The organism is Actinoallomurus sp. NPDC050550 (genome assembly GCF_040655075.1).
In the GTDB taxonomy this organism is placed as follows: domain Bacteria; phylum Actinomycetota; class Actinomycetes; order Streptosporangiales; family Streptosporangiaceae; genus Actinoallomurus.
The window spans coordinates 56,964-97,370 of record NZ_JBFAJC010000042.1; the positions used below are offsets into that span (position 1 = coordinate 56,964).

The following is a 40,407-nucleotide window of genomic DNA, read 5'->3' on the forward strand; positions in this document are numbered from 1 at the left end:
TCCTCCAGGCGGGCCTCGGCGCGGTGGCCGGATCGGCGGCCCTCGGCCGGCTCGGAGGCACGGCCGGCGCCGCCGAGCGCGCGGCAGCCGAAGCCCCGGCCGCGTCCACGGCCGGCCGGCCGACCGGCCTGCCCTGGGTCGCGGACCTCGGGGACGGCCGGTACCAGAATCCGGTGCTGGGCGCCGACTGGTCCGATCCCGACGCGGTCCGCGTCGGGCCGTACTTCTACCTCACCGCCTCGACGTTCAACCGCATCCCGGGACTGCCGATCCTCCGGTCGCGCGACCTGGTGAACTGGACGATCATCGGCCACGCGCTGACCGAGCTCGAGCCCCGCGACGTGTTCAGCGTGCCGCAGCACGGGAACGGCGTGTGGGCGCCGGCCATCCGCCACCACGCCGGCAGGTTCTGGATCTTCTACCCGGACCCGGACTACGGCATCTTCGTCACCACCGCCGTCGACCCGTCCGGCCCGTGGACCAAGCCGCACGTGCTGAAGCCCGGCAAGGGCTTCATCGACCCGTGCCCGCTGTGGGACGACGACGGCCGGGCGTACCTCATCCACGCGTACGCCAAGAGCCGGGCCGGGATCAACAACCGGCTGAACCTGCACGAGATCAGCCCGGACGGCAGGGAGCTCCTCGACGACGGCCGGATCGTCGTGAACGGCGACGAGATCCCCGGCTACACCACCCTCGAGGGACCGAAACTCTACAAGCGCGACGGATGGTATTGGATCTTCGCGCCGGTCGGCGGCGTGACCGGCGGCTGGCAGTCGGCGTTCCGGTCGCGCAGCATCCTCGGCCCGTATGAGAACCGCATCGTCCTGGCCCAGGGCGACACTCCGATCAACGGCCCGCACCAGGGCGCGTGGGTCGCCACCGAGCGGGGCGAAGACTGGTTCCTGCACTTCCAGGACCGCGGCGTCTACGGCCGCGTCGTGCACCTGCAGCCGATGCGGTGGCGGGACGACGGCTGGCCCGTGATGGGCGAGGACGACGGCCGCGGACGCGGACGCGGTAAGCCGGTCCTCGTGTACCGCAAGCCCGCGGTGGGGCGGCCGTCGAAGATCACCGCCCCCGCGAGCGGGGACGAGTTCACCGGCCACCGGCCGGGCGAGCAGTGGACGTGGCAGGCGAACTCCGACCCGTCGTGGGCGTCGCTGCGCGGCGGACGGCTCCGGCTGGCGTGTCCGCCCAGCGCCGACACCGCCGACCTGCGCCTCCTGCCGAACGTCCTGGGCCAGCGCTTCCCCGCCGAGTCGTTCGTCGCGACGACCTCGCTCACGCTGCACGGCCGTAGCACGGGAGCGCGGTCCGGGCTCGTCGTGCTCGGATACGGCTACGCCTGGATCGGGCTGCAGCGGCTCGACTCCGGGCTCGCGCTGGTGCACCGCACGGCCGCTCAGGACAAGGCCGAGATCGACGCCGCCACGCCGATCCCGATGCCGTCCGGCCGGTCCTCGGTACGGCTGCGGGTCCAGGTCGGGCCCAGCGGCGTGTGCCGGTTCGCCGCCGACGTGGACGGACGCGGGTTCCAGCCGGTGGGCGGGCCGTTCACCGCGTCACAGGGCAAGTGGATCGGCGCCACGCTGGGCCTGTTCGGCACCGCCCCGGTCGGCGCGCACGGCGACGCGGCCGAGGTCGACTGGTTCCGGGTCGGGCCCGCCGAAGGATAGACGTGCCGTTACGCCAGGAAGCGCCGTACCCGCTCGATGGTGCCGTCGGGGTCCTCCCAGATGCCCCTGGCCGGGCAGCCACTCCAGCCGTGCGCCGGGGATGCGCCCGGCCAGCAGGGGCGCGTTACGGGGATCGACGACGCGGTCGGCGGTGCCGTACAGGACCAGGGTCGGCGCCGTGACGCCGGCCAGCCGCCCGAACGCGTCATGACCGAGTGAGGCCGCCGACTGCGCCTGCCAGGCCGCGGGGTCCTGCGGGTCGGCCAGTCTGCGGAAGAGGAGATCCTCCAGGGGGTGACTCGTTGGCGGTGAGGCGGCGCGTCGCCTCCTCCGGCGGCAGGCCGGCCGCCTCGCGGATGAGGGTCAGGGTCGCCTCGGGCAGCGGGTACGCCTCGGCGCCCCCCGGCGTCGTACACGCCAGGATCAGCCGGTCGACCCGGTGCCCGTGGTCCAGGGCCACCATCTGCGCGATGGCGCTGATGGGCGTCGGCGAGATGATCGGCATGCGCTGGATCCTCTGGCGGGACGACGCCGAGGCGGGCGAGGTGCCGGAGCACGTCTTCGAGGAGATGTACGCCTTCGTCCGGCGCGGGCTCGGCGCCTCGTGAACCTCGGGCGCTGGATCCGCGACCGGGCGCGTACGACGCCGCACCGGACCGCGATCGTGTTCGGCGACGAGGAGATCACCTACGCCGAGCTGGACGACCGGTCGGAGCGCCTGGTGGCCGGGCTCGCCGCGCGTGGCCTCCGGCCGGGGGACCGGGTCGCGACGCTGACCGACAACAGACCGGAGCACGCCGAGCTGTTCTTCGCCTGCGCCAAGGCCGGCCTGATCCTCGTCCCGCTGAACGTCCGGCTGACCGTGCCGGAGCTGGCCTACCAGGTCGGCGACGCCGAACCGTCGATCCTGTTCGCCGCCCCCGGCCGCGCGGTCCCGCCCTTCGACGGGCCGGTCCTGGAGCCGACCCGGGAGGGCCTCGACGCGGTGGCGGACGGCGTCCTCGGTGAAAGGGAGGTCGGCCCGGAGGCCGGGCTGCTGATCGTTTACACCTCCGGCACCACCGGCCGTCCCAAGGGCGCGCTGCTCAGCCACGCGAACTGCTTCTGGACGAACCTGTCACTCGACCGGGGCTGCGAGTTGCGCGAGGACGACGTCGTCCTGCAGGTGCTCCCGCAGTTCCACGTCGGAGGCTGGAACGTCCAGCCGCTGCTCGCGTGGCGTGCGGATCACCCAGGGGTACGGACTCACCTAGGCGGCCCCGAACGTCCTGTGCCTGCCCCCGGAGGAGGTCGCCCGCCGGGTCGGCTGGGCGGGCAAGCCGTACCCGCACGTCGACGTCGCACTCCTCGGCCCGGACGGGCCCCTGGACGGGCCGGGTCGGGGCGAGCTCGTCGTCCGCGGGCCGAACGTCTTCCCCGGCTACTGGCGGAACCCCGCCGCGACCCGGGACGCCGTCCCGGACGGCTGGCTGCGCACCGGCGACGTCGCCGAACGCGACGCGGAGGGCTTCTACCGCATCTGCGACCGGCTGAAGGACATGTACGTTTCCGGCGGCGAGAACGTCTACCCGGCCGAGGTCGAGTCGGTGCTCGCCGCGTTCCCCGGCGTCGCCGAGGTCGCGGTCGTCGGGGTGCCCGACGAACGCTGGGGCGAGGCCGGATGCGCCTTCGTCGTCGGGAACGTTCCGGTCGACGGGCTGCTCGCGCACTGCCGGGAGCGCCTCGCGGCGTTCAAGGTGCCCAAGCACGTGCGGCTCGTGCCCGCGCTGCCCCGATCGGCCGTCGGCAAGACGCTCAAGGACGAGCTGCGCGCGGAGTTCGCCGGATGATCGGCCTGGCCGCCATGGCGTCGTACCTGCCGTCCCGATGGATGCCGGCCGCGGAGATCGCGCGGCGCAGCGGCATCCCCGAAGACGTGCTCGTGGAGCGGTTCGGCCTGCGTGGCAAGCACATCGCCGCGCCGGACGAGCACGTCAGCGACATGGCGGCGACGGCCGCCCGCCGCCTGCTGACCGAGCGTGACCTCGCCCCGGACGACGTCGACGCCCTGGTCTACTTCGGTTCGACCTGGACGGACTACGCCGTCTGGCACGCCGCGCCGCGTATCGCCCACCTGCTGGGCCTGCGCCGGGCGGCGGTGTTCGAGATGGCGTACGTGTCCTGCGGATCGCCGGTCGCCGTCCGCGTCTGCCGGAATCTCCTGCGCGCGGAGGAGGAGCTCACCACCGTGCTCGCGGTCGGTGCCTCCCGCGAGTCGTACCTGATCGACTACACCAACCCGCGCGCCCGCTTCCTGTACGACTTCGGCGACGGCGCGGTCGCCGCGCTGTTCACCCGGGACCAGGGCGCGGAGGTCCTCGGCTGCCACATGCTCACCGACGGGTCCTTCTCCGGCGACGTCATGGTCCCGGCGGGCGGCAGCGTCGCGCCCGCCGACGCCGAGACCGTCCGCCGGCGACGGCACTTCCTCGACGTGCCCGATCCCCGGTCGACGAAGGAGCGCCTCGACCCGGTCAGCCTGCCGAACTTCGTCGCGGCGGCGACCGGCGCGCTGACGCGCTCGGGCGTGGATCACGCCGACTTCCTGTGCGCGCTGCACGTCAAGCGCTCCCTGCACGACGCCCTGCTCAAGGAGCTCGACCTGCCGCCGGACCGCACCGAGTACCTCGACGACACCGGCCACATGAGCGGCGTGGACCCGCTCCTCGCACTCGACCGCGCCGCCCGGGCGGGCCGTCTCACGCCCGGCGACCACATCCTCCTCTTGGCCGCGGGCACCGGCTACACGTGGGCCGCCGCTGTGATCAGGTGGACCGGCCGGCCGCAGGAGGGCGGGCCGTGAGGCGTCACCGCGCCGGGCCCGGAACGCCGTCTCAGCACCCGCGGCCGCGGTGGAGACGCCGTTCACCGCGAACGTCGTGTCGGATTTCCGCCAGTCCGGCGAGGAGGTTCCGCGACAGAGTGGAGGTATGACCTCACAGCACACCGCTCCGGAGGTGAGGCGGCACGTCGACGTCGCAGACTGGGCGGCCCTCGCCACAGAGCTGGACGAGTACGGCTGCGCTCTGACGCCTCGGCTGCTGACCGCAGAGGAGTGCCGCGCCATCGCCGGACTGTACGAGCGGGCGGAGCTGTTCCGCACGACGGTCGACATGGCCCGTCACCGGTTCGGCTCCGGGCAGTACCGGTACTTCACCCACGACCTGCCCGAGCCCGTCGCCGAGCTGCGGCGCGCCTTCTACCCGCACCTGCTGGCCATCGCCCGCGACTGGGCCGCGCGGCTCGGCCGGCCCGCGCCGTGGCCCGACGACCTGGACGAGTGGCTCGCGATGTGCCATGCCGCAGGGCAGGACCGGTCCGCCCAGATCCTGCTGCGTTACGGGCAGGGCGACTGGAACGCGCTGCACCGCGACGTGTTCGGCGACATGGTGTTCCCGCTCCAGGTCGTCATCGGCCTGGACGAGCAGGGCACCGACTACACCGGTGGGGAGTTCCTGCTCGTCGAGCAGCGGCCCCGTGCCCAGTCGCGCGGCACCACCACGGTGCTCCGGCAGGGCCACGGCCTCATCTTCACCACGCGCGACCGGCCCGTCCGCACCAAGCGCGGCTGGTCGGCGGGCGCCGTACGGCACGGCGTCAGCACCGTACGGTCGGGCCGCCGCCGCGCGCTCGGCCTCGTCTTCCACGACGCCACGTGACCGGGTACCGGTCCTCGTCGCCGCGGCTCACAGCGGCGGAGGCGGCGGCGTACGGACAGTCGCCTCCGCCCGGCCCGCACACCGACGCCGAGCTCGCCGCCCTGATCGGCCTCCTGGAGAAGGGCCGGCCGCGGATCGAGTCGGTGGTCGTCGGGCACGGCCGCGACGACGCGTCCACGGCCACCGCCCGGGCGTTCCTCGACGCGTGGCGGGCCCTCGGCAGGGAGATCATCGCGGTGGTGGACTGGCCGGAGCGAGCCGCGTCCTGGCTCCGCCCGGCCCGGCGGATGACCGCGCAGACCCCCGACGCGTGGGTCGTGGCCGCCGCACCGCTCGGCTTCGCCCAGCTCAGCCGCCGGCTGCGACACGATACGGACTGGGATCCCCGGCGCACGTACGCGTTCGCCTCGCTGCACGATCCGCGCGTCCCGGCGCTCGCCGGGCCCGGTGCGGTACGCGGGCTGCGCGGAGCGACCGCGGACGGCGCGATCTGGGAGGCTGCGGACAGCTGGATCACCACACGCCTGCCGGAGCGGAGGTGGAGCCGCGACTCCGCAGCCGACAACGGCATCACGCTCACCCCGAAGGCGTAATACAGGTAGTCGGTGGAGCCGAGACCGGCGTCGAGAACGTCGGCCCGTGGGCTTGGTGGCGGCCCCCTTCTGCCGTAGTCCGGCGGCGTGCGCCTGTGTCAACCCCCCAATGTTCGGAATTCCCGCGGGACCCAGCGCCAGACGATCCTCGATTACGTGTCCGGGCAGCGGCCGCCTGGCAGCCTGCATCGGCTCAGGTCCTTGCCCAGCACGTTCATGCATCGAAGCTGCGCGAAAGGACAAGCGCATTGCGTGGGTACCTGAGAACACTCGCCGGCCTCATCGTGGCCGGCCTGCTCCTGGCCGGTCTTCCCGGCATGGCCGCCCAGGCCGTGCCCGGCCGGCCTCGCCCGGCCGCCGCGCAGGACGTCGGACGGCCCGGCACCGTCGCGACGACCTCGTGGAAGGACGGGCGCTTCGACGTCTACCGGATCTTCCCCGAAGGCAACGCGAGTACGGTGCGGCTCCGCACCTTCGACGGCCGGCGGTGGAGCCCCTGGATACCGCTCGGCGGGACGTTCTACAACACCGCAGGCATCTCCGCGCTGTCCAGCGCCTACGGCCACATCGACATCTTCCTGGTCGGCACCACCACCCCGAACGAGGTCCGGCGCACCCTCTTCCACCGGTACTTCGATGGAAGCTGGCACGGTTGGGAGCAGTTGGGCACCGGCTACGTCGATTACGCGCCGGACGTCGTGTCCCCCGCGCCCGACCGCCTCGACCTGGTCGGCCGGAAACCGGGCGGCGACATCAGCCATCGCTCCTTCGTCCAGGGCCGTGGCTGGGGCCCGTGGGAGGACCTCGGATTCCGCTCCTGGGGTGGCCCCCATGCGGCGAGCCGCATCACCGCCGACGTGGACATCGTGCAGGGCGACTCCGAAATCGGGGTCCAGCACGTGTACGGGACGGACGGGCAGTGGCAGGCCGAGCAGATCGAGCCGCCCAGCTCTTCCCAGCACACCTCCTACGCCGACACGGCCGGATTGGTCGCCTTCCCGTACGGGAACGAGCGGCCGCGGGCGCTGCTGTACAGCTGGCGCCACAACGTCGACCAGCTGTACCTCAACATCTACAACGGCTACTGGCACGGTTCGGATGTGGTCCCGTACAGCGAGGTGCTCAACTGGAACTCTCCGGTGGCCGGCACCTCCTGGGACAAGCGGGCCGACCTGTTCAGCAAGGGCAAGGACGGCTACGTGTACCACAGCGCGATGGACCTGGCCGGGACGGGCGGCGACAGCCACTGGCAGTCACTTGGTGGGCCGCGCGACATCAGCACCGCCCCCGTGGTGACCTCCTGGGCCACCGGCCACATCGAACTCTTCGCGGTCGACGGGTCCGGGGTGCTGCAGCACATTTCCTACAACAACGGGACCTGGGGCGCGTGGGAGACCCTGTGAGACCGGCTGGGCGGCCCGTTTCCTGAGACCCGCCCAGGAGATCCGCCCGGGCGCCGGCCGCCCTCACAGGCCTGCCCGTTCCGCCACCGAAGGCGCCAGGGCTCACACGGGGATCGCGAACACCGCCGCCGCGGTGACGGCCCGCTCCTCCAGATTCGCGGTGCCCCGCACCTCGTACCGGGCGAGAACGGTGAGGCCGCCCGGGAGGTAGGGCCGCAGTGGGTCCCCGATCAGGACGTCCACGCCGCGCCGTCGCTGCCGGCGCAGGAACGCCATCATGGAACCGGCGAGGTCCGCGTCATAGCAGACGTCACCCGCCAGGATCACGTCCACTTCATCGAGGTCGCACCCGAGGACGTCGTCGGTGAGGACGTCGACGCGCACCCTGTTGAGGGTGGCGTTGAGGCCGATGGCGGTCGCGGCGAGCGGGTCGATGTCGCAGGCGGTCACCGATCGCGCGCCGGCCAGCGCCGCGCTGATCGCGACGAGACCGGACCCGCTGGCCAGGTCCAGCACGCGCCGCCCGGCCACGGCCGAAGGGTGGTCGAGGACGTAACGGGCGAGGGCCTGGCCGCCCGCCCACGCGAACGCCCAGAACGGCGGCGGCAGGTCGGGGGCGGCCTGATCGGTGCCCGCCTGGTCGCGCTGGGTCGCCTCCCAGGTCGCGAACGGCTCGTCGGCCAGGCGCAGGGAGACCTCCGGGACCAGTGGAGGCGCCGAGACCCGGGTCAGTGTACGGACCGTACCGGCTCGGCCGCCCGTACCGGCTCGGCCGCCCGTCACAGGCGGATCCGCGACGCGGTGCGGGCGTCTCGAGGCCCTCGAAGTGCCGACCGATGACGCGATCGGGGAGCGGACCGGTCGCGGGGCGATCGGCCCGGCAGGGCGGCGGTCGAACAGGGCCTCACCCGGTTCAGCCTATCGAGCCGGGCCGACGGCCCGGATCTCCGAAACGGTGGGCTGATGAGTTGCCGATCTTCGGTAGCGTGGGACCGTCGTGATCACCGGCCGCGGGCCGGACGACGGCCTTGATCGGAGTTGACCATGGCGGAATCGCCCGCGATAACCACGGCGTTCGCCGAGGGTACGTCGGCTGTTCGGTATGCCGCGATCGCCGAACTGGCGGCGGCCGGGCCCGTGCAGCGGGTCACGTTGTTCACCGGTGTCCCGGTATGGCTGATCACCGGTTACGCCGAGGCGCGAGAGGCGCTCACCCACCCCGACATAATCAAGGGCAAAGGGGGTGACGGCCCGCATCGCGGCGCCGTCCCGGCCGAGCTCGCCGCGGCGATGGACCACCATCTGCTCGGTGCCGACCCGCCCGATCACACCCGGCTGCGTCGGCTGGTGTCCGCCGCGTTCACCCGGCGACGGATCGACGGGCTGGAGCCGGAGATCCGGCTCATCGTCGACGGTCTGCTGGATGACATCTCGGCCGCGGGGGAGCATGGAGCCCCCGTCGACCTGCTGGCGGCCTTCGGCTACCCCCTCCCGCTCACCGTGATCAGCGAGCTGCTCGGCGTGCCGGCGGACCGCCGGGGCGACTTCCAGGAGTGGACGAAGGTGGCCATCAACGGCTCGGTCCATCCCGCCGAGACCTTCGTCGCCGCGGCGACCTCGTTGATCTCCTACATCCGGGAACTGATCGAGCAGAAGCGCGCCGACCCGTCCGACGACCTCGTCTCGGGACTGGTCGCGGTGCGCGCGGACGGCGACAGTCTCTCGGAGGACGAGCTGACCTCGATGGTCTTCCTGTTGCTCGTCGCCGGATACGAGACCACGACCCATCTGATCTGCGGCGGCATGCAGACGTTGCTGACGCATCCCGGCCAGTTCGACCTGGTGCGCGCCGATCCCGACCGGTTGCCCGCGGTCGTCGAGGAACTCCTTCGTTTCAACGGCCCGGCGCAGGTGGCGACTCCCTACCGGACGGCGGCGCCGGTGCGGATCGGTGACGTCACCATCCCCGCGGGTGAGGTGGTGCTGCCCGCGCTGCTGGCCGCCGATCGTGATCCCCGCCAGTTCCCCGACCCGGAACGACTCGATGTCACGAGGCAGCCGGCATCACATCTGGCCTTCGGCCACGGCATCCACCACTGCCTCGGCGCGCCACTGGCCCGGCTGGAGGCCAGGATCGCGCTCGGCGCGCTGATCGATCGATTCCCGAAGCTGCGCCTGGCCGTCCCTCCGGAGGAACTCACCCTGCAGGCCGGCCTGCTGATCAACGGGCTGACCGCCCTGCCGGTCGTCGTGGCCTGACGGATCGTCCATCCGCCTAAGGGCGCCGATCGCCGGCGAGCGAGCCTGCCGCCGCCTGATCGGCGGCCGCTGGGGCCCTGCGCTTCGGGCGGCGAATGTCAGCGGGATCGGGCAGCCTTAATTCGCGCATAAGGCTCTCTTAAGGTCATGGCCTGTGCCGCCGAAGTCGGCATTCCCTGTTCCGGCGAACGTGTTGACAGCGCCTTCGGAGCCTGCTTTCATCCTGATTTGTTAGGAACCTTACCTAACGCATTGGCGATCGCCCTGTCATGACAAGCCGCCATCGTCCGCCGATGGCGCGGTGCCGTTCTGCGCCCCCAGCCGTGAACGGCATGTCAAGAAGGCTGACTGAAACGGTTAGGAACATGGGTCTTCCACTTACCCGAAAGTCCGCTCGACGGAGCGTCCCGCTCGTCCTCGCCCTGGGCGTGGCCTTCGCCTCCGCCGCCGCCGTCGAGGCGGGCACCGGGCATTCCCCCGCCTCGCACGCCGTCCAGGCCGGCTCCGTCACGGCCGCGGCCGTCGACCTCACCGACCCGCACAAGAAGGACATCGCCATGCAGCTGGTGTCCAGCGCGGAGAACTCCTCGCTGGACTGGCGAGCCCAGTACAAGTACATCGAGGACATCGGAGACGGCCGGGGCTACACCGCGGGCATCATCGGGTTCTGCTCCGGCACCGGTGACATGCTCGACCTGGTCCAGCTGTACACCGATCGAGAGCCCGGCAACGTCCTGGCCAAATACCTGCCCGCGCTCCGCAAGGTGAACGGCAGCGACTCGCATAAGGGCCTGGACCCGAATTTCACCAAGGACTGGCGTAAGGCCGCCTCGGACAAGGTGTTCCAGCAGGCCCAGGACGACGAACGCGACCGGGTCTACTTCAACCCGGCGGTCAACCAGGCCAAGAAGGACGGCCTGCGTGCGCTCGGCCAGTTCATCTACTACGACGCCATCGTCATGCACGGGCCCGGCAGCGACGGCGACAGCTTCGGCGGGATCCGGGCGGCGGCCATGAAGAAGGCCAAGACCCCGGCCCAGGGCGGCAGCGAGGTGACCTACCTCAACGCGTTCCTCGACGCCCGCAAGGTCGCAATGAAGCACGAAGAGGCCCACAGCGACACCAGCCGGGTCGACACCGAACAGAGGGTCTTCCTGAAGGCCGGCAACCTCGACCTCGATCCGCCGCTGCACTGGAAGGTGTACGGCGACAGCTACTCGATCGAGAAGTAGGGGACCGGACGGGCTCTCGGGCGGCGGCGTGGTGGTCCGCCGCCCGAGAGCCGACCCGCCGTTCAGCGATAGATGGATCTCCGTCCGCCTGCGCGGCGCTCGCTACGAACAAGATCCACCGGACCCTTAGGGCGCGTTCCGCTCCGTCCACTCCGCGAGGCTGCGGCCTTCGATCGCCGCGGCCATCAGGTCGGGGAACGCGTCGGGCGTGCAGGCGAACGCCGGAATGCCCAGGGCGGCCAGGGCGGCGGCGTTTCCGTGGTCGAAGGCCGGGGCGCCCTGGTCCGAGAGGGCGGTCAGCGCCACGACCTGGGTGCCCGCGCCGGTCAGGGCCGCCGCCCGCCTGAGCATCTCCGCGCGGGCGCCGCCCTCGTACAGGTCGCTGATCAGGATGAGGACGGTCTCCTTCGGACGGGTGATGAGGCGCTCGCAGTACGCGAGGGCCCGGTTGATGTCGGTGCCGCCTCCGAGCCGGCTGCCGAACAGCAGGTCGACCGGGTCGTGCAGCCGGTCCGTGAGGTCCACCACCGACGTGTCGAACACGACGAGCGAGGTGCGCAGCGTCGGCATCGAGGCGAGGACCGCGCCGAACACTCCGGCATAGACCAGGGACGACGCCATCGAGCCGCTCTGGTCGACGCACAGGACGATGTCGCGTTCGACGGCCCGCCGCCGATGGCCGTACCCGATGAGGCGCTCGGGAACCACGGTCCGGTGGGACGGGACGTAGTGGGGGAGGTTCGCGCGAATGGTGCGAGCCCAGTCGATCTCGGAGGCGCGCCGGGGCCGCCGGCGCCGAGCGGACCGGTCGAGGGCGCCGTCGACCGCCGACCTCGTCCGCTGCGCGAGGCGTTCCTGGAGCCGGCGTACGACGGTGCGGACGACCGCCCGCGCGGACTCCCTGGCCCGCTCCGGCAGCACCTGGTTCAAGGACAGCAGGGTGCCGACCAGGTGGACGTCGGGCTCGACCGCCTCGAGCATCTCGGGTTCGAGCAGCAGGCGTGTCAGGTCGAGGCGTTCGACGGCGTCCCTCTGCAAGACCTGCACGACGGTCGAGGGGAAGAGCGTCCGGATGTCGCCCAGCCAGCGTGCGACCTGCGGTGCGGACGCGCCCAGCCCGGCACCGCGGCCGCCCCGGCCGGCACCTCGCGTGCCGTACAGCGACTCGAGCGCGCCGTCCATCTTCGCGTCGTCTCCGGCGAGGGCCGCGCCGGTGGACTCGGCCGCCTCGCCGCCGAGCACCATCCGCCAGCGCCGCATCCGCTCCTCGCTCACCGGCTTCCCCTCTCGTCGTCTTCGGGTCGCCGGGCGGGTGCGGCCCAGCCGAGGATGTCGAGGGCCGTCCGTACGGCCGGGGCGGCGCGTATCGGATCCAGGGGCTCGTCGTCGGCGTCCGGCGCGGAGACCGTGGCGATCCGGGCCACCCGCTCGCCGATCGATCGGCGCTCCGGCGCCTCGAACGTCCCGAACGTGCGGCGCAGCAGCGGGAGCACGTCGGTGAAGGAGTCGGCGGGCAGGCCGGTGATCCAGTCGTCGACCAGACGGAGCAGCCGGTCGTCGTGGACGAGGATCAGGCCGCCGCCGGAGAGGAAGCCCTCGATCCAGGCGGCCGCGCGGGCCGGTGACTCGCCGACCGAGACGGCGCGCGCCATCCGGTCACCGACCCGGCCGGCGGGCCCGCCCTCCTCGGCCGGTGGCCCGGCGTCCAGCAGCAGCCGGGTGAGGCGGCCCTCGATCAGGCCGGGCAGCCCTGGCCGGTCGAGGAGAGAGGCCAGCGTGCCGTGCCAGCGGGCCGTGTGCTCGCCGTCGCCGAGCAGAGCGATCGCGTCGTGGACCTCGTCGACGCGGTCGAGGAGCGTACGGGCCGCATCGTCGTCCAGTCCGGAGACCTCCTTCGGAAGCCCCACGCAGATCCGCACGACGAGGCCGTCGACGACCGTGCGCAGCGGTCCCACCGACGTGCCCCGCACGTCGCCGTACCGCAGCGTGCGGACCAGGGCCGGCAGCGCCGCCATGAGGTGGGTGACGTCGGTGTCGGCCGCCGCCCGGTCGGCGAGCGCGACCATGACGGCCGGCAGCGCGTCGGCGAGGTCGGCCAGCAGACAGCGCTCGGCCAGGACGGTGAGCGCCGGCAGGGCGTCCGCCTCCCCGGCCAGGGCCCCCGCCCGGGCGGATGCCGCACTCCGGACCGTCAGACCCCACGCGCCGGCCTCGACCAGCCGGACGTCGAACTCCGGCCGCCAGGTCAGGGCCCAGCTCTCCCGGAAGGTGCCCTTGCCACGACCGGATCCGGCGGGCTCTCCCCACGGGACCCCGAGCAGGCGGAGACGGTGCAGCAACCGGCTGCGGTCCAGGTCGGTGGGCCGGCGCAGGTCCAGGTCGAGCTCCTTGGCCGTCGCCGCGGGCTTGAGCCGCAGCCGCCGCTGCTCGTCCCGCAGGTCACGCTGCAGCGGCACCATCGGCGCGCCGTCCGGTACGGCGCCCATGCGCTCGCCGACGACCATGCGGCGCTGGATCAGTTCCAGGGGGAGCTCCGCGCCCTCGCACAGGACGGCGAGGGCCGCTTCGGTGACCTCCGCGAGCCCGGCGAGCGGCCGGTCGCGCAGGGCGGCGAGCGCGTTCGCGAGGCGCACGGCCTCGATGACGTGCGCGGAAGACACGGGCAGGTCCTCGTCGCGCAGGACCGCCGCGACCGCGGTGAACCAGCGCTCGACCGGCCGGTCGGGCGCGGTGAACAGATGGTGGTACCACCCCGGCGAAGTGACGCCGGCGCCGTACCCGGAGCGGCTCGCCAGGCGCCCATGCGTCCACGGCACCCAGGTCAGCGCCACCTTCGCGGTGGGCAGTCCGCGCAGCGTACGGTCGTCGCCCGCCGCAGTGGGCGCGCCGGCCGAGCGAGGCGGACGGAGCCCGGCGGCGATCGCGGGCACGTGCCACGCGCCGCAGACCACCGCGATGCGCTCGTACCCCTCCTTGAGCGCCTGGCGCACGGTCCTGCGCATGAACGCCTCGCGCCGCTCCTCTCGCCGCAGGTGATCCTCCGGCAGGGCCGGGGCGTGCTCACGGAGCGCGGTCATCGCCTCGGCGATGGCCGGGAAGGGCGACGGCCCGCCATCGCGGTGCTCGACGACGTCGTCCCACCAGCGTTCGGCGTCGTCGTAGCCGGCGGCCTCGGCCAGCCGGGCCAGGGGATCGAGCCGCACCGCCTCCGCGACCGCGCCCTCTCCCGGCGCCTCCGCATCGGGATCGTCGCCGGTCAGGGGATCGAGGCGGTCCGCCTCTGCGACGGTGTCCGGCTCGCGGTCCTCTTTCGGCGCCTGCACGTCGGGGCCGTCACCGGTCCGGGGATCCGCCGTCGGCCCTCCTGCGCCGCCGTCGGTCCCGGGCAGTGCCGCAGGGGCACCGTCCGTCCCCGGAACCGCCTCGGTCTCGACGGGCTTGTCACCTGGCGGGTCGTCGGCGTCGGTCGCCGGAACCGCCTCGGGCGAGACGGGCTTGCCGCCGGGCGGGTCGTCGGCGAGCTGGTGGGCGGCGGGCAGGTCGCAGAAGCGGACGGGCACCCCCGCCCGCAGGGCGTGGCGGATCGCCTGCCATTCGGGGCTGAACTCCGCGAACGGCCAGAACGCCGCCCGCCGCTCCTCTCCGCCGTCCACGGCGTGGGCGAGCAGCGCCACCGGGGGCACCACGCCGGGGTCCGCGGCGAGCCCGACGAGCGCGTCGGCCTCGGGCGGCCCTTCGATCAGGACGACGTCGGGCCGTAGGTCGTCCAGCGCGCGGACGAGCGCCCGCGCCGATCCGGGGCCGTGATGCCGGATCCCGAAGATCCGTACGCGCTCGTGGGCAGGGGCGGCCACGGTCAGGAGACCTCGCGGCAGGCACGGTAGAAGTCGTGCCACTCGGGACGGTCGCGGACGACCGTCTCGAGGTACTCCTGCCACACGACGCGGTCCGACACCGGATCCTGCACGACGGTGCCGACGATGCCGCTCGCGACGTCCGCGGCGCGCAGCACGCCATCGCCGAAGTGCGCCGCCAGGACGCGGCCGCTCGTGATCACCGAGATCGCCTCCGCGGTGCTCAGCGTGCCGCTGGGCGACTTGAGCCGCGTACGGCCGTCCGCCGTGCGCCCCGAGCGCAGCTCGCGGAAGACGGTCACCACCCGGCGGATCTCCTCCAGCCCGGTGCCGGTCTCCGGCAGCTCCAGCGACGTGCCGATCTGGGCGACCCGGCGGGCGACGATGTCGACCTCCTCCTCGGTCGTCGCGGGCAGCGGCAGCACGACGGTGTTGAACCGGCGGCGCAGCGCGCTGGACAGGTCGTTCACGCCTCGGTCGCGGTCGTTGGCGGTCGCGATCACGGTGAACCCCTTACGGGCCTGTACCTCGGAGCCCAGCTCGGGGATCGGCAGGGCCTTCTCGGACAGGATCGTGATGAGGGTGTCCTGGACGTCCGACGGCATCCGGGTCAGCTCCTCGACCCGGGCGACGGCCCCGGACCGCATCGCCCGCATCACCGGGCTGGGCACGAGCGCCTGCTCCGAAGGGCCCTCGGCCAGCAGCCGCGCGTAGTTCCAGCCGTACCGGATCGCCTCCTCCGCCGTGCCGGCGGTGCCCTGGACCAGCAGGGTCGAGTCACCGCTGACCGCCGCCGCCAGGTGCTCCGACACCCAGGTCTTGGCGGTGCCGGGCACGCCGAGCAGCAGCAGCGCCCGGTCCGTGGCGAGGGTGGCGACGGCCACCTCGATCAGACGGCGCGGCCCGACGTACTTCGGCGTGATCACCGAGCCGTCGGGCAGCGTTCCGCCGAGAAGATAGACCGTGACGGCCCGCGGCGACATCCGCCAGCCGGGTGGGCGCGGCCGGTCGTCCCGCTCGGCGAGCAGGGCGAGCTCGTCGGCGAACTGGTGCTCCGCGTGCGGGCGCAGCACGGCCTCGGTCATCGGCAGGGCTCCTTCGTCGGGGGTCGGACGATCATGTCGGGCTCGCTCGAGTTCATGGGTCGCTCGCAGTCCTCACTCGCTGAACAGCGCACGCCCAGGTCGGCCATCGGCGGGCGGGTCGTCCCTCACCGCCCACTTCCCTGGCACGCGGCGTCACCGTAGCTCCTCGAGCATGTCGTGGCGGAAGCGCAGGACGTCGGCGAGCTCGGACAGCGGCCGGCACGCGGGGTGCCGCCGGACGAGGCCGGCCAGGCGGGGCGCGGTGGCGGGCGCGAGGCGCTCGCCGGCGAGGCGGGCCAGGTCGACCGGGAAGCGTTCGCCGTCGGGATCCGCCGCGGCGGCGGCCAGCGCGGCCGTCACCGCGTCGGCGAGCGCGCCGGCCCAGGGGCCTGGGACGCGTTCGAGCACCGTACGGCGGTCGGCGTGCCCCGCGATCCGCCGGACCGCCTCGGCCGCGGCGTCGTCGCGCTCGACGGCGGGCAGGACGTCCAGCAGATCGGCCAGCGTGGTGACCTCACCGAGCACGTCGTCGCCCGCCAGGAGCGCGCGGGCCCAGGCGGCGTCCCGCTGCCGCGCTGCCGCGCGGGCCCAGCCGAGCTGGACGTCCCGGGTGCGGCCCGCGTCCGGCTCGCGCGACGCGTCGACGACGATCGGCAGCCGGACGATCCGCTCCGGGGCCGCGCCGAACCGGTCGGTCCAGGTCGACAGCGGCGTACGCGCGAGGATCTCCCGCAGCCAGCCCGCGTGGTTCCCGATGCGCTCGACCGCGTGGTACGGGATGCCGTCGCGCCGCATCGCCTCCTCGTGGTCGGCCGGTGGATCGACGACGATCGCGTCCGGCGTGGCCGCGCAGGCGTCGGGCCGGGCAGGCCGGGCGCACGTGGCCGCCGGCCCGGTCCTCGGGCGCAGGCAGGCGCGGGCCCGGTCGACCATGCGCCCGGCGTACGCCGAGCCGGGGAGCCGGGCGAGCAGGTCGGCCGCGATGCGACGCACCTCCAGGCCGCGGTCGTCGAGCGCGGCCTCGAGGAAGTCCTCGTCCGCGAGGGACAGCCCGCGCTCGAAGGTCGCGAGGAACAGCGCCCGCTCCGGGGCGGGCTCGCGCGCCCACGTCGAGTACAGCGTCGTACGGGCCGTGGCCGGGTCGGTGGCCCGCAGCCGCATGAGGTGCGCGACGCGCTGGGCGCGGGCACCGGTCTTCCACACTTCGGGGTCCTGGGCGGAGTCGCCGCCGCTCGCCACGACGAGGTACGCCCAGTCGAGGTTCTGCATCGCCAGCCACACGCCCCGGCGTCCCGCCGCCCGCGCGATGGACGGTCGGAGCGCCCGGTCGGAGCGGCCCTTGTGCAGCAGGTCCGGAAGCAGGTGCGCGGGGACGCGACGACCGCTGCGGGCGGCCGCGTCGAGCCACTCCGGCAGGACCCGCGCGGACTCGCCGGACAGGATCCGGCGCAGCCGGAGGGCCGCGGCGGGCGGAACGATCGGCGCGGTCTCCGCCGGGGCGGGCGCGATCGGCTCCGCCGCGACCGCACGCCACCCGGCCCGCCGGCGCGCCGTCAGCACCGCCGCCTGCTCCAGCAGGCGAGCCGCCGGCTCGACCAGCCCCGCCGGTACCTCACCGAGCGCAGGCTTCCCGTCGACCGCCGATGCCCCGCCGGGTCGGGGCGTCCCGTCCAGCGCCGGTGCCTCGTCGAGCGTGGGTGTCCCGTCCAGTGCTGGTGTCTCGCCGGGTGGCGGTGCCCCGCCGAGCGGTGGCACCGGCCGCCGTCGGGTGCCCAGCAGCGCGGCGCTCACGTGCTCGCCCCAGGCGCTCACAACACCACGGTCCCTTCCTCCTCCTGCCAGGCGGACAGCGGGAGCAGCCCCTGCGGCGACCACTCGCCGGACACCGTGAACGGCCGGCCGCCGGACACCGCCAGCAGACGCCACACGTCGGTCGTGCGCACGGGGAGTGCGTCGCCGTCTCCGTCGACCAGATGGGGGCGGCCCGCGCCGTCGCGCGCCGGGCGGACGCCCGTCAGCACGGCGGGCCACCGCTCCAGCCACGGGTCCCGGGCCAGGGCCGCGGCGTGTTCGCGCAGTAGTGCGGTCACGGTCGTGCCGCGCGGCGGACCCTGAGCGGGCTCGGGGTGGCGGGCCGCCACGAGGGCGCGCAGCGGCAGCGCCCCGGGGTAGAAGGCGAGCTCGGCGTCGATCGTGTCGCCGACGGCGAGGGACGCGTCGAGCGCCCGGCCCGGCGCGGCGAAGGTCAGGACGAGCGCGGACCGCCCGGTCTCCCGGCCGCGCAACCAGACCCGCCGCGCGACGAGCCGGTCCTGCTCGACGTCCCGGCATCCCGCGACGTACCAGTGATCCCGGACCCGCTCGCCCGCCAGGACCTCCTCCTGGCTCACGGTGAAGCCCACGCGGGACCGTACGGTGGCGCGCAGCGGCTCCGGCAGCTCGTCACGGCGCCGGAAGGCCGTCGTCAGCAGCCGCAGCAGGGCGTACTCCTCCAGCAGCCGTTCGGGCCGGTCCCCGCCGCGACCCGGGATCGCCCCGAGCTCGCGCACCCGGGCCGCGAGTCCGCTCGCCTGGGCGTCGACGAGGCGGCGGGCGACGTCCTCCCACATCGTGGACGGTGCGCGATCGGCGTGCGCCAGGCCCTGCTCGATCTGGTCGCACAGCCACCGGTCGAGCTCCTCGACACCGGCGGCCACCCGTCGCTCACGGCGCTCGGCCGTCGTCAGCGCCCCGGCGTCGCCGTGGTGGGCGGGCGTCCCTTCCGGCTCGATCACATGCTCGACGCTATCGGTGTCCGCCGACATTCCGCCCTGACCGCCGAGTGCGGGATGGCCGCCGTTCCGGAAGGGTGGTTCCGGCGGACCCGCGCAGGGGCGGCGGCCGTCAGCCGGCCCGGTCCGTACGGCGTCCGAGCAGGTCGATGACGCCCGTCGTGCCCTCGTCGCCGTGGCCGTCGGCGAGGCGGCGCTTCATCAGGTCGAGGTACGGCGTGAGCAGTTCCGGGCTGACGCTCTGCTCGTCGGCCGTGCGCAGCAGCGTCGCCGTCCCCGCGACCTGCATGGCGAGGTTGGAGACGACGCCACTGGTGTAGTCGCCGCTCTCCAGATGGTCGGCGGTCCCGCGCACGGACGCCGTCATGGCGGTCAGCCAGCCCGCGAGCAGGGACGCGAAGTCCTTCAGAGCGACGTCCTCCTCCCGGACCAGCGCGAACGCGTGCGCGACCCCGGCGAACATCCCGTACATCGCGCTCAGCAGCGCCACGTCGTGCAGGGCCGCCAGGCGGGGATCCTCTCCGACGTACACCGTGCCGGCCGGAACGGCCAGGGTGTCGCGGTGGGCCTCGAACAGCGGCCGGGATCCGCTGTAGAACACGTACGCCCCGGAGCCCGGAGCTCCGATCATCGGCGGGACCGCCATGATCCCGCCGTCCAGGAAGCGGGCGCCGCGGGCCCGCGCCCACGCGGCCCGGTCCCGAGCCTGGTCCGGAGTGCCCGTGGTGAGGTCGACCAGGTCCTTGCCCGTCAGGTCGGCGTCGGCCAGCGCCTCGGCGACCGAGGCGTCGTCGAGCAGGCAGACCACCACGAGGCGGCCTGCGGCAACCGCCTCGGCGGCGGTCGCCGCGACCGTCGCCCCGTCGGCGGCCAGTGGTTCGGCCCGGGCCGCCGTGCGGTTCCACACGGTGAGCGGATGCCCGGCGGCGAGCCACGCACGGGCCAGCGCGGTGCCCATCGTGCCCAGCCCGAGAAGAGTGACAGGAGTCTTTTCCGAGTTCATGCTGGTTAGGCTGGTGCGCAGGGCCCGAAACGATCAAGTACGCACTTCGAAGTGCGTGGTGACCGCGAGGTAAGCGAGCAGGCAGGAGAGATGGAGTTGGCGACCGTACGCAGGCCCGGTAGCTACGTGTGCGGCATCGACGCCGCCATGGACGTCATCGGCGGGAAGTGGAAGGTGCTGATCCTCTGGGCGCTCAACGAGCGGCCGTGCCGGTTCGGCGAACTGCGACGGAACCTGCCCGGTATCACGGAGAAGGTGCTCGCCTCGCACCTGCGGGAGCTCGAGGAGGACGGCATCGTGCACCGTGAGGCGTACGACGAGGTACCGCCCCACGTGGAGTACTCGCTGACCGCGCTCGGCGTCTCGCTCAACGCCGCGCTCGCCCCCCTCGGCGCGTGGGGCCGCGCGAACATCCTCGGCGGCGCGTACGCCCACGCCTCCGCGCGGGAGACCACCACCCCGACGTCGACCTGACCGGCCGGACGGGTGCCCGCCGTCCGCGCTCAGGAGCCGAAGAAGCTCGCCATCGGCCCGCCGTCATCCGGGCGGTCGCCCTCGGCGAGGTACCGGTCCACCTGCCGTCGGTCGTAGCCGCGCAGTACGACGTCGAAGGTGGGCCGGGGCGTGCCCGTGGGGTCGTCGGCCAGGCGCCGGAGGTACTCGTCGACCTGGCGGCGGTCGTAACCGCGCCAGGTGATATCGAACGCGTCGTTCACGGCGGTTCCTCCCGCGTCGTCGGATCCTATTGATCATCTCAGGCGACGCGATCGCGGCGGGACCGGATGCGGGATGAGCGGTCCCCGGCCGTGACGGACCGGCGCATCCTGAGGCGTACGGCGAGTGAGGATGGTCCATGTTCCGCGAGGGCGATTGGACCTGGGGCCGGGCCCGACACCAGATCTAGCGTACGGACGGTGACCCATCCCCTCCTGTTCCTGCTGGCGGCGCTCACCCTCGTCGCCGTCCCCGGACCGAACCATCTCTACATCACGACGCGGAGCGTCGGCGAAGGACGCCGTGCGGGCATCGCCTCGGCGCTCGGCGTCGAGACCGGGACGCTGGTGCACGTCCTCGCCGCGGCAGCCGGCCTGTCCGCGCTGGTGGCCGCCTCGGCGACGGCGTTCGGCGCGGTGCGGTACGCCGGGGCGGCCTACCTCGTCTACCTCGCCGTGCGGACCCTGCGCCGCGGCGACGACGAGGGCCTGGTGCTCGAGCCGCGGCCGCTCCGGCGTGTCTATCTCGACGGCGTCCTGGTCAACCTGTTCAACCCGAAAGTGATCCTCTTCTTCCTGGCGTTCCTGCCGCAGTTCGTGGACGAGCAGGCGGGCGCGGTGCCCGTCCAGATCGTCGTCATGGGGCTCGTGACGGCTCTGATCGGGCTGGCCTCCGACTTCGCGTACGCCCTCGCCGCCGGCTCGCTCGGGCACCGGCTGCGCGGCAGCCGGGCGTTCCGGCGCAGGCAGCGGTACGTGACGAGCGCCGTGTATCTCGGGCTCGGCGTGCTCACCGCGTTCGCCGGCCCCGGTCACCGGCGGCGCTGAGCCAGGCGCACCGGGTCGTCCGACGCCTCGAGTGCGACGGTGAAGACCCTGCGGGCCTCGGCCCACGCGCCACGTCGTAAGAGGTCGCGGCCTTCTCGTAGCCGGTCGGCGATCATCGTCATACTCGCATCATCGCTCACCCGTAGAGGGCTGGCATCCCGGCGCGTGGCTCGGTGAGAACGTCGCCGGGTCCCTGCTCGGCCACGACCCCGAACATCCGATCACCGGCGGGGGAGTCGTCGACTGGGCCGACCTCGCGCGGGCCTTCGCCGCCCTCGACGAGATCGTCGAGGGCGTCGGCGTCACGCACGGCCCGCCGAGGACCCGCGAACCGTCACGACCATTGCGGTACGCCCCCAGCCATCCCATTCTCAGGAGGTATGCATGCCGTACATCGAACTGGGCAACGACTCGCCGCGGATCCTCGGCCTCTTCCGCTACCGCCTCGAGACGGGACGGCTGATGAGCGAGATGGTCGAGGTCCTGCTGCGCGGCCCGAGCCCGCTGACCCCAGATCCGACCCGCTTGAAAGGTAGGACCGGCCTGTGACCATCACCGATGCGCAATGGAAGGCCGCGCGCGAGACCCTGCGCGCGGCGGGGGACCGGTTCACACGACTGGTCCGCACGAGCGAGCCGCGGGCGATGGCGACGGCGGACTGGTCCGTCGCGGACACCGCCGCGCACGTGGCCGTCATCGCCTTGATGAACACCAAGCTGGTGACCTCCGAGCCGTTCCCCTTCCCGAAGGCGCATGAGATCTTCGAGACGGCCAGGGTGGAGACCGTCGCGGATTTCAACGACGTGACGCTGCGGGAGTTCACCGAACGGGACGTGCCGACCCTCGCCGGGCGGCTGACGGAGGACATCGACCGCATCCTGTCGTCCACCGCCGACCACGACCCCGACGAGCCGCTGCCCTGGCTCGGCGGGGCGCGGATCCCGGTCGCCGGCGTGTTCGCTCATCTGACCAACGAACTGCTGATCCACGGCCGCGACGTCGCTCGTGCCACCGGCGTTCGGTGGGAGATCGACCCGGCCGACGCCGCCCAGTTCTTCGAGATCTTCCTCGTGGGAGTGACGCGTTACGGCTCGGGGCACCTGCTCGACACCGACAGACCCATCTCGGACCGGCGCGTCGCCGTGGAGTTCCGTTCCCGGTACACCACGCCCGTGACGATGGTCCTGGACCGTGGTCAGGTCTCGCTGGCGGCGCCACGGCCCGACGACGACGTACGCCTGTTCTACGACCCGGCGACCCTGGCCCTCATGCTCTTCGGCCGGGTCAGCCGCGCGCGGGCCGCGCTGACCGGGAAGGTCGTCGTCTGGGGCCGGCGGCCGTGGCTGCTCCCGATCTTCCTCAAGAAGATGCGCCTGCCCTCGTGAGGTTCACGGGCGAGGGGTCAGCTCGGCGAGGAGCGCGGTGAGCGTCGTGCCCAGCGGGGCGTCCATGGTCAACAGCGCCTCGGCGTCGCCCCGCGTGACGCCCTGGTTGACGATCGCGACCGGGATGGACCGCTCGGCGGCGCGACGCACGAACCGGTACCCCGACATGACGGTCAGCGAGGACCCGAGGACGAGGAGGGTGCCGGCCCGCTCGGTCAGCGCGTAACAGTCCTCGACCCGCGGGCGCGGGACGTTCTCGCCGAAGAAGATGACGTCCGGTTTGAGCACCCCGCCGCAGTCCCGACAGTCGACGGTACGAAAGGAGTCGATACGGTCGTCGTCCAGCACCGCGTCACCGTCGGGATTGATCACGCTGGCCTCGGCGTCCCAACCGGGGTTGGCCGCGCGCAGGCGCTCGTCGAGCTCCTCGCGCGGCGTGCGCCGCCCGCACGCGAGGCAGACGACGCGGTCGAGGCTGCCGTGCAGCTCGATGACGTCCCGCGCGCCGGCGTCCTGGTGCAGGCCGTCGACGTTCTGGGTGATGACCCCGGCCAGCAGTCCGCGCCGCTGGAACTCGGCCACCGCGCGGTGACCGTCGTTGGGCGCGGCCCGCGCGACGTGCCGCCAGCCCAGGTGGCTGCGCGCCCAGTAGCGCCGCCGGGCCGCCTCGCTGCCGACGAAGGTCTGGTATGTCATCGGGGTGGCACTCCGCTGACGACCGGTCTCACCCCGGTAATCCGGGATGCCGGACTCGGTGGACAGCCCGGCCCCGCTCAGGACCACCACATCGCCGTCGGCGACCAGGTCGACCAGCATCGCGAAAGCGGTGCCGAACGCCGGATCCGCGCCGAGAATCGCCGCTCCGCCCGCGCCACCCGGCCTGATGTGAAGTCCGCCGTCGTCCACCGCCCCAGTCACCCCTCCATGATGCGCGATGCCCGCCCCTGCCCGAGCCGGCCGGGCGGTGGTGAGACCGTCGGAGGGGACCTCTACGATGCGGTGCGTTCCCGAACCCACGGTGGTAGGAAGACCTGATGGCGAACCAGCGCGTTGCACGGGCCCTGGAGTCGATGCGGAGCCCGGATCCGGCGCTCCGGGCGCAGGGTTTCGACTTCCTGCGCGAGCACTCCGACACGTACGTCGACGAGATCGTCACGGCGTTCGGCCAGGAGCACGACGACGACCTGCGCGGCCTGCTCCTCGAGCTCATCGCCGAGGCCCGGTCTCCGGGGGCTCTGACGGTCCTGGCGGATCAGCTCGACAGCGAGGACGAGTCGCTGCGGTTCTGGGCGATCCGGGGTCTGGAGATGCTCGACAGCGCCGAGGCCCGCCAGGCCCTCCATCGAGCGCGCGTCAACGGCTGGCTCGCCTGACGTCTCGGCCGCGTGCCTTGATCGTCCGCGGTGTAGTCTCCGTGTACTACACGCCGTAGTAGTCGGTGAGGTCATTGCGTCCGCCTGGGTGGTTCCGTCTGATGCGCGCCGGGGTCTTCGCCTCGGTGTGCGTCGTGCTGTCCATGGCCGGGCACGACATGATGGCCGCCCGGCCGGCCCCCGCCTGGGCCGGCTGGATCGCCCTGCCCGTCGTCACGGCGGTCGGCTACTGCCTCGCCGATCGGCGGCGGTCGGCCTGGTGGATCGTCCTGGCCGTCGAGGTCGCGCAGGCCTGCCTGCACCAGTGGTTCACCTGGGCCACGCCCTCCACCCCCGGGCATTTCGTCATGACCATGCACGGCGGCGTACATCATGTCGTCGGCGCGCCCCCGCCCGTACGGCACGGCGCGTCGGCCGGGCTCGGCATGCTCGGCGCCCACGCGGTCGCCGGAATGCTCGTCGCCCTGTGGCTGTACGTCGGCGAACGCGCCCTCTGGCGCGCGCTGAGCGCACTCGGCGAGTCCCTCCTCGGCCGTACGCTGCGGGCGCTGGTCCTGCTGGCACACGCGGACCTCCGCACGCCCCCGCGCCCGCCCGCCGGACCGTGCCGCCGCGACGACGACACCCCGCCCGTCATGGCCGCACTCCGGCACGTCCTCGTGCGACGCGGCCCTCCTCGGAACCTCGGCGTTCCCGCGAACGCCCTCATCTGATCACCGCCCGTCCCGACGACGCGCGGCGTCCACCCGGTCGCCCCTGCGTCCGCGTCGGACACCGCTTCGCGGCGTTTCGGCGTTCCCACGTCAGGCACTCGAGCGCGGTCACACCCGGGCCTCGCACGGGGTCGGTCGTGCGCGGGTGCGCCCTGCGCGGCGCACGGCGCGGCAGGCGTGGTGCCCGCGCTCGTCGCCGGCCGGATCGGCGACCGCCGCGCCGGGCCCCGCCATGCGGCGCCTACCGGGTCGGGGCGGCGTGTTCCATCCGCATGTCCTTCCGAGGAGCAACATGTCTTTTCCGCGTGCCCTGGCACGAGCGTCGAGCCCGTCGACGACCCGACCTGGACGGGCCACCAAGACGCTCGCCGCGTTGACCGCGGCGGTCGTCGTGACCGCCGCCGGCTGCGGCACCGAGCCCGTACGATCCGGCGCGTCCGCGCCGGACGACGCCGCGCCCCGCAGGACCTCCTATCCGCTGACCGTCGACAACTGCGGGCAGAAGGTGAGGTTCACCCGCCCGCCGAGCCGGGTGCTGATCCTCAATGGCACGTCGGTGGGGGAGGTCGAGAGCTTCATCATGCTCGGTCTGACCCGCCCCATCCTGGCGAACGTCCAGCACTACGGGGTGTCGGACGACCCGTCCATGGTCGCCGCCATCAAGGCGCTGCCCACCCGGGGCCTGACGATGAACAAGAACTTCGACGTCCCCGCCGAGCAGGTGCTGGCGGCACGGCCCGACCTGGTGGTCTCCACCTGGTCCGGCGGGTTCGACGCCCGCAACGGCTTCGCGACCCGCGAACGGCTCGCGGCGGCGGGCATCAACTCGCTCGTCAACCCCGTCAACTGCGCGAACGGCAAACCGGACGCGTCTCCGGCGGAGAAGGAGGCGTGGCGGCACGCGTCGATCGAGTCGTCGTTCCGGTTCATGACGCTGCTCGGGCGGATCTTCGACGTGCAGGTCAAGGCCGCGCAGACGGTCGGCGCGCTTCGCGCCCGTGTGCGGGCCGTCCGGGCGAAGGTGGCCGGGAAGCCGCCGCGGAAGGTGCTCATCGCCTATCCGGGGATGTCGATGATGAACGCCAACGGCCTGCCCGCGATCATGACCGGTGGCATCTACGACGACGTCATCAAGGCCGCGGGCGGGGCGAACTCCTTCGCCGGACGGTCCGAGGACACGACACGCACCCTCGACAAGGAGCAACTGGCCACCGCCCAGGTCGACGTCCTGGTCGTCGGAGCCTTCACCCCGACCGAGAAACCCGCCGAAGAGGCCGAGCGTCTGTTCGCCGCCTATCCGCAGTGGCAGGCGTCGAAGACCCGCACGTACACGGTCGTCTCGGACGGCGCGTATCTGGGGCCGATGAACGCCTGGGCCGTCGAGAAGTTCGCGAAGGTGATCCACCCCGATGCCTGACCGTCTCGACCGAGCCCATCCGGTCTCCGGCCCCGCGACCGGCGTGCTGATCGGCGGACTCGCCCTCGCCCTGCTCGTGGCGTCGATGGTGGCGATCTCGATCGGCTCGGTGACGCTGCCGGTCGGTGCGGTGTGGCGGGTGATCGGAGCCCATCTGACGGGCCGGACCGGAGGGATCGATCCCCTGCGCGACCAGGTCGTCTGGGACATCCGCACGCCGCGGGTGCTGCTCGCGGCGTGCGCCGGCGCCGGCCTGAGCGTGGCCGGCGTCACCTTCCAGGCGCTCGTCCGCAACCCGCTCGCCGACCCGTACGTCCTGGGGGTCTCCTCGGGCGCCTCGCTCGGTGCCGTCCTGGTCGCCGCGCTGGGCACGACGGCATTGGGCGGCCTAGGGGTCACCGGTGCGGCGTTCGCCACCGCGCTGTTCAGCGTGCTGCTGGTCTACCTACTGGCCCAGCGCGCCGGCCGCCTGCTGGACTCACGCCTGGTGCTGGCGGGGGTCGCCGTCGGCTACCTGTGCTCAGCGGTGACGAGCTACGTCCAGCTCCAGCTCGACCCGACGCAGCTGCAGGGGCTGATGTTCTGGCTGATGGGCAGCGTGGCCGGCGGCACCTGGCACGCGCTCGTCCTGCCCGCCGCCGTGATCGCGGTGTGCGTCGCGTACCTGCTCCTGCAGACGCGCAGCCTCAACGCGCTGTCCGCCGGCGACGACGCCGCGGCCGGGCTCGGCGTCCCGGTGCAGGCGCTGCGCGTCACGCTGCTCGTCGTCGGGTCGCTGCTGACGGCCACGGTGGTCAGCGTGGCCGGCGGGATCGCCTTCGTCGGGCTGATGGTCCCGCACATGGCCCGGTTCATCGTCGGCGGCGACCACCGGCGCCTGCTGCCGGTGGCGTTGCTGCTGGGCGCGGTGTTCCTCGTCGTGGTCGACCTGGCGTCACGCACGGTGGACCGGCCGGAAGAGCTCCCGATCGGGATCTTCACCACCGCCGTGGGCGTGCCGTTCTTCCTGTGGCTGCTGCGGCGCCGGGCCGGGGGGAGGGGCTGATGCGGCTCCGGATCGCGGGCCTGTCGGCACGGGTCGACAGCCGCCCCATCCTGTCCGACGTCGAGCTGACCGCCGAGCCGGGCGAGTTCGTCGCCCTGGTCGGCCCGAACGGCAGCGGGAAGTCGACGTTGCTGCGCACGGTCTACCGCGCATTGCGGCCGACGGCCGGCGTCATCTCCCTGGACGGGGAGGACCTGTGGACGATGCGCGCCCGCCAGGCCGCCCGCCGCCGGGCGGTCGTGACCCAGCACGGCGACGTCGACGCGGAACTGTCCGTCGCCGAGGTCGTCACGATGGGCCGGGGACCGTACAAGGGCCTCCTCGACCGGGAGAACGACACCGACCGCGCCGTCGTCCGCACCTCCCTCGAACGGGTCGGCATGGACGGGGAGGCGGGCCGGCCGTTCTCGACCCTGTCCGGCGGCGAACGCCAGCGCGTGCTGCTGGCCCGCGCCCTGGCGCAGCAGGCGCCGCTGCTGGTCCTGGACGAGCCCACCAACCACCTGGACGTCCGCGCCCAGCTGGACCTGCTGGACCTCGTCCGGGACCTGGGCCTGACACTGCTCGCGGCACTCCACGACCTGGACCACGCCGCCGCGTACGGCGACCGCGTCGTCGTGCTGGAGCAGGGCCGGATCATCGGTCACGGGCCGCCACTGGAGGTCCTCACCCCGGAACTGATCGCCCAGGTCTTCGGCGTCCGCGCCCACATCGGCCCGCACCCCATCACCGGCCGCCCGCACATCGCCGTGGCCTCGGTGTAGCCCCGTCGGTCGTGGTCCCCGCGTCAGGGGACCACGGCCGACCGTCCTGAGCCGGTAGAGGTCAGCCGTTGCAGCCGCAGGAGCACCCCTTGGCGCAGGAGCAGCTGGATCCGTGCCCGCATGAACATCCGCTTCTCATGGACCGAGCGTGCGCCCTCCTGTCGTCGCGGACAAGGCCACATCCCGGTTACTCATGCTCCTGCCCGCGAGCATCACGCGGTCGCCTCTCGGAGGCATCGGACGATGGCGTCCGCGCCCCGGTCGATGTCGTCGGTCGAGGTCAGCCACGAACAGACGGACACCCGCATGACGGTCCGATCGTCGACGGTGGACCCGCTCAGCCAGCACGTACCCTCGTCCTGGACTCGCCGGATCACCTCTCTGGTCAGTAGGTCGGCGTCATGATTCGGCGCGGTGAACCGGACGAGGACTTGGTTGAGGACCACGTCGTTGAGGATCTCGACGCCAGGTTCGGCGGACAGCCGAGCCGCCATATGCCGGGCGTTCGCGATGTTCCGGTCGATCAGGTCGGCCACCCCCGACCTCCCCAGCGCCCGCATGGCGGCGTAGAGCGGGACAGAGCGGGCGCGCCGCGACCACTCAGGCACAGTGTTGATCTGATCCCGCCGTTCGGAGACCTCCAGATAGTCCGCGGTGATCCGCAGCGCGGCCGCGTGAGCCTCCGGGTGCGCGACGAAGGCGACACCGCAGTCGAAGGGAACGTTCAGCCACTTGTGCGCGTCCGTGGTCCACGAGTCGGCCAGCCCCGCGCCGCGCAGCACGTGGCGGTGTTCGGCGCTGGCGAGCGCCCACAGGCCGATCGCCCCATCGACATGGACCCAGCCGTCCCGCGCGTGGACGAGTTCGCACACCTCGGCGAGCGGATCCACGGCGCCGGTGTTGATGTTCCCCGCCTGGACGCACACGATCGGCGGTCGCTCGACCTCGTCCAGTGCCTCCGCCAACGCGCCGAGGACGACGGCGCCGTTCGCGTCGCACGCGACCGGCCGCACCCGTGCACCCATGCCCAGGTAGCGCAGCGCACGGTCGATGGACGCGTGACGCTGTGCGCTGGCGATCACCGGAATACGCGGCGCTCCCCACAGCCCGTCCGCTTCGGCATCCCACCCGTGCGCGGCCAGTAGGTGGTGCCGCGCTGCGGCCAAACCCGTGAACGCGGCCATCTGGGTGCCCGTCGTGAACCCCACCGAGGTCTGGTGCGGCAGGCCGAGCAGATCGACCAGCCAGTCTGCGCAAACGTCCTCGATGACACACACCGCCGGACCGCACGAGTACAGCGTCGCGTTCTGGTCCCAGGCACTGACCAGCCAGTCGGCTGCCACGGCCACCGGTAGCGACGACCCTATGACATATCCGAAGTACCGCGGCCCCGCGCTCGCCGTCGAACCGAGTTCGCCGACCCGCGCAAGGACATCCAGCACCGTGACCGCGTCCTCGCCGCGCTCCGGAACCTTCCCGGCATCCAGCAAGCTCCGTAGCTCAGCCGGATCGACCGACGGAAAGACCGGTCGCTCAGCGACGGACGCCTGCCAGCGGGACGCATGCTCATACCCCCGCCTCAGTACCTCGGAGAACTCTCGCTCCATGGATCCCTCCATCCTTGTCAGACGTACATCGTCCGGGGGCGTAAGCCCTCAACGCTGGCGGGAATCGGACATCACGTTCGGCCGGTGACACCGTTTCGAGCCGCTGTCGTGGTCTGGAAGCCTGCCCGGGGCATTTCCTGCGGCACGGCACCCCTGACACGGACCGCCACCGATGGGTACGCGGAGCCGGACCACCGGCTGCGGGCGGTCCGGCTCCTGGTCACCTTCGGCGTTCGTACCGGAGGAGGACGGTCTGCGAATCGAACGTGCGCGAGCCGACGAGCGTCATGCCGATGCGGTCCTTCGGCTCCAGGAACAGTCGCTGTCCGCCGCCGAGGACGACAGGGTGGACGACGATGCAGTAGTCGTCGAGCAGGCCGAGTTCGGTCAGCGAGGCCGCGACCTCCGCGCCGCCGGTCAGCAGAATGTCCTTGCCCGGCCGCCGCTTCAGCTCCGCGACCTCCTCGGCGAGGTTCTTCCCGATGACGCGGGCGCCCCAGCCGGCCTCCTCCAGCGTCCGGGATACCACGATCTTCTGGGTCCGCCGCCAGAACGGCGCGAACACCTTGGCGTGGTCGTCGGCCGTGGCGGGGTCGGCGTCGGCCGTCGGCCAGTGGGCGGCGAACATCTCCCACACGACGCGCCCGTACAAGAGCGTGTCGACCTGCTCGTTCATCGCCTCGGAGTACCCGAACAACTCCGGCCCGACGGCCGGCCAGTCGAACTCCCCGTTGGGCCCGGCGATGTGGCCGTCGATCGACGTGTGAACCCAGTAAATGATCTTCCGCATGGCGCGCTCCTCCGCTGACCGCGGCGCCTCCATCGGGCGCCGTCACCGGAGAGTCGGAGCCACTCCCACGTTCTCGACATGCTCGAGAAAAAATGGTTGGCTCGGTCGTTCTGGTCCGGGTTACGTTGCGCCTCATGGCGGACATTCAGGGCCGATGCGACGGCCGGTTCGGCAAGGTGGCAGAGACGCTGGCGGCCTCGCTGGACGCCGATGACGTGGGCGCCTCGGCGGCGGTCTTCGTCGACGGTGAGCCGGTCGTCGACATCTGGGGCGGGTACGCCGACGCGGCCCGTACCGTGCCGTGGGAGCGCGACACCATCGCCAACGTCTGGTCCACTACCAAGACGATGACGGCGCTGTGCGCACTGATCCTGGCCGACCGCGGCGAGCTGGATCTGGACGCGCCGGTCGCCCGCTACTGGCCCGAGTTCGCGGCCGCGGGAAAGCAGGACGTGCGGGTGCGGCACCTGCTCGGTCATACCGCGGGCCTGCCGACCTGGGATGAGCCGATCACGGCGGCGGACCTGTACGACTGGACGACCGTCACGGCGCGGCTGGCCGAGCAGGCCCCGCAGTGGGAGCCGGGCACCGAGGCCGGCTATCACTCGATCACCTTCGGCTTCCTGGTCGGTGAGGTCGTCCGTCGCGTCACCGGGCGCAGCCCCGGCGCGTTCTTCGCCGAGGAAGTGGCCGGACCGCTGGAGGCCGACTTCCACATCGGGCTGCCGGCCGAGCACGATGATCGGGTCGCTCCGCTGATCCCCGCGCCCGAAGGGGACAGGCCGGAAGGATTCCTGGTCGGGGTGTCCGACGCCAACACGCCTGCCTGGCGGCGCGCTGAGCTGCCCGCCATCGGCGGGTTCGGCAACGCTCGCTCCGTCGGAGCCGTGCAGTCGGTGCTGGCGTGCGGGGGTGTCGCGCGTGGCGTACGCCTGCTGTCGGAGGCCGGATGCGAGCGTGTCTTCGAGGAGCAGTACCGCGGTGAGGACCGCATCCTGGGCATGCCGATCCGCTGGGGCATGGGCTACCGGCTTGAGAACCACACGTGCTCGTGGGGCGGGTGGGGCGGCTCCGTGGCGCTCGTCGACTTCGACCACCGGATGACGGTGTCGTACGTGATGAACCAGATCCTGTGGGACGACGGCTACACCCGGGCGCTCGGCATCGTGCTGGCCGCCTATGACGCGATCACCGCCTGACGCGGCGGGTGCGTGAGCATCCGCCTCCACCCGAGGGCCGGCCGGAAGTTTTTACCTTTATGTCCGGTTCTGACCCTCGATGACGCGCGGTGACCTCTTGTACGATCTGCGGCACTTGAGCGCATTTGCGACATTTATTCGCTCAAGATCCCCCGTGTGCAGGAGAAACTGTGGCGATCTCGGTGATGGAGGCGGCTGCCGCTGCCTGTGTGGTGACCGTCGGAACCGTCGTCTCGGGTGGGGCCGCGCTCGCGGCGACCGCGGGGTCCCCGGCGGCCGTCGTCCGGCCGGCGGCCGGAGACCCCCGGAACGACGGAGCGCACGCCATCCGTACCGGGCCGATCTTCAACTCCCCGCAGGGCGGCTCCGCGAAGCGGGACGCGATCGCCGACCAGATCGGCCGCCTGATCGCCGGGACACCCTCCGGGCAGACGATCACCATCGCGATATACCACTTCGCCAGCCTGGACACGGCCGCGCAGCTGGTGGCCGCGAATCGCCGAGGCGTCCACGTCCAGGTGGTGCTGGACCACGAGTCCACGGCGTACGCCGCGTACCGCACGCTTCGCCGCCTGGGGCACAACACCCGCAAACGGTCGTGGGTCGTCGTGTGCCGTCGCGACCGCGGCTGCATCGGGCCGAGTTTCAACCACAACAAGTTCTTCCTGTTCTCCTCGACGCTGGGAACGCGGGACGTGGTGGTGCAGACCTCGGCCAACGCGACCGACGGTGCTCGCGACACCCAGTGGAACGACGCGCTGATCATCGAGGACGCGGGCGTCCGTGCCGGCTACCTGCGCTATTTCAACGACCTCGCCGCCCAGCACGCCACCGCCGACTACCACCGCGCCGTCCAGTCGGGGCCGTACCGGATCGACTTCTTCCCCTGGGCGAAGGGCGACCCGATCAGCGACGCCCTCGACAAGGTGTCGTGCGCGGGCGGCACGCGTCTCCGGCTCAGCCTGGGCCACTTCACGTGGGCGCCGATCGCCCAGCGGCTGTGGAAGCTCGACGACGAGGGCTGCCGCGTGCAGGTGGTGTTCGACCGGATCGGCCGGCGGGCGGCGCGCCGCATGACGAAATCGAAAGGCCGGAACGGCGGCCCGGAGATCCGCTACCTGTCGGAGAACGCCCGCGTCTACGCGCACTCGAAGTACCTGCTGATCGACGGCGGCTACCAGGGCAAGCGGCAGAAGGTCGTCTTCACCGGCAGCAACAATTACACGGACGTCGGCTTCCACGGGCACGACGAAGCGATGATCACCATCGCGGACGGGGCTCTGGAGGACCGGTACGCCGTCAACTTCGACACGCTGTTCGGCCACGCCCATCGGGTGAAGGGCACCGGCCTGGCCTCGGTGCCGGAGGCGGTCCTGGAGCAGGACGACGGCCGCCTGACCGGCTCGGCTGAGTGACCCGACCGTGTGGGACGTGTCCGGATCGGACGGACGCTGGTTCGGCGGCGGCCCGTACGGGTCCGGGCCGGACGGACGGTGATTCGGTGGCGGCCCGTACGGGTCAGGTGGATGGTGGTTCGGCGGTGGCCGGGACGGGCCGGTCCTCGGTGGGCTCCTCGTCCGGCGTCGCGGGAGCCGGGCCGCCGACGGCGAGGCCGAGGAGGGCCGCGACCACGCACACCACGGCCGTCGCCCAGAAGACGTCGGCGTACTCGGTGTGCAGGGCGGACTTCACGGCGGCCAGGTAGGCGGCCATGCGGCGGGCGAATTCCCTGGCCGATACGCCGAGCGGCAACGGCGTGACGAGGTGCGCGGTGAGCGCATGGAAGCGGTAGAAGCCCCACGCGCTCAGGCCCGCGACGCCGAGCAGCATGCCCATCATCCGGGCGACCACGACGGCGGCCGACGCGACGCCGTGCCGTACGGCGGGGACGGAGCGGAGCGCGACCGACGACAGCGGCGCGATCACCAGGCCCAGCCCCAGGCCGGCGATGGCCAGGTCCGCGTCCACCCGTGAGACGGCGAACAGCCCCAGGTCGTAGTGGGCGGATTCGGCCCGGAGCGGCCAGGCGGCGATGCGGGCGTAACCGCCCGCGGCCACGAGCATCCCTCCGGCGACGATCCAGCGTTCGGCGACCCGCCGGGCCAGGAGTCCTCCGGCCAGGGCGGCCACCGCCAGGGGGACGAGGAAACGGGCGAGGAGGACGGCGCCGCCGGTGGAGTTCCGGCCGAAGAGCGTCTGCGCGATCAGCTGCACGTCGACCAGCGTGATCATCAGGGCCGCCCCGGAGAGCAGGCTCACCCCCAGGACGGCGAACAGGCCGCCGCGCCGCGCACCGCGCAGATCGAGCAGCCGGGTCCGGGCACGCGTCTCCCAGGCCGCGAACACGGCGATCACCACGCCACCCGCGGCGATACACGGCACGCCCCATGAGGGCAGGGCGGACCGCTGCGGATCCGGGTTGTACAGACCGGCGACCAGCAGGCCCAGCCCGGCGGCGAGCAGCAGCCCGCCGACGGCGTCGACGCGCGTCGCGGTGGACGGGCGCCCGCGAGGCACGGCCCACCACACCGCCGCCATCGCCAGCAGCGTGATCGGGATGTTGGTCCAGAAGATGCCGCGCCAGCCGATCAGGGCGGCCACGCCCGCCCCGTACAGCGGCCCGAGCACGCTGCCCAGCTCCTGCAGCGCGCCGACGCCGCCGAGGATCGCCGGGCGACGGCGTTCGTCCCACAGGTCACCCGCCAGCGCCATCGTGATCGGCAGCAAGGCCCCTCCGGCGAGCCCCTGCAGGCCACGCCCGGCGATCAGCACGGACAGCGAGCCGGCGAGTGCCGTCACGGCCGACCCCACCGCGAACCCCGCCAGACAGGCCTCCACCATGATCCGGCGGCCGAACCGGTCCGAGAGCATCCCCAGCAACGGCATGCCCGCGACGTAGCCGAGCAGGAACGCCGTGATGACCAGGCTGGCGTGCTCGATGTGGTTCACCGGCACGCCGAGATCGCCGACCATCGTCACCAGGACGGTGACCACGACGTACGCGTCGATGGCGGCGAGCAGGACGACGACGCCGCCGACGCCGAGGGCGAGCCGCCGGGAGCCGCCCGAGTCCATGGCGGTCACTGGGCCGGTGCGGTGATGGAGAACGGTTTGTTGAAGTCCGTGAAGGTGACCGTCGCCGTGCCGGACTTACCGCCGTTCTTGGGCGGCACCTTCACGTCGGCCTTCAGCACGTGGTGGTCGGACTTGGAGATGAACAGCTCCGCGGGCGTGTCGGCCGAGATGCCCGGGACCAGCCGGGACAGCGGCGCCTGGGCGAGCGTCGCGTCGACCCGGTAGCAGTCCTGCCCGGCGACCTTCTGCCGGCCCTTCGTGCTCGGGTTCTTCGCGGTGGTCAGCAGCTGCACGAGCCCGCGGTTCGGGTCGAGCACGGCCGAGGGGTCGTAGATCCCCGCGACCCGGGACAGCGGCTGCTGCTGCCATCCTCCGGTCAGGCCCCGCAGGTGGACCGTCTTGCCGAGGACCACGAAGTCCAGCTGGATCGGCAGGCCCAGCTGGATCGTCTTGACCGAGCCCTGGGCGTTGCCGTTGCGCAGCAGCTTCGCGTCCGCGCTGTCGACCTTGAGCTGCGGAGCGTTGGAGGTGCGCAGGGAGAACGCGAGGCTGGTCACGGCCCGCGTCGCGGTGGCCGCCTGCTGGGTCAGCGTCCCGCCGGGCGGGTTCTTCTCGGACCCGCCTCCGCTGCAGCCGGTGGCCACGGCGGACGCGAGCACGACGAGGCAGGCGGCCTTCGCTTGGAGAGATGACATGAAAGGAAACATAGCGCCGCGTCAATCAACGTCGGTCGTATTCCGACCGTGTTGGTCGGCCCTCGCCCGCTACGCCGTGGAGGGCGGTCTCTTCAGCGCCGTCGCGAGCGCCGTACGCCCATGACCTGGCGGCGCGGGACCTGACAGCGGATCTCGGCGGGTGCCGGCGCCCCCGGCCGGCATGAGCACGACCTCAGAGGTCCCGCGTCAGTGGCAACTCTTGAACGTGAAGAATGCACGTCCGGTGTCCACGGCGAGGATCGCCTGCCCGTAGAGGTGTGAGCCGACGACGAGGGCCGCACCCCGGTACTTCGTGGTCTTGGTGTGCCACAGGAGCCGCCCACCGGAATACTGATAGAACTGCACGTCGCCGTTCTTCGCGACTCGGACGAACGCGGACCGGCCGGTGAGGTGGCCCTTGGCCTGCCATGACCAGCAGATCTTCTTCTTGTAGTACAGGTTGATGTCGTAGTGCGTTCCGACGCAGAACTTGGCTGGTCTGGACGTGCTCGCGGCATCGACGATGCAGTGTCCCGCCGTGAGCTTCTTCCCATTCGGCAAGCGGTTGCTCGCCGCGCTGGCCGAGCCGGCGCCGATCAAGGTGGCCGAGGCTGTGATCGTGCAGATGGCCGTGATGCGAGCGGCCTGCGAACCGATTCCGGGAATACGTGCCATGGTGCAGCCTCCTCGGGCGTGAATTGGACCTCGTCGATGTCGCTGAAGCGGCACTCGACCATGGTCCGATCGCTATACTTTCTCTCTCTTGACCCTTTCTCTCGGGATCCGAATCTGGGCGGATATTAACTAAATCGCCGGGCGAATAGAAAGGGACTCAGGGCTCATTCCGTGGCCGTATAGATAGGTCCCGGGACTCTAGAATGCGCCAATGTCAACGTGTATGCTCCTGGGCTGTTTCGAGCCGAGGAGCCCGCGTGGTGACCGGACGGCCGAACTCGGCTTCGTAACGCCCCAGCGCGTGCGGCGGTGACGGGGATCTTGGACCGCGTCGGGCGAATCGCCCGCCATTCGAGCGATTCGTCCTTACACTCCCGACCGTGGAGAACCATGCCGAGGTTCTGGTCGTCGACGACGATCCCATGGTGGCCGAAGTGGTCACCGCGTACCTGACCCGCGCGGGCCTTCGGGTCCGCCGCGCCGCCGACGGGCCGTCGGCGGTCGCGTCGGCCGAGGCGCATCTCCCGGACCTCGTCGTCCTCGACCTGATGCTGCCCGGCCTCGACGGCTTCGAGGTCTACCGCCGCATCCGCGAACTCGGGCCGGTCCCGGTCATCATGCTGACCGCGCGCGGCACCGAGGGCGATCGGGTGCGCGGGCTCGAACTCGGGGCGGACGACTACGTGACCAAGCCGTTCAGCCCTCGGGAACTCGTCCTGCGGGCGCGGTCGGTGCTCCGCCGCGCGCATCCCGCCCCGCCGGAGGAGCAGGAGACGCCCCCCGTCCCCGAGATCCGGACCATCGGCGACCTCACTCTCGACGCCGCGGGCCGCCGCGCCGTCAAGGTCGGAGAAACGCTGACACTGACGAGCCGGGAGTTCGATCTGCTCGGCTTCTTCGCCGACCATCCCGGGCAGGTCTTCACCCGGACCGAGCTGCTGCAGCACGTCTGGGGCTGGGAGTTCGGCGACGAGTCGACCGTCACGGTCCACGTACGGCGGCTCCGCGAGAAGATCGAGGACGATCCGCACCATCCCCGCCTCATCGCCACGGTCTGGGGCGTCGGCTACCGCTTCGACGCCCCCGACGCCCTCGACACCCCCGACGCCGAGGACAACCCATGAGCGACGGCCTGCGCGTCATCCTGCTCGGTGGTGGCTCGGCCGCCGCGGTCGGGCTCGTGGGCATGGCGGTCATGCGGGCGGTGCGCGGCCGGTCCCTGCGGCTCGCGCTGTTCGTCCTGGTGGTCGCCAGCGTGCTGGCGATGATCACGGGCACGCTCGTCGCGGCCGAGGAGATGTTCATCTCCCCGGAGGACTTCGGCGTCGTGCTGACCGTCTGCGTCACCGCCGGGGTCGTCACCTCGGCCATGGCCCTGCTGCTGGCGCGCGCCATGGTCGCCGACAGTCGTACGCTGCGCCGCGCGGTGCGGGCCTTGGGGCACGGAGTCGCACCGGGTGCCGACGGGAGCCTCTCGACGGCGGAGATGGGCGAGCTGAGCAGGGAGCTCAGCCTCACCAGCCAGCGGCTGGCCCGGGCCCGGGAGCGCGAGCGCAGCCTCGAACGGTCCCGCCGGGAACTCGTCGCCTGGGTCTCGCACGACCTGCGGACGCCGCTGGCGGGGCTGCGGGCGATGGTGGAGGCGCTGGAGGACGGCGTGGCCCCGGAGCCGGCCCGCTATCACACGCAGATGCGCCTGGCCGTCGACCGCCTGTCCGGGATGGTCGACGACCTGTTCATGCTGTCGCGCATCCACGCCGGGGCGCTCGCCCTGTCCCTGGAGTGGGTCACCCTCGCCGACCTGGTCGATCAGGCGGTGGCCGGGACCAATCCGCTGGCCCGCGCGCAGGGCGTCCTGCTCGGCGCCGAGATCAGCGAGCCGGTCGTCGTACGGGCCGACGTCCGGGAACTCAATCGGGCCTTGACCAACCTGGTGGTCAACGCGATCCGGCACACGCCGTCCACCGGATCGGTGCTCGTCGAGGCGGGCCGGCTCGATCGCCATGCGGTGCTGGCGGTGTCCGACGCGTGCGGTGGCATCCCGCCGGACGACCTGGGCCGGGTCTTCGACGTCGCGTGGCGCGGGACCGCCGCGCGTACGCCGGAGCCGGACTCCGGTGCGGGCCTGGGCCTGGCGATCGTCCGTGGCATCGTCGAGGCGCACTCGGGCGCGGTGGAGGTCCGCAACACCCATAGCGGCTGCCGTTTCGAGGTCCGGATTCCGCTGTCCACCGCGCCGTACGGCGTGTGACGCCTCGGCTCACCCTAAGCGAGCGCCCTGGGCGTGTAGTGGTCGTCGAGCCATGCGCTCTGCAGGACCATCGACACCATTTCCGGATAACGTTCTGTGGTCTGCGGCACACGCGCTGGACCTGTCCGGGCCGCGGCGAACGACCGGACCAGCACCGTCCGGGTCGGTCAGTTCGGCGGCGCCGCCGAACTGACCGAGCCGATCCTCGAGGCGGACACGGCGCGGTATCCGTCCGTACGACTCACACTGGTCGACCTTCCACCCCACAAGGCCGAAACCGCCCTGCGCGAGGCGGTCGTCGATGTCGCTCTGCTGCGCCCGCCGATAGACACCGATTTCCTGATCGCGACCACGCTGTTCCAGGAACCGTTCCTCAACACTGAGCACGAGTGGATCCCGCGCAGCGGCACGCCCCGAACGGTCTTGAACGCACTGGTCCCCCACGTTCATCCCCGGGTCGGCGACGCACGTCCCGCGTGCGGTCCGCTCCCAGGCGGCGGGTTCCCTCGCGACCTGGTCGCACCGGTGCGGCCAACGGCGCACGGGGAGGCCCCGGACCATCTCTCCGGTGGAACGGGGGCCCCGCACGCCGGTACCAGACCGGGCATCCCAGATCGCTCACGGAGCGTACACATACGGTGACAGATATGTCAATGATGCCGCGCCACGTCCAGGATTTCTGGCTGTTCTCCGACCATCGCAACGGTGAAACGCCGCGCTTTCACGGTGAACTGGTGGAGACGGTCAGCGAGGCGCTGCACTTCACCCTGGTCACCCCGGACGCCTCCCTGGCGGTGGCGGCGTCGACCCAACGCGCGCTGAACATCGGCGGCCTGGTGTACCTCCCCATTCTCGGTGCGGAGCCGTGTGAGGTGGCCGCGGTCAGCCGCCGTGGCGATGACCGCGGCCTGGTCACGGACTTCCACCGGATCGCCCGCCAGGTTTGCACCGACCTGATCGACCTGGTGCCCGAGGCATCCCTGCCCGGCGCCATCTGACCGTTCCGTCACCGCGGAGATGACGGCGTCGCCCGCGCGGCGGCGAATTATTACGAGATTCGAACACGGGGCTCGATGGGCCCTGCGGGCACCGGCCGCTCCCTACATTCCTCAGCGGCACCACCGGTGCGTGAGCGCGGATTCTCACGGGGGCGACGACGCACCGAGGTCCAATCCAGGCGGCCCCTGCCGGGCCGCGTACGACGGACGAAGGAGCGACCCCGTGAAGACATCGACGAAGGTCACCGGCCTGGCACTGGCCGGTCTCACCACCGCCGGCGCGGCGATCGCCGTCATCGGGAACGGCTCGTCCACACCGGCGGCCCGCAACGTCAGCGAGAGCCGCCACTACACCGGCACGGCCTCCGGCGACGCCGCCCAGGCCGCGAGCCGGTCCTCCGATGCGGACCGGCATCGACAAAGACCCGCGACCGTGGCGATGGCCTCCCGCTACGCCGTCACCAACGTGCGGATGGGGCACTCCGTCGCGGTCCTACGGAAGATCGGGCATCGGTGGCGCGTCGTCGGCACTCTGCGCTCGACCGACCGCTGGGTCCTGGGGGTCACCGTCGCCGTCCGCCGCCCGACCACGCTGATCGCGGTCGTGGGACGTCACGCCTTCTCTCTCGTCGTCCCGCCGCGCACCGTCGTGGTCATCGCCGACAACGGCCGGATCGGCGTGGTCGGATGGCACTTCCTCAGAAAGGTCAGGGTGACGACGCCGACCCCGACGGCCTCCCCGACGACCGCGACCCCGACACCCACCCCATCCGGTTCGCAGTCTCCCGTCGCCGGTGGCCTGCAGAACCGAGTCTCCACGAAATGGTGACGCGCCGCCGAGCGTGACCTGAACGAGGTCATCGGACGACCGCCGCGGAACACGCCGCGCGCCCCCACCGTCTCCTGAGAGGACACCGAATGTCGTTCATGGAAAGGTCGAACTGGAAGGACCCGAACCACCCGCGGCGGCTCCGATTGTTCATCCCGCTCGCGGTGGCACTGGTCCTCGCGGCCGGCGCGGCCGTGGCCCTCACCACCAAGATGGGGCTCACCGCGTTCGGCGCCTCACCCGGGTGCCCGACCGCGAGCGGCACCGCGGCCGCGAGCGCCGCCCCGAGCGGGCGACCGCCCCGCACCGGCCCCGGCCGCCGCCGGCTCCCGCACAAGGGCGCCGAAGAGGTGAAGGTCGGAGCGACCCCCGCCGCCTCGCCCACCGGCGGCGCGACGGCGGACCCGGGCACCATGCCCGCCCTGGTGCAGCCCGCCCGCGGTGCCCGCGAGGCGTGTCGGGGAGTGCCCGAG

43 protein-coding genes and 2 pseudogenes (1 of these 45 cut by a window edge) are annotated in these 40,407 nt (G+C 72.3%); 27 read left to right on the forward strand and 18 right to left on the reverse strand.

Annotated features, from left to right (window positions below):
• Positions 1-1,679, forward strand: the 3' portion of a protein-coding gene (locus AB0I04_RS39610; RefSeq protein ID WP_360897087.1) for a glycoside hydrolase 43 family protein. It extends 25 nt beyond the left edge of the window; 1,679 of the gene's 1,704 nt are visible here — the last part of the coding sequence; its start codon lies off the left edge, out of view; it ends in the stop codon at positions 1,677-1,679.
• 205 nt (positions 1,680-1,884) lie between these two features.
• Here AB0I04_RS39610 and AB0I04_RS39615 read toward each other — a convergent pair whose 3' ends face one another.
• A complete protein-coding gene (locus AB0I04_RS39615; protein WP_360897090.1) occupies positions 1,885-2,184 on the reverse strand; it encodes a hypothetical protein in 300 nt (99 codons plus the stop codon).
• Between the two features lie 159 nt (positions 2,185-2,343).
• Between AB0I04_RS39615 and AB0I04_RS39620 the strand changes: the two are divergent.
• Positions 2,344-2,835: pseudogene (locus AB0I04_RS39620) on the forward strand (AMP-binding protein); the annotation flags it as partial.
• On the opposite strand, the gene AB0I04_RS39625 reads toward AB0I04_RS39620, so the two are convergent.
• Entirely contained in the window at positions 2,797-2,928 is a 132-nt protein-coding gene (locus AB0I04_RS39625; protein ID WP_360897187.1) for a hypothetical protein, read from the reverse strand. The pseudogene AB0I04_RS39620 and the gene AB0I04_RS39625 overlap by 39 nt on opposite strands.
• 25 nt (positions 2,929-2,953) lie before the next feature.
• On the opposite strand from AB0I04_RS39625, the pseudogene AB0I04_RS39630 reads away from it, so the two are divergent.
• The 6 genes and pseudogenes from AB0I04_RS39630 to AB0I04_RS39655 form a co-directional block, all read left to right on the forward strand.
• Positions 2,954-3,094 (forward strand): annotated as a pseudogene (locus AB0I04_RS39630) (hypothetical protein); the annotation flags it as partial.
• Between the two features lie 123 nt (positions 3,095-3,217).
• Positions 3,218-3,508, forward strand: a complete 291-nt coding sequence (locus tag AB0I04_RS39635) for a hypothetical protein (protein ID WP_360897175.1) — start codon at positions 3,218-3,220, stop codon at positions 3,506-3,508.
• Positions 3,505-4,521 (forward strand): 3-oxoacyl-ACP synthase, encoded by a 1,017-nt coding sequence (locus tag AB0I04_RS39640; protein ID WP_360897177.1) that lies wholly within the window; start codon positions 3,505-3,507, stop codon positions 4,519-4,521. Before AB0I04_RS39635 ends, AB0I04_RS39640 begins: the two co-directional genes overlap by 4 nt.
• A gap of 127 nt (positions 4,522-4,648) precedes the next feature.
• Positions 4,649-5,377 carry a 2OG-Fe(II) oxygenase gene (locus AB0I04_RS39645; protein WP_360897093.1) on the forward strand — a complete coding sequence of 243 codons (729 nt, stop codon included), beginning with the start codon at positions 4,649-4,651 and terminating at the stop codon, positions 5,375-5,377.
• The gene (locus tag AB0I04_RS39650; protein ID WP_360897096.1) at positions 5,374-5,970 is read left to right on the forward strand and encodes a hypothetical protein; all 597 of its coding nucleotides are present in this window, start codon (positions 5,374-5,376) and stop codon (positions 5,968-5,970) included. Before AB0I04_RS39645 ends, AB0I04_RS39650 begins: the two co-directional genes overlap by 4 nt.
• A 248-nt stretch (positions 5,971-6,218) precedes the next feature.
• Positions 6,219-7,373 carry a hypothetical protein gene (locus AB0I04_RS39655; protein ID WP_360897099.1) on the forward strand — a complete coding sequence of 385 codons (1,155 nt, stop codon included), beginning with the start codon at positions 6,219-6,221 and terminating at the stop codon, positions 7,371-7,373.
• 102 nt (positions 7,374-7,475) lie between these two features.
• Here the strand turns inward: AB0I04_RS39655 and AB0I04_RS39660 are convergent, their stop codons facing one another.
• Positions 7,476-8,156: a 50S ribosomal protein L11 methyltransferase gene (locus AB0I04_RS39660; RefSeq protein ID WP_360897102.1), complete on the reverse strand. Its 681-nt coding sequence runs from the start codon at positions 8,154-8,156 to the stop codon at positions 7,476-7,478.
• Between the two features lie 261 nt (positions 8,157-8,417).
• Between AB0I04_RS39660 and AB0I04_RS39665 the strand changes: the two genes are divergently transcribed.
• Positions 8,418-9,632, forward strand: coding sequence for a cytochrome P450 (locus AB0I04_RS39665; RefSeq protein ID WP_360897105.1), 1,215 nt, complete (start codon positions 8,418-8,420; stop codon positions 9,630-9,632).
• Positions 9,633-9,997: 365 nt separating this feature from the next.
• Positions 9,998-10,864: a chitosanase gene (locus AB0I04_RS39670; protein ID WP_360897108.1), complete on the forward strand. Its 867-nt coding sequence runs from the start codon at positions 9,998-10,000 to the stop codon at positions 10,862-10,864.
• Positions 10,865-10,990: 126 nt separating this feature from the next.
• On the opposite strand, the gene AB0I04_RS39675 is transcribed toward AB0I04_RS39670, so the two are convergent.
• From AB0I04_RS39675 to AB0I04_RS39700, 6 genes are all read right to left on the reverse strand, one after another.
• Positions 10,991-12,124, reverse strand: a complete 1,134-nt coding sequence (locus tag AB0I04_RS39675; protein ID WP_360897179.1) for a VWA domain-containing protein — start codon at positions 12,122-12,124, stop codon at positions 10,991-10,993.
• Between the two features lie 11 nt (positions 12,125-12,135).
• Complete coding sequence (locus tag AB0I04_RS39680; protein ID WP_360897110.1) at positions 12,136-14,718, reverse strand: DUF5682 family protein; 2,583 nt, start codon at positions 14,716-14,718, stop codon at positions 12,136-12,138.
• A gap of 2 nt (positions 14,719-14,720) precedes the next feature.
• Positions 14,721-15,803, reverse strand: a complete 1,083-nt coding sequence (locus tag AB0I04_RS39685; protein WP_360897113.1) for an AAA family ATPase — start codon at positions 15,801-15,803, stop codon at positions 14,721-14,723.
• 153 nt (positions 15,804-15,956) lie between these two features.
• Entirely contained in the window at positions 15,957-17,615 is a 1,659-nt protein-coding gene (locus tag AB0I04_RS39690) for a DUF5691 domain-containing protein (RefSeq protein WP_360897115.1), read from the reverse strand.
• Positions 17,612-18,577 carry an SWIM zinc finger family protein gene (locus AB0I04_RS39695; protein ID WP_360897117.1) on the reverse strand — a complete coding sequence of 322 codons (966 nt, stop codon included), beginning with the start codon at positions 18,575-18,577 and terminating at the stop codon, positions 17,612-17,614. Before AB0I04_RS39695 ends, AB0I04_RS39690 begins: the two co-directional genes overlap by 4 nt.
• A gap of 109 nt (positions 18,578-18,686) precedes the next feature.
• Complete coding sequence (locus tag AB0I04_RS39700; RefSeq protein ID WP_360897119.1) at positions 18,687-19,577, reverse strand: NAD(P)-binding domain-containing protein; 891 nt, start codon at positions 19,575-19,577, stop codon at positions 18,687-18,689.
• A 96-nt stretch (positions 19,578-19,673) separates the two neighbouring features.
• Between AB0I04_RS39700 and AB0I04_RS39705 the strand changes: the two genes are divergently transcribed.
• On the forward strand, positions 19,674-20,051 hold the full coding sequence (locus AB0I04_RS39705) for a helix-turn-helix domain-containing protein (RefSeq protein ID WP_360897181.1): 378 nt from the start codon (positions 19,674-19,676) through the stop codon (positions 20,049-20,051).
• A gap of 29 nt (positions 20,052-20,080) precedes the next feature.
• Here AB0I04_RS39705 and AB0I04_RS39710 read toward each other — a convergent pair whose 3' ends face one another.
• The gene (locus AB0I04_RS39710) at positions 20,081-20,293 is read right to left on the reverse strand and encodes a DivIVA domain-containing protein (RefSeq protein WP_360897121.1); all 213 of its coding nucleotides are present in this window, start codon (positions 20,291-20,293) and stop codon (positions 20,081-20,083) included.
• Between the two features lie 198 nt (positions 20,294-20,491).
• On the opposite strand from AB0I04_RS39710, the gene AB0I04_RS39715 reads away from it, so the two are divergent.
• On the forward strand, positions 20,492-21,118 hold the full coding sequence (locus AB0I04_RS39715) for a LysE family translocator (protein WP_360897123.1): 627 nt from the start codon (positions 20,492-20,494) through the stop codon (positions 21,116-21,118).
• Here AB0I04_RS39715 and AB0I04_RS39720 read toward each other — a convergent pair.
• Together AB0I04_RS39720 and AB0I04_RS39725 are read right to left on the reverse strand one after the other, a co-directional pair.
• Entirely contained in the window at positions 21,103-21,240 is a 138-nt protein-coding gene (locus AB0I04_RS39720) for a hypothetical protein (protein ID WP_360897125.1), read from the reverse strand. The two genes, AB0I04_RS39715 and AB0I04_RS39720, sit on opposite strands and share 16 nt — an antisense overlap.
• Positions 21,241-21,254: 14 nt before the next feature.
• Complete coding sequence (locus AB0I04_RS39725) at positions 21,255-21,428, reverse strand: hypothetical protein (protein ID WP_360897127.1); 174 nt, start codon at positions 21,426-21,428, stop codon at positions 21,255-21,257.
• A gap of 74 nt (positions 21,429-21,502) precedes the next feature.
• Here AB0I04_RS39725 and AB0I04_RS39730 point away from each other — a divergent pair, with 74 nt between their 5' ends.
• Together AB0I04_RS39730 and AB0I04_RS39735 are read left to right on the forward strand one after the other, a co-directional pair.
• Positions 21,503-21,667 (forward strand): hypothetical protein, encoded by a 165-nt coding sequence (locus tag AB0I04_RS39730; protein ID WP_360897129.1) that lies wholly within the window; start codon positions 21,503-21,505, stop codon positions 21,665-21,667.
• On the forward strand, positions 21,664-22,503 hold the full coding sequence (locus tag AB0I04_RS39735) for a maleylpyruvate isomerase family mycothiol-dependent enzyme (RefSeq protein ID WP_360897131.1): 840 nt from the start codon (positions 21,664-21,666) through the stop codon (positions 22,501-22,503). Before AB0I04_RS39730 ends, AB0I04_RS39735 begins: the two co-directional genes overlap by 4 nt.
• A 3-nt stretch (positions 22,504-22,506) precedes the next feature.
• Here the strand turns inward: AB0I04_RS39735 and AB0I04_RS39740 are convergent, their stop codons facing one another.
• Positions 22,507-23,319, reverse strand: a complete 813-nt coding sequence (locus AB0I04_RS39740; protein ID WP_360897183.1) for an NAD-dependent protein deacetylase — start codon at positions 23,317-23,319, stop codon at positions 22,507-22,509.
• A gap of 218 nt (positions 23,320-23,537) precedes the next feature.
• Between AB0I04_RS39740 and AB0I04_RS39745 the strand changes: the two genes are divergently transcribed.
• The 5 genes from AB0I04_RS39745 to AB0I04_RS39765 all read left to right on the forward strand — a co-directional run bounded on the left by AB0I04_RS39745 (position 23,538) and on the right by AB0I04_RS39765 (position 27,815).
• Positions 23,538-23,876, forward strand: a complete 339-nt coding sequence (locus tag AB0I04_RS39745) for a HEAT repeat domain-containing protein (RefSeq protein ID WP_360897133.1) — start codon at positions 23,538-23,540, stop codon at positions 23,874-23,876.
• A gap of 101 nt (positions 23,877-23,977) precedes the next feature.
• Positions 23,978-24,589: a hypothetical protein gene (locus AB0I04_RS39750; protein WP_360897135.1), complete on the forward strand. Its 612-nt coding sequence runs from the start codon at positions 23,978-23,980 to the stop codon at positions 24,587-24,589.
• Between the two features lie 292 nt (positions 24,590-24,881).
• Positions 24,882-26,006: an ABC transporter substrate-binding protein gene (locus AB0I04_RS39755; RefSeq protein WP_360897137.1), complete on the forward strand. Its 1,125-nt coding sequence runs from the start codon at positions 24,882-24,884 to the stop codon at positions 26,004-26,006.
• Entirely contained in the window at positions 25,999-27,051 is a 1,053-nt protein-coding gene (locus AB0I04_RS39760) for an iron ABC transporter permease (RefSeq protein ID WP_360897139.1), read from the forward strand. Before AB0I04_RS39755 ends, AB0I04_RS39760 begins: the two co-directional genes overlap by 8 nt.
• Positions 27,051-27,815 (forward strand): ABC transporter ATP-binding protein, encoded by a 765-nt coding sequence (locus tag AB0I04_RS39765; protein ID WP_360897141.1) that lies wholly within the window; start codon positions 27,051-27,053, stop codon positions 27,813-27,815. Before AB0I04_RS39760 ends, AB0I04_RS39765 begins: the two co-directional genes overlap by 1 nt.
• Positions 27,816-28,027: 212 nt before the next feature.
• Here the strand turns inward: AB0I04_RS39765 and AB0I04_RS39770 are convergent, their stop codons facing one another.
• The gene (locus AB0I04_RS39770) at positions 28,028-29,434 is read right to left on the reverse strand and encodes an aminotransferase class V-fold PLP-dependent enzyme (protein ID WP_360897143.1); all 1,407 of its coding nucleotides are present in this window, start codon (positions 29,432-29,434) and stop codon (positions 28,028-28,030) included.
• Positions 29,435-29,642: 208 nt separating this feature from the next.
• The gene (locus AB0I04_RS39775) at positions 29,643-30,212 is read right to left on the reverse strand and encodes a dihydrofolate reductase family protein (protein WP_360897145.1); all 570 of its coding nucleotides are present in this window, start codon (positions 30,210-30,212) and stop codon (positions 29,643-29,645) included.
• 134 nt (positions 30,213-30,346) lie between these two features.
• Between AB0I04_RS39775 and AB0I04_RS39780 the strand changes: the two genes are divergently transcribed.
• Complete coding sequence (locus tag AB0I04_RS39780) at positions 30,347-31,411, forward strand: serine hydrolase domain-containing protein (RefSeq protein ID WP_360897147.1); 1,065 nt, start codon at positions 30,347-30,349, stop codon at positions 31,409-31,411.
• A 170-nt stretch (positions 31,412-31,581) separates the two neighbouring features.
• A complete protein-coding gene (locus tag AB0I04_RS39785; protein ID WP_360897149.1) occupies positions 31,582-32,826 on the forward strand; it encodes a phospholipase D-like domain-containing protein in 1,245 nt (414 codons plus the stop codon).
• A 103-nt stretch (positions 32,827-32,929) separates the two neighbouring features.
• On the opposite strand, the gene AB0I04_RS39790 is transcribed toward AB0I04_RS39785, so the two are convergent.
• The 3 genes from AB0I04_RS39790 to AB0I04_RS39800 all read right to left on the reverse strand — a co-directional run bounded on the left by AB0I04_RS39790 (position 32,930) and on the right by AB0I04_RS39800 (position 35,856).
• Positions 32,930-34,486, reverse strand: coding sequence for an MFS transporter (locus tag AB0I04_RS39790; protein ID WP_360897151.1), 1,557 nt, complete (start codon positions 34,484-34,486; stop codon positions 32,930-32,932).
• Positions 34,487-34,491: 5 nt separating this feature from the next.
• Entirely contained in the window at positions 34,492-35,181 is a 690-nt protein-coding gene (locus tag AB0I04_RS39795; protein WP_360897153.1) for an LppX_LprAFG lipoprotein, read from the reverse strand.
• A gap of 207 nt (positions 35,182-35,388) precedes the next feature.
• Positions 35,389-35,856 carry a hypothetical protein gene (locus tag AB0I04_RS39800; protein WP_360897155.1) on the reverse strand — a complete coding sequence of 156 codons (468 nt, stop codon included), beginning with the start codon at positions 35,854-35,856 and terminating at the stop codon, positions 35,389-35,391.
• Positions 35,857-36,236: 380 nt separating this feature from the next.
• On the opposite strand from AB0I04_RS39800, the gene AB0I04_RS39805 reads away from it, so the two are divergent.
• The 6 genes from AB0I04_RS39805 to AB0I04_RS39830 all read left to right on the forward strand — a co-directional run.
• Positions 36,237-36,980: a response regulator transcription factor gene (locus AB0I04_RS39805; RefSeq protein WP_360897157.1), complete on the forward strand. Its 744-nt coding sequence runs from the start codon at positions 36,237-36,239 to the stop codon at positions 36,978-36,980.
• Positions 36,977-38,107 carry a HAMP domain-containing sensor histidine kinase gene (locus tag AB0I04_RS39810; RefSeq protein ID WP_360897159.1) on the forward strand — a complete coding sequence of 377 codons (1,131 nt, stop codon included), beginning with the start codon at positions 36,977-36,979 and terminating at the stop codon, positions 38,105-38,107. Before AB0I04_RS39805 ends, AB0I04_RS39810 begins: the two co-directional genes overlap by 4 nt.
• A gap of 96 nt (positions 38,108-38,203) precedes the next feature.
• Entirely contained in the window at positions 38,204-38,749 is a 546-nt protein-coding gene (locus tag AB0I04_RS39815; protein ID WP_360897161.1) for a LysR substrate-binding domain-containing protein, read from the forward strand.
• A 5-nt stretch (positions 38,750-38,754) separates the two neighbouring features.
• On the forward strand, positions 38,755-39,105 hold the full coding sequence (locus tag AB0I04_RS39820) for a hypothetical protein (protein WP_360897163.1): 351 nt from the start codon (positions 38,755-38,757) through the stop codon (positions 39,103-39,105).
• Between the two features lie 223 nt (positions 39,106-39,328).
• Positions 39,329-39,934, forward strand: a complete 606-nt coding sequence (locus AB0I04_RS39825) for a hypothetical protein (RefSeq protein ID WP_360897165.1) — start codon at positions 39,329-39,331, stop codon at positions 39,932-39,934.
• An 89-nt stretch (positions 39,935-40,023) separates the two neighbouring features.
• Positions 40,024-40,407, forward strand: a 384-nt coding sequence (locus AB0I04_RS39830) for a hypothetical protein (protein WP_360897167.1), incomplete at its 3' end; no start/stop codon positions are given.

Bases quoted from the DNA above. Each gene is read 5' to 3' on its own strand.
- AB0I04_RS39615 (WP_360897090.1), bottom strand. From the start codon at position 2,184: ATGCCGATCATCTCGCCGACGCCCATCAGCGCCATCGCGCAGATGGTG.
- AB0I04_RS39635 (WP_360897175.1), top strand. From the start codon at position 3,218: ATGTACGTTTCCGGCGGCGAGAACGTCTACCCGGCCGAGGTCGAGTCG.
- AB0I04_RS39640 (WP_360897177.1), top strand. From the start codon at position 3,505: ATGATCGGCCTGGCCGCCATGGCGTCGTACCTGCCGTCCCGATGGATG.
- AB0I04_RS39645 (WP_360897093.1), top strand. From the start codon at position 4,649: ATGACCTCACAGCACACCGCTCCGGAGGTGAGGCGGCACGTCGACGTC.
- AB0I04_RS39665 (WP_360897105.1), top strand. From the start codon at position 8,418: ATGGCGGAATCGCCCGCGATAACCACGGCGTTCGCCGAGGGTACGTCG.
- AB0I04_RS39670 (WP_360897108.1), top strand. From the start codon at position 9,998: ATGGGTCTTCCACTTACCCGAAAGTCCGCTCGACGGAGCGTCCCGCTC.
- AB0I04_RS39675 (WP_360897179.1), bottom strand. From the start codon at position 12,124: ATGCGGCGCTGGCGGATGGTGCTCGGCGGCGAGGCGGCCGAGTCCACC.
- AB0I04_RS39685 (WP_360897113.1), bottom strand. From the start codon at position 15,803: ATGACCGAGGCCGTGCTGCGCCCGCACGCGGAGCACCAGTTCGCCGAC.
- AB0I04_RS39700 (WP_360897119.1), bottom strand. From the start codon at position 19,577: ATGAACTCGGAAAAGACTCCTGTCACTCTTCTCGGGCTGGGCACGATG.
- AB0I04_RS39720 (WP_360897125.1), bottom strand. From the start codon at position 21,240: ATGACGATGATCGCCGACCGGCTACGAGAAGGCCGCGACCTCTTACGA.
- AB0I04_RS39730 (WP_360897129.1), top strand. From the start codon at position 21,503: ATGCCGTACATCGAACTGGGCAACGACTCGCCGCGGATCCTCGGCCTC.
- AB0I04_RS39740 (WP_360897183.1), bottom strand. From the start codon at position 23,319: ATGCTGGTCGACCTGGTCGCCGACGGCGATGTGGTGGTCCTGAGCGGG.
- AB0I04_RS39745 (WP_360897133.1), top strand. From the start codon at position 23,538: ATGGCGAACCAGCGCGTTGCACGGGCCCTGGAGTCGATGCGGAGCCCG.
- AB0I04_RS39750 (WP_360897135.1), top strand. From the start codon at position 23,978: ATGCGCGCCGGGGTCTTCGCCTCGGTGTGCGTCGTGCTGTCCATGGCC.
- AB0I04_RS39755 (WP_360897137.1), top strand. From the start codon at position 24,882: ATGTCTTTTCCGCGTGCCCTGGCACGAGCGTCGAGCCCGTCGACGACC.
- AB0I04_RS39760 (WP_360897139.1), top strand. From the start codon at position 25,999: ATGCCTGACCGTCTCGACCGAGCCCATCCGGTCTCCGGCCCCGCGACC.
- AB0I04_RS39765 (WP_360897141.1), top strand. From the start codon at position 27,051: ATGCGGCTCCGGATCGCGGGCCTGTCGGCACGGGTCGACAGCCGCCCC.
- AB0I04_RS39770 (WP_360897143.1), bottom strand. From the start codon at position 29,434: ATGGAGGGATCCATGGAGCGAGAGTTCTCCGAGGTACTGAGGCGGGGG.
- AB0I04_RS39775 (WP_360897145.1), bottom strand. From the start codon at position 30,212: ATGCGGAAGATCATTTACTGGGTTCACACGTCGATCGACGGCCACATC.
- AB0I04_RS39780 (WP_360897147.1), top strand. From the start codon at position 30,347: ATGGCGGACATTCAGGGCCGATGCGACGGCCGGTTCGGCAAGGTGGCA.
- AB0I04_RS39790 (WP_360897151.1), bottom strand. From the start codon at position 34,486: ATGGACTCGGGCGGCTCCCGGCGGCTCGCCCTCGGCGTCGGCGGCGTC.
- AB0I04_RS39795 (WP_360897153.1), bottom strand. From the start codon at position 35,181: ATGTCATCTCTCCAAGCGAAGGCCGCCTGCCTCGTCGTGCTCGCGTCC.
- AB0I04_RS39800 (WP_360897155.1), bottom strand. From the start codon at position 35,856: ATGGCACGTATTCCCGGAATCGGTTCGCAGGCCGCTCGCATCACGGCC.
- AB0I04_RS39810 (WP_360897159.1), top strand. From the start codon at position 36,977: ATGAGCGACGGCCTGCGCGTCATCCTGCTCGGTGGTGGCTCGGCCGCC.
- AB0I04_RS39820 (WP_360897163.1), top strand. From the start codon at position 38,755: ATGTCAATGATGCCGCGCCACGTCCAGGATTTCTGGCTGTTCTCCGAC.